The sequence below is a fragment of the Okeanomitos corallinicola TIOX110 genome (assembly GCF_038050375.1).
GTDB classification, from domain to species: domain Bacteria; phylum Cyanobacteriota; class Cyanobacteriia; order Cyanobacteriales; family Nostocaceae; genus Okeanomitos; species Okeanomitos corallinicola.
The window spans coordinates 3517787-3575457 of sequence record NZ_CP150886.1 but is presented as its reverse complement, the minus strand read 5'-3'; the positions used below and the strand labels follow the sequence as shown (position 1 = coordinate 3575457).

General features: G+C 35.8%; 55 protein-coding genes and 1 tRNA gene (2 of these 56 running past the window's edge). 24 read left to right on the top strand and 32 right to left on the bottom strand.

What is annotated here, in order from left to right; all coding sequences use genetic code 11:
• The 4 genes from WJM97_RS15615 to WJM97_RS15600 all read right to left on the bottom strand — a co-directional run.
• On the bottom strand, positions 1-2802 hold the 5' portion of the coding sequence (locus WJM97_RS15615; RefSeq protein ID WP_353929712.1) for a type ISP restriction/modification enzyme. 432 nt of this gene lie to the left of the window's left edge; only the first 2802 of its 3234 coding nucleotides appear in the window; the start codon lies at positions 2800-2802; its stop codon lies beyond the left edge, outside the window.
• A 294-nt stretch (positions 2803-3096) separates the two neighbouring features.
• Complete coding sequence (locus WJM97_RS15610) at positions 3097-3576, bottom strand: DUF29 domain-containing protein (RefSeq protein WP_353929711.1); 480 nt, start codon at positions 3574-3576, stop codon at positions 3097-3099.
• Positions 3577-3714: 138 nt separating this feature from the next.
• On the bottom strand, positions 3715-4797 hold the full coding sequence (psbA, locus tag WJM97_RS15605) for a photosystem II q(b) protein (RefSeq protein WP_353929710.1): 1083 nt from the start codon (positions 4795-4797) through the stop codon (positions 3715-3717).
• A 300-nt stretch (positions 4798-5097) separates the two neighbouring features.
• A complete protein-coding gene (locus WJM97_RS15600; RefSeq protein ID WP_353929709.1) occupies positions 5098-9285 on the bottom strand; it encodes a CheR family methyltransferase in 4188 nt (1395 codons plus the stop codon).
• Between the two features lie 100 nt (positions 9286-9385).
• On the opposite strand from WJM97_RS15600, the gene WJM97_RS15595 reads away from it, so the two are divergent.
• A complete protein-coding gene (locus WJM97_RS15595) occupies positions 9386-9514 on the top strand; it encodes a hypothetical protein (protein ID WP_353929708.1) in 129 nt (42 codons plus the stop codon).
• Here the strand turns inward: WJM97_RS15595 and mazG are convergent.
• Positions 9511-10323, bottom strand: coding sequence for a nucleoside triphosphate pyrophosphohydrolase (gene mazG, locus WJM97_RS15590; RefSeq protein ID WP_353933183.1), 813 nt, complete (start codon positions 10321-10323; stop codon positions 9511-9513). The genes WJM97_RS15595 and mazG overlap by 4 nt on opposite strands.
• A 61-nt stretch (positions 10324-10384) precedes the next feature.
• The gene (locus WJM97_RS15585; protein ID WP_353929707.1) at positions 10385-10993 is read right to left on the bottom strand and encodes a metal-binding protein; all 609 of its coding nucleotides are present in this window, start codon (positions 10991-10993) and stop codon (positions 10385-10387) included.
• A 131-nt stretch (positions 10994-11124) separates the two neighbouring features.
• On the opposite strand from WJM97_RS15585, the gene WJM97_RS15580 reads away from it, so the two are divergent.
• The 3 genes from WJM97_RS15580 (at position 11125) to murF (ending at position 13739) form a co-directional block, all read left to right on the top strand.
• Positions 11125-11197 (top strand) — tRNA-Val (locus tag WJM97_RS15580).
• Positions 11198-12124: 927 nt separating this feature from the next.
• Positions 12125-12262: a hypothetical protein gene (locus WJM97_RS15575; protein WP_353929706.1), complete on the top strand. Its 138-nt coding sequence runs from the start codon at positions 12125-12127 to the stop codon at positions 12260-12262.
• 127 nt (positions 12263-12389) lie between these two features.
• The gene (murF, locus tag WJM97_RS15570) at positions 12390-13739 is read left to right on the top strand and encodes a UDP-N-acetylmuramoyl-tripeptide--D-alanyl-D-alanine ligase (RefSeq protein WP_353929705.1); all 1350 of its coding nucleotides are present in this window, start codon (positions 12390-12392) and stop codon (positions 13737-13739) included.
• Between the two features lie 439 nt (positions 13740-14178).
• Here murF and trxA read toward each other — a convergent pair whose 3' ends face one another.
• A complete protein-coding gene (trxA, locus tag WJM97_RS15565) occupies positions 14179-14505 on the bottom strand; it encodes a thioredoxin (RefSeq protein ID WP_353929704.1) in 327 nt (108 codons plus the stop codon).
• A gap of 420 nt (positions 14506-14925) precedes the next feature.
• Here trxA and WJM97_RS15560 point away from each other — a divergent pair, with 420 nt between their 5' ends.
• The 4 genes from WJM97_RS15560 (at position 14926) to WJM97_RS15545 (ending at position 17412) form a co-directional block, all read left to right on the top strand.
• Positions 14926-15531, top strand: coding sequence for a VWA domain-containing protein (locus WJM97_RS15560; protein WP_353929703.1), 606 nt, complete (start codon positions 14926-14928; stop codon positions 15529-15531).
• A gap of 184 nt (positions 15532-15715) precedes the next feature.
• Positions 15716-16321 carry a VWA domain-containing protein gene (locus WJM97_RS15555; protein ID WP_353929702.1) on the top strand — a complete coding sequence of 202 codons (606 nt, stop codon included), beginning with the start codon at positions 15716-15718 and terminating at the stop codon, positions 16319-16321.
• Positions 16322-16377: 56 nt separating this feature from the next.
• The gene (locus tag WJM97_RS15550) at positions 16378-16983 is read left to right on the top strand and encodes a VWA domain-containing protein (RefSeq protein WP_353929701.1); all 606 of its coding nucleotides are present in this window, start codon (positions 16378-16380) and stop codon (positions 16981-16983) included.
• Between the two features lie 27 nt (positions 16984-17010).
• A complete protein-coding gene (locus tag WJM97_RS15545) occupies positions 17011-17412 on the top strand; it encodes a hypothetical protein (RefSeq protein ID WP_353929700.1) in 402 nt (133 codons plus the stop codon).
• A gap of 51 nt (positions 17413-17463) precedes the next feature.
• On the opposite strand, the gene WJM97_RS15540 is transcribed toward WJM97_RS15545, so the two are convergent.
• Positions 17464-17820 carry a helix-turn-helix domain-containing protein gene (locus tag WJM97_RS15540; protein ID WP_353929699.1) on the bottom strand — a complete coding sequence of 119 codons (357 nt, stop codon included), beginning with the start codon at positions 17818-17820 and terminating at the stop codon, positions 17464-17466.
• Between the two features lie 155 nt (positions 17821-17975).
• On the opposite strand from WJM97_RS15540, the gene WJM97_RS15535 reads away from it, so the two are divergent.
• Positions 17976-18212: a CDGSH iron-sulfur domain-containing protein gene (locus WJM97_RS15535; RefSeq protein ID WP_353929698.1), complete on the top strand. Its 237-nt coding sequence runs from the start codon at positions 17976-17978 to the stop codon at positions 18210-18212.
• Positions 18213-18715: 503 nt separating this feature from the next.
• Here WJM97_RS15535 and WJM97_RS15530 read toward each other — a convergent pair.
• Positions 18716-19393: a response regulator transcription factor gene (locus tag WJM97_RS15530; protein ID WP_353929697.1), complete on the bottom strand. Its 678-nt coding sequence runs from the start codon at positions 19391-19393 to the stop codon at positions 18716-18718.
• Positions 19394-20219: 826 nt separating this feature from the next.
• A complete protein-coding gene (locus WJM97_RS15525) occupies positions 20220-20357 on the bottom strand; it encodes a hypothetical protein (RefSeq protein ID WP_353929696.1) in 138 nt (45 codons plus the stop codon).
• 352 nt (positions 20358-20709) lie between these two features.
• On the opposite strand from WJM97_RS15525, the gene groES reads away from it, so the two are divergent.
• Positions 20710-21021 carry a co-chaperone GroES gene (gene groES / locus WJM97_RS15520; RefSeq protein ID WP_353929695.1) on the top strand — a complete coding sequence of 104 codons (312 nt, stop codon included), beginning with the start codon at positions 20710-20712 and terminating at the stop codon, positions 21019-21021.
• A 129-nt stretch (positions 21022-21150) separates the two neighbouring features.
• The gene (gene groL, locus WJM97_RS15515) at positions 21151-22788 is read left to right on the top strand and encodes a chaperonin GroEL (protein WP_353929694.1); all 1638 of its coding nucleotides are present in this window, start codon (positions 21151-21153) and stop codon (positions 22786-22788) included.
• Between the two features lie 284 nt (positions 22789-23072).
• Here groL and WJM97_RS15510 read toward each other — a convergent pair whose 3' ends face one another.
• The 7 genes from WJM97_RS15510 to WJM97_RS15480 all read right to left on the bottom strand — a co-directional run bounded on the left by WJM97_RS15510 (position 23073) and on the right by WJM97_RS15480 (position 30794).
• Positions 23073-24890 carry a glycosyltransferase family 39 protein gene (locus WJM97_RS15510; protein ID WP_353929693.1) on the bottom strand — a complete coding sequence of 606 codons (1818 nt, stop codon included), beginning with the start codon at positions 24888-24890 and terminating at the stop codon, positions 23073-23075.
• Positions 24891-25020: 130 nt separating this feature from the next.
• Entirely contained in the window at positions 25021-27024 is a 2004-nt protein-coding gene (locus WJM97_RS15505; protein ID WP_353929692.1) for a transglutaminase-like domain-containing protein, read from the bottom strand.
• Entirely contained in the window at positions 27021-28307 is a 1287-nt protein-coding gene (locus WJM97_RS15500; protein WP_353929691.1) for a DUF58 domain-containing protein, read from the bottom strand. Before WJM97_RS15500 ends, WJM97_RS15505 begins: the two co-directional genes overlap by 4 nt.
• A 104-nt stretch (positions 28308-28411) precedes the next feature.
• The gene (locus WJM97_RS15495; protein WP_353929690.1) at positions 28412-28855 is read right to left on the bottom strand and encodes an HNH endonuclease signature motif containing protein; all 444 of its coding nucleotides are present in this window, start codon (positions 28853-28855) and stop codon (positions 28412-28414) included.
• Between the two features lie 12 nt (positions 28856-28867).
• Positions 28868-29122, bottom strand: a complete 255-nt coding sequence (locus WJM97_RS15490; RefSeq protein ID WP_353929689.1) for a hypothetical protein — start codon at positions 29120-29122, stop codon at positions 28868-28870.
• Between the two features lie 119 nt (positions 29123-29241).
• Positions 29242-30204 (bottom strand): MoxR family ATPase, encoded by a 963-nt coding sequence (locus WJM97_RS15485; RefSeq protein WP_353929688.1) that lies wholly within the window; start codon positions 30202-30204, stop codon positions 29242-29244.
• 29 nt (positions 30205-30233) lie between these two features.
• Positions 30234-30794 (bottom strand): hypothetical protein, encoded by a 561-nt coding sequence (locus WJM97_RS15480; RefSeq protein WP_353929687.1) that lies wholly within the window; start codon positions 30792-30794, stop codon positions 30234-30236.
• A 261-nt stretch (positions 30795-31055) separates the two neighbouring features.
• On the opposite strand from WJM97_RS15480, the gene WJM97_RS15475 reads away from it, so the two are divergent.
• From WJM97_RS15475 to WJM97_RS15465, 3 genes are all read left to right on the top strand, one after another.
• A complete protein-coding gene (locus tag WJM97_RS15475) occupies positions 31056-31388 on the top strand; it encodes a DUF565 domain-containing protein (RefSeq protein WP_353929686.1) in 333 nt (110 codons plus the stop codon).
• A gap of 34 nt (positions 31389-31422) precedes the next feature.
• A complete protein-coding gene (locus tag WJM97_RS15470; RefSeq protein ID WP_353929685.1) occupies positions 31423-32463 on the top strand; it encodes a glycerate kinase in 1041 nt (346 codons plus the stop codon).
• Positions 32464-32953: 490 nt separating this feature from the next.
• Positions 32954-33949 carry a diguanylate cyclase gene (locus tag WJM97_RS15465; RefSeq protein ID WP_353929684.1) on the top strand — a complete coding sequence of 332 codons (996 nt, stop codon included), beginning with the start codon at positions 32954-32956 and terminating at the stop codon, positions 33947-33949.
• A gap of 60 nt (positions 33950-34009) precedes the next feature.
• Here the strand turns inward: WJM97_RS15465 and WJM97_RS15460 are convergent, their stop codons facing one another.
• Positions 34010-35458 carry a YdiU family protein gene (locus WJM97_RS15460; protein ID WP_353929683.1) on the bottom strand — a complete coding sequence of 483 codons (1449 nt, stop codon included), beginning with the start codon at positions 35456-35458 and terminating at the stop codon, positions 34010-34012.
• A gap of 87 nt (positions 35459-35545) precedes the next feature.
• Complete coding sequence (locus tag WJM97_RS15455) at positions 35546-36112, bottom strand: GNAT family N-acetyltransferase (protein WP_353929682.1); 567 nt, start codon at positions 36110-36112, stop codon at positions 35546-35548.
• A 67-nt stretch (positions 36113-36179) separates the two neighbouring features.
• Here WJM97_RS15455 and bioB point away from each other — a divergent pair, with 67 nt between their 5' ends.
• Positions 36180-37181 (top strand): biotin synthase BioB, encoded by a 1002-nt coding sequence (bioB, locus tag WJM97_RS15450; protein ID WP_353929681.1) that lies wholly within the window; start codon positions 36180-36182, stop codon positions 37179-37181.
• An 86-nt stretch (positions 37182-37267) separates the two neighbouring features.
• Here the strand turns inward: bioB and petL are convergent, their stop codons facing one another.
• A complete protein-coding gene (petL, locus tag WJM97_RS15445) occupies positions 37268-37360 on the bottom strand; it encodes a cytochrome b6-f complex subunit PetL (protein ID WP_353929680.1) in 93 nt (30 codons plus the stop codon).
• A gap of 141 nt (positions 37361-37501) precedes the next feature.
• On the opposite strand from petL, the gene aroB reads away from it, so the two are divergent.
• Positions 37502-38599, top strand: coding sequence for a 3-dehydroquinate synthase (gene aroB / locus WJM97_RS15440; RefSeq protein ID WP_353929679.1), 1098 nt, complete (start codon positions 37502-37504; stop codon positions 38597-38599).
• Here the strand turns inward: aroB and WJM97_RS15435 are convergent.
• The 3 genes from WJM97_RS15435 to WJM97_RS15425 form a co-directional block, all read right to left on the bottom strand.
• Positions 38596-39831 (bottom strand): cytochrome P450, encoded by a 1236-nt coding sequence (locus tag WJM97_RS15435; RefSeq protein ID WP_353929678.1) that lies wholly within the window; start codon positions 39829-39831, stop codon positions 38596-38598. The two genes, aroB and WJM97_RS15435, sit on opposite strands and share 4 nt — an antisense overlap.
• 50 nt (positions 39832-39881) lie before the next feature.
• Positions 39882-40565, bottom strand: coding sequence for a hypothetical protein (locus WJM97_RS15430; RefSeq protein WP_353929677.1), 684 nt, complete (start codon positions 40563-40565; stop codon positions 39882-39884).
• A gap of 301 nt (positions 40566-40866) precedes the next feature.
• On the bottom strand, positions 40867-43122 hold the full coding sequence (locus WJM97_RS15425; RefSeq protein WP_353933182.1) for an ATP-binding protein: 2256 nt from the start codon (positions 43120-43122) through the stop codon (positions 40867-40869).
• 507 nt (positions 43123-43629) lie between these two features.
• On the opposite strand from WJM97_RS15425, the gene WJM97_RS15420 reads away from it, so the two are divergent.
• The 3 genes from WJM97_RS15420 (at position 43630) to WJM97_RS15410 (ending at position 46772) form a co-directional block, all read left to right on the top strand.
• Positions 43630-44412: an HAD hydrolase-like protein gene (locus WJM97_RS15420; protein WP_353929676.1), complete on the top strand. Its 783-nt coding sequence runs from the start codon at positions 43630-43632 to the stop codon at positions 44410-44412.
• 259 nt (positions 44413-44671) lie between these two features.
• Positions 44672-45847 (top strand): DNA double-strand break repair nuclease NurA, encoded by a 1176-nt coding sequence (locus tag WJM97_RS15415; protein WP_353929675.1) that lies wholly within the window; start codon positions 44672-44674, stop codon positions 45845-45847.
• 22 nt (positions 45848-45869) lie between these two features.
• On the top strand, positions 45870-46772 hold the full coding sequence (locus tag WJM97_RS15410; protein WP_353929674.1) for a hypothetical protein: 903 nt from the start codon (positions 45870-45872) through the stop codon (positions 46770-46772).
• A 95-nt stretch (positions 46773-46867) separates the two neighbouring features.
• Here WJM97_RS15410 and ychF read toward each other — a convergent pair whose 3' ends face one another.
• The 4 genes from ychF to WJM97_RS15390 form a co-directional block, all read right to left on the bottom strand.
• Positions 46868-47959, bottom strand: a complete 1092-nt coding sequence (gene ychF, locus WJM97_RS15405) for a redox-regulated ATPase YchF (RefSeq protein WP_353929673.1) — start codon at positions 47957-47959, stop codon at positions 46868-46870.
• A 79-nt stretch (positions 47960-48038) separates the two neighbouring features.
• Positions 48039-48347, bottom strand: a complete 309-nt coding sequence (locus WJM97_RS15400) for a hypothetical protein (RefSeq protein ID WP_353929672.1) — start codon at positions 48345-48347, stop codon at positions 48039-48041.
• Positions 48348-48359: 12 nt separating this feature from the next.
• Positions 48360-48545, bottom strand: a complete 186-nt coding sequence (locus WJM97_RS15395; protein ID WP_353933181.1) for a 2-oxoisovalerate dehydrogenase E1 subunit beta — start codon at positions 48543-48545, stop codon at positions 48360-48362.
• Positions 48546-48634: 89 nt separating this feature from the next.
• A complete protein-coding gene (locus tag WJM97_RS15390) occupies positions 48635-49102 on the bottom strand; it encodes an HAD domain-containing protein (protein WP_353929671.1) in 468 nt (155 codons plus the stop codon).
• Between the two features lie 24 nt (positions 49103-49126).
• Here WJM97_RS15390 and WJM97_RS15385 point away from each other — a divergent pair, with 24 nt between their 5' ends.
• Together WJM97_RS15385 and WJM97_RS15380 are read left to right on the top strand one after the other, a co-directional pair.
• Positions 49127-50587, top strand: a complete 1461-nt coding sequence (locus WJM97_RS15385) for an aminotransferase class I/II-fold pyridoxal phosphate-dependent enzyme (protein ID WP_353929670.1) — start codon at positions 49127-49129, stop codon at positions 50585-50587.
• 127 nt (positions 50588-50714) lie between these two features.
• Positions 50715-51218, top strand: a complete 504-nt coding sequence (locus tag WJM97_RS15380) for a DUF2059 domain-containing protein (protein ID WP_353929669.1) — start codon at positions 50715-50717, stop codon at positions 51216-51218.
• Positions 51219-51360: 142 nt separating this feature from the next.
• On the opposite strand, the gene WJM97_RS15375 is transcribed toward WJM97_RS15380, so the two are convergent.
• Together WJM97_RS15375 and WJM97_RS15370 are read right to left on the bottom strand one after the other, a co-directional pair.
• Positions 51361-52236: an indole-3-glycerol phosphate synthase TrpC gene (locus WJM97_RS15375; protein ID WP_353929668.1), complete on the bottom strand. Its 876-nt coding sequence runs from the start codon at positions 52234-52236 to the stop codon at positions 51361-51363.
• Positions 52237-52399: 163 nt separating this feature from the next.
• Entirely contained in the window at positions 52400-52684 is a 285-nt protein-coding gene (locus WJM97_RS15370; RefSeq protein ID WP_353929667.1) for a HetP family heterocyst commitment protein, read from the bottom strand.
• A gap of 688 nt (positions 52685-53372) precedes the next feature.
• Between WJM97_RS15370 and WJM97_RS15365 the strand changes: the two genes are divergently transcribed.
• Both WJM97_RS15365 and WJM97_RS15360 read left to right on the top strand, forming a co-directional pair.
• Positions 53373-54164, top strand: coding sequence for a HAMP domain-containing sensor histidine kinase (locus WJM97_RS15365; RefSeq protein WP_353929666.1), 792 nt, complete (start codon positions 53373-53375; stop codon positions 54162-54164).
• Positions 54165-54229: 65 nt separating this feature from the next.
• Positions 54230-55096 carry a DNA-binding response regulator gene (locus WJM97_RS15360; protein WP_353929665.1) on the top strand — a complete coding sequence of 289 codons (867 nt, stop codon included), beginning with the start codon at positions 54230-54232 and terminating at the stop codon, positions 55094-55096.
• Here WJM97_RS15360 and WJM97_RS15355 read toward each other — a convergent pair.
• The 3 genes from WJM97_RS15355 to rsmA are packed head-to-tail and all read right to left on the bottom strand — an operon-like array spanning position 55093 to position 57274.
• Positions 55093-55416, bottom strand: coding sequence for a DUF3082 domain-containing protein (locus WJM97_RS15355; protein ID WP_353929664.1), 324 nt, complete (start codon positions 55414-55416; stop codon positions 55093-55095). The genes WJM97_RS15360 and WJM97_RS15355 overlap by 4 nt on opposite strands.
• Positions 55417-55447: 31 nt before the next feature.
• Positions 55448-56395: a 4-(cytidine 5'-diphospho)-2-C-methyl-D-erythritol kinase gene (gene ispE, locus WJM97_RS15350; protein WP_353929663.1), complete on the bottom strand. Its 948-nt coding sequence runs from the start codon at positions 56393-56395 to the stop codon at positions 55448-55450.
• Positions 56396-56437: 42 nt separating this feature from the next.
• A complete protein-coding gene (gene rsmA / locus WJM97_RS15345) occupies positions 56438-57274 on the bottom strand; it encodes a 16S rRNA (adenine(1518)-N(6)/adenine(1519)-N(6))-dimethyltransferase RsmA (RefSeq protein WP_353929662.1) in 837 nt (278 codons plus the stop codon).
• 128 nt (positions 57275-57402) lie between these two features.
• Between rsmA and WJM97_RS15340 the strand changes: the two genes are divergently transcribed.
• Positions 57403-57671 carry the beginning of a sporulation/spore germination protein gene (locus WJM97_RS15340; protein WP_353929661.1) on the top strand. Its footprint extends 307 nt past the window's final position, so only the first 269 of its 576 coding nucleotides appear in the window; the start codon lies at positions 57403-57405; its stop codon lies beyond the right edge, outside the window.

The window sequence follows — 57671 nt, the reverse complement described above, 5'->3', positions numbered from 1 at the left end:
GTATCTACTGCGATAGGTTGGACTGTGAAAAATAGCATAAGCATAATAAAATATTTGTTCCGGTGTTGGTGTTTTACCAAGTTTGTTTTTGATGGTTTCTAAAAACTGGGGTGATAGGTTAGGGGTTTTTTCTATAAAAAGATTAGTTTGTTTATTTTCTGTATCAGGGTAAATATAGAGAGGAAATAAATAGTTAATTTCTTTAATAGATAAAGTGTGGTTTGATATAATTTGATCAGAACAAAAAATCTGATCATAAACTCTAGGTATTTCAATTCCTCTAGCTGTAATTAAACATAAATTTTCTTTGTTAAGCACATAACGCATAACTTCTTGTCTAGGACGATTAACTAAATTGCTGTTATGATAATAGTGTTTCCAATCAAAAGGACGGTATAAACAAGTTGTGAAATAATTTTGCCAATTTTTATCAATAGCTAATAATTGTCTTTTAGACTTAATTTTCCAATCTGAAGTTTCTTTAATTTGATAATTAATTAATATTTGCTCATTTGAAATACTTAAATCTCTAAAATCTTGTATTCGCTGATGAAGTATGTTTAAATCAAAGTCCATTACAAAATGATCTCGATGAGTTTTTACTCCTGTTGAATTTACAGGAAAAATATCTGTAACACTCCATCCTTGATTATATTCTGTAGCTAAATCAAAGTTTTTAGGTGCAAAAAAATAATTAGGTGCAGATGGTTGTAACTCAATCCAATCAACATTATCTAAACTTGCAGAATCGAGAAACTTATACTTTTCCTCACGATTTCCCCAGAGATCATAATACCACACCTTAGCCATTTCCTTAACACCATCTCTGGATTTATAAGCATTAGAAAAATAATCATGTGCGCTTTTTTCCCGGACAGCAATTAAAATCGCTACCCCTTGCTGAATATCAAAAACATTTTGATCAACATTTCCATCCGGTGTAGTTTCTTTCAACAAAGAATTACCATGTAAATCCATGATATACAAAGTATCAAAAAACTTTAATAACTCTTCCCTCATCCCTCGATGAATCAAACCATTCAGATAGGAATGATTAGTAATAAAACCAATAATACCATAACCTGTTGGTGTTTTTTGAATTTGATATTGAGCAAACCGAATAAATTTAATATAATCATCATCCAAAGGTTGAATATTTTTCTCATCTTCTAACCTAACTCTACCTTTATATAATTCTAAAAGTTCTCCAATATGGGTTAATTCTGTAATTGTTTTCCCCGCTTTCCCAGTTTTATAAATTTTCTGCCAAGTTGCACCATCAAATTTAATATCTGCTAAATATTTAGTATCTTGGTTAACCGTCTTTTTACGTTTACTCGCATTTTGGGAACTGACAGAATAAGGAGGATTTCCTAACACCACCATTACCGGAACTTCGGTTTTTACTTTTCCTGCTTGACTAGATTCTTCCGCAATAATTTCCGTAATTCCAGGAATAATTTCTTCTTGGTTTATTCCTTCTTCCAAAGCATTAGTTAAATAGATTTTTAATCTTTCTTCCGGTGCAAATTGATAACGTAAATCGCCTAATAATAAACCTAACTTTAAATGTGCAATAGTATAGGGAGTCATCAATAATTCAAACCCAAATAAACGGTTGAGTAAATTGATATCTCTTAAAAAACTATTCCATCTATCAATCCCATATTTAGTCATATAATCACGAATTTGTTTAATAACCGCATATAAAAATGTTCCTGTACCCGTTGCAGGGTCAAGAATTGTCACTTTCCGATTTCCTAAACCATGTTGTAAATCAAAAACTTGATCTAAAATATCATTAACAGAACGAACAATAAAATTAACTACAGGTTCAGGAGTGTAATAAACTCCGCGACTTTTTCTTAATGAAGATTGATAAGCAGCTAAAAAGGTTTCATAAAAATGAATTACCGGATCTTCTGTACGGGTTTCTCTCCCAAAGGTTTCTAAAATATTTGTCATATCAACTGTATTTAGTAACTCCACTAAATTCTCAATTGATTTATGAATTTTACTCACACTATCAGTAGCAATAACTATATCAAATAAACCTTTTAAAAACGGGATTCTATCACTAATATAAATACTAGCATGGCGACGATCAAAATTAAAACTTCCCGGATTTTGTGCATGGCCAACCTTTGCTGTAAATAAACCATAAGCAAGAGTTTGAGCATACATATCAGCAAAACTCTGATTATCTGTATCGAGAATTAATATAGTTTTAAAAGTTTCTTTTAATTGATATAATTCTGCTGAATTTGCTTCTATTTCTAAAGCTAATTCAATCGCATTTTTAATAGTTTTTGTATAAGCTGCCATTTCCCTAGCTAAATCATAATAGTTATTAATATCTTTAGCTTTTTGATCTAAAAATAATTGCAGTAATTCCGTGATAGGTTGTAAATCATCAACTATGGTAATTTCATCATTCTTCAAATTAGCTAATTTAGCAATTTTCTGACATTCCCCATCTACATACCACCGAAATTCTAGATAATTAGTTAAAATCAAATTGTAACCAATATTAGATTCTAAATAACGTTTTATTTGTTCGGTTTTGGCAATTTTACTTAAATCAATATTAATATCTTTAGCTTCTATATATCCTAAAATTCTGTCATTTTTCCTAATTGTAAAATCTGGAATACCTTCTTGATTACCTTTATCCTCAATTCTGGCATTAATTCCCATCATTAACCCTTCAATCAGACGTTTTAAACTAGGGTAATGACTCCGTTCTCCACCATGTTCAATGTTAATTTGTAAATCTTGAATATAGTTATTAAAATCAGACATAATCAGTAGAAGATTAATAGATAATTTCTGTACGAAGATATCATAAAATCTTTTACAACCAATTAAATTGTAGTGAAAACTTACAATACCAAATGGATATGATCTAATTGACCACTACATCCTCAAATTAAGTCCACATACATCCGCATTTATCTGCGTTCACTAAGGAACAGTTATATATGGGCGCACTCTTTCCCACCCATAACATATACTATAAAATAAATTTCTCGCCTTGTCAAGTCTAAATGAAAAAATCCGAAACCACCTATAAATCAAATCCGCGTACATTTGCGTTTATCTGCGTTCACAAATATCAGGAAAATAATCACCATCGAGAATTTGTTCAGGAGTAAACGGACATTTCTCAGGAAAAGTCTCACTTGGTAAACCCGTTTTATTAATTGCTTGTTTTCTAGCTTTGAGATAAACAGCATCTAAACAACCCAAAAAATAATTATATAAAGTTTTGGAACGACAAGAAAACTCTAACTCATCCCGAAAATTAGCAATCTCATTTTTCCAACCTCTTTGACAATACTCTCTTTCACTTTCCCAATAACAATACAGCAGAAGATGAATTAATAACTGTTTGAGATAACTTTCCACCTTTCTGCGTTGTTCAATCCCCAAAGCTTCTATCTCTTCAGCTAAATGTTCCCAATCTAAATTTTCAATATCTTGATTTTGTAATTGTTTGAGAGTAGTTTCTATCCACAAATAATAATCTTCTTCGTACAGGTTAGGTTGAATAGATGTCAATGTTTTTGTGGTCATTCCTTAACCTTTAAACAGTACATACCGCAATTTTAACATTGGTTTTTAAGAACTTTATATTCAATTCCTGCTTGTTCAATGCAAAAAAATACCCCCCATTTCTGGATGGTATTTTTTATTTAACTAATTAGTTGAATATTAACCGTTGATTGCAGGAGCGGTTAAAGCAACAGGAGCAACTTCACCAGCAGCTAAATCCAAGGGGAAGTTGTGAGCGTTACGCTCGTGCATTACTTCCATACCTAAGTTAGCGCGGTTGATTACATCTGCCCAAGTACCGATGACACGACCTTGAGAATCAATGATTGATTGGTTGAAGTTGAAACCGTTCAAGTTGAACGCCATGGTGCTTACACCTAAAGCAGTGAACCAGATACCAACTACTGGCCATGCAGCCAAGAAGAAGTGTAAGGAACGGCTGTTGTTGAAGGAAGCGTATTGGAAAATCAAGCGACCGAAGTAACCATGTGCTGCAACAATGTTGTAGGTTTCTTCTTCTTGACCGAACTTGTAACCGTAGTTTTGAGATTCGGTTTCGGTTGTTTCACGAACCAAGGAAGATGTTACCAAAGAACCGTGCATTGCAGAGAACAAAGAACCACCGAATACACCAGCTACACCTAACATATGGAAGGGGTGCATCAAGATGTTGTGTTCTGCTTGGAACACGATCATGAAGTTAAATGTACCGGAGATACCTAAAGGCATACCGTCGGAGAATGAACCTTGACCGATGGGGTATACCAAGAATACTGCGGTTGCTGCTGCTACAGGAGCGGAGAATGCAACACAGATCCAAGGACGCATACCTAAGCGGTAAGAAAGTTCCCATTCACGACCTAAGTAGCAAGCTACACCGATTAAGAAGTGGAATACTACCAACTGGTAAGGACCACCGTTGTACAACCACTCATCTAAGGAAGCTGCTTCCCAGATAGGGTAGAAGTGCAAACCAATAGCGTTGGAGGAAGGAACAACTGCACCAGAGATGATGTTGTTTCCGTAGATTAAAGAACCTGCAACTGGCTCACGGATACCGTCAATGTCAACGGGAGGCGCAGCTATGAAGGCGATGATGAAGCAGGTGGTTGCTGCTAACAGGGTAGGGATCATGAGTACGCCGAACCAGCCGATGTATACACGGTTTTCGGTGCTTGTGATGAACTCACAAAAGCGATCCCATACGTTTGCGCTTTGGCGCTGTTGAATGGTTGTGGTCATGTTCTTATGATTGCGTTTTATGTATGTATAATTTGGTAGGTGTTTCTACCTCATGAATTTATATTAGGGGAAATATTTCGATTTGTAAAGGGGTTTTCGTAATATTTTTTAAAATTTTTGAAAACTTGTGTAGTGAAAATGGTGATAACCTATATTGAGCAAGGGTTTCAGCCGTCAGCCAATTTTGTAACAGTTTCTCATATTAAGGAATAATGGGGAGCGCAAGAAACTGACCGAGATATCAGCACCAAGCAAGTAACTGGCTTGAGGAGACAAAAGCATCCCACAGTGGAAAATCTGTCACCTATGATTACTTCTTCCCACCAAAGCAGCAACTGCATTTACCAATTGATCAGGTTCAATAGGTTTATTCATATGCAATTGGAATCCTGCTGCTAAAGACTCTGCTTGTTCTGTATCTCCTGTATAACCAGTCAGTGCAGCCGCAGGAATTTGTCCACCCTCTTCAGCACTTAGCATCCTCACCTGACGAATTAACTCATAACCATCTTCTCCTGGCAAACCAATATCAGATAGAAGTACATCATAACTACCAGGATTAGCTTTAAGTATTGACATTGCCTCTTGTGCTGATGTGGCCTGTGTGACTTCAACTCCCAAGTCTTCCAAAACGATTTTAAATAATTCACGTAAATCTGGTTCATCATCCACAATTAGTACCCGCACACCAGTCAACGATGGGGAATTAGTGGGGGAAGAAACAGGTTCTGGAGCTATATCACTTTCTTCTAGGTTAGTTTGCAGAGGTAGCCTGACAGTAAAAGTTGTACCTTCATCTTGCCCTGAACTGAATGCTTCCACAGTACCACCGTGGAGTTCTACCAAATGGCGTACTATTGCCAGTCCTAATCCTAAGCCTGAATTTGATTTGCGTGTACTACTATTGCCTTGACGGAATTGCTCAAATACATAAGGGAGGAAATCAGCGCTAATACCTACTCCAGTATCTGTAACTTGAATTTCTGCCTGAGAATCTGTGTAATTGAGAGTGACATCAATTCTTCCCCCCGCAGGGGTAAATTTCACAGAATTAGAAAGTAAATTCCAGAATACCTGTTCTAAACGAATTGGATCTCCTAGTAAGGTTGTAGGTGTAGGATCTAATCTCGATTGCAGTTGAATATTTTTAGCCTCTGCGGATAAACTGACAACCTCTATGGCTGCGGAAATTATGGGTACAAGTTGAATAGGTTGAACATCCAGATACATTCTACCGGAGCTAATGCGAGAAACATCCAATAAGTCCCCAATTAGCAGGTTTTGAGCATGAGCAGCACGCTTAATAGATTCTAATGCCTGAAGAGATTGATTTTCATCAAGTTTTTGTTTCTGTAGTAATTGTGTCCACCCCAACAGAGAATTAAGAGGATTTCGCAACTCGTGAGAAAGGATAGATAAAAACTCATCCTTAGCACGGTTAGCTGTTTCCGCTTCTGTTCTAGCTGACTTTTCTTGTTCTAGCAGTTGAATCCGTTCTGCTTCTAATTGTTTCTGTTGGGTGATGTCTTCAATTGCGAGGAGAATTAGCTGTTCATCATCTATTTGCGGCATTTTTCGAGCATTAAGGTGCATGGTTTTTTGGCCAATTTGCTCAAAATTATGCTCAACTTCCACATTTTCAAAATAGGTTTGTTCAGGGAGAATATGTTCTAAGAGCGATCGCAATTGAGGAATATTCCACTGGCCATTGCCAATTTCATAAACCAAACGATTTTCTGTTTCTTCGGGCAATACTTGGAATGTATCGTAGAAAAATTGATTGGCTGTAATTACCCGTAAATCTACATCTAGCACTACTAAAGATTGGCGTACAGTATCTACTATTGTTTCTGCATAATCACGGGATGCTCTCAGTTGTTCAGCACTACGTTTGATAGCATCAATATCTACCAAAACTACTACAGCACCATCAATTTTATTATCTATCGTTCGATAGGGTCTAATCCGTAAATCATACCAATGACCATCTTGATCTTGCACTTCCAAAGTTTTCAAATTCAGGGTGCTAATAACCTCTAAAATTTCTACTTCTAAATCAGAAATATTTAACCGATGTTTAATATCACTAAATGGTCGTCCTACATCAGAAGGAATTAAGTTAAAAATTGACGCAGCTACGGGAGTAAAACGGCGAATTTGTAAATCTCCGCCTAACATAAGAATAGCGATATTAATACTACTCAGGAGATTTTGTAAATCATTACTAACCTGATTTGATTCAATATTTCGCCGTTGTAATTCATCATTAATAGTATTAAGTTCTTCGTTAGTTGCCTGAATTTCTTCCTTGGCTGTTTCTAATTCTTCATTGGTACTTTGTAATTCTTCATTACTAGAGAGAATTTCCTCATTAGCTGCTCGCAAATCTTGATTACTGGCTTGCTGTTCTTCAATAATTGATTGTAGATAATCTTTGGTAGATTTTAGTTCCTGTTGCAGAATCAAAATTTCCTGCTCATAACTATTTTTTTGCTCCCCTTCAGATATAATCTTGCCAGTTACTGGCAATGAACAACTGAGTAACGAGTATGTATCTGCAAATAAAATCAAAAAGAATTCTTCTCCTGTACCAGCAGGTTGAAAGGGAATTACATCAATTTTTACTAGCCTAGTTTGCTTTTCTTCTTGGATTTGTATCCCTTCCTGTTTGACTGGCATTTTTTGCTTTTTAGCTTGATGAATTAAACTACGTAAATCTAGCCGTAATTCTTCTCTTGCCATTTTTAGCAAATTAAAACTGGGTTTTCCCGGTGCTGGTTGTAAATAAGAAGCTGTCTGTCCCCGAAACTGCAAAATATCCAAATCACTGTTAATAATTACACCCACAGGTGCGAATTGGTTTAACACAATTCTGTCAGCCTCTTTTTGTATTTCTACCTCATGCCAAGAAGCGTCATTTTCTATTATTTGAGATTTTGCCGTTTCTACTGGATAGTTACTAGCAATTAAATCAATAGCTAATCGGGTAGGTGCGATTTTTCGAGCATATATTTTATACTTTTTATCTACCAGAGTAAATAAATCAGTAAATTCGCCCACTGTTTCCGATGTACCCAACATCAAAAAGCCTGTAGATTTAAGACCATAATGAAAAATCGGCACGACCTTTTTTTGGACAACAGCACCCAAATAAATAAGAACATTGCGACAAGTAATTAAATCCATGCGGGAAAAAGGCGGATCACCAATTAGATTTTGTCTAGCAAAAACACACAGTTCTCTGACTAATTTACTAATTTGGTAGCCACCATCCACTTGCACAAAAAAGCGTTTTAATCTTTCTGGAGAAATATCTGCTACTTGGTTAGGCTTGTAAATGCCTGCTCTAGCTTTTTCTATCGCTACTTCATTAATATCTGTAGCAAAAATTTGGATCGGGATATTCATTCCCTTGGTGCTTAAAAATTCCAGTAAGCAAATTGCAATAGAATAAGCTTCTTCACCACTTGAACATCCCGCCACCCAAATACGGAAAGGTGAATCTGACTGACGATCTTTGGCAATGGTAGGAAATACTTTCGTTTTTAAAGTTTCAAAAGCTTCTTTATCTCGGAAAAAACTTGTCACCGTAATTAAGACATCTTGATATAAGGCGGTGACTTCAGTCGGATGATTTTGGAGATAATTAAGGTAATCTTCCGGCTGATCCAATCTATACAACATCATCCGCCGTTGAATGCGTCGCTTCAGGGTATTTTGCTTGTAATGGGTAAAATCAACACCAGTAGCCGTCTTTAAAATCTGGAAAATCTTTAATAGCGCATCTGTTTCTTCTCGGATAACTTCAACTGGTTTAACTGTTTTTGAGTCATTAATGTAGGGATGAGTGCTAATATTTACCAGCTTTTCGGCGATTTGTGCAGGAGTGAGGATAAAGTCTACATAACCAGAAGCTATGGCCGTGTTAGGCATTGTACTCACCATTCCTGGTTCTTCGGCTTGAGCAAAGGTAATACCCCCTTCTGCTTTGATGCTTTCTAAGCCCCTTGTACCGTCTCCATCACCTCCTGACAACACCACGCCAATGGCTTTATTACCCAAATCCTCAGCTAAGGAAATCAAGAAACTGTCAATGGTCATTAGTTGGCCATGGCTTTTCTCACGGGGTTTGAGTTTCAGTACCCCTTGAGTAAGAGTCATTGTTTTACCAGGGGGAATGATATAAATATGATTCGGTTGTACAACCATTCCTTCCTGTACTTCAGTTACAGGTATTTGGGTCGTCCGGGAAAGAATCTCTGACAACATACTTTTTTGAGTAGGACTCAAATGCTGAATCAGCACAAATCCCATACCTGTATCTGTGGGTAAATGGCTCAATAGTTGTGTAAATGCCTCTAATCCCCCCGCAGAAGCCCCTATGCCGACAATTGGAAATAATTCTGGCTCTTTACTTTGTTGTTCTGGGGATTTTGGATTTGTAGATTTATTAACTTGAGTTTTCTTGGTAGATCGCGGAGAATTCATTATGATGCTCCCGGTTAAATTCTGGGATCTAATTTTTTTAGCCTGCTTTGATTAAAGCAGGGAGAAATTATTGATTAATGTCCTTTTTTTCTTAATAAAAATGACGTTAATTATCAAATATATTCATATCTTCATTATAGGCATTTGGGCGCACATGACATTTAATTATCAAAAGTTAACGTTGATGGATGGTTTCACTCTCTGGCAGGAAACAGGAAATAGTATTTAATCTTTCGCAAGTTTAGCCTTGGCTTGTTGCCAAAGTGCATCTAATTCTTCCAAACTATAATCACTCAGTGGACGATCAATCACATCTTCCATTTTTTGCAATCGTTGAATAAATCGCTGACTTGTACCTTGTAAACCTACACTCGGATCAAGATTATGCCATCTAGCTAATTGAATAATTGCAAATAGTAAATCACCTAATTCTGATTCTTGTCTCTCTGGTGTTTCCTGAGCTAATGCTTGTTGAAATTCTTCTAATTCTTCGTGGAACTTGCCCCAAACTTCATCTACATTATTCCACTCAAACCCAAAATTAGCAGCTTTTTGAGATATTTTCATGGCTGCGTTTAATGGTGGTAAACTACGCCGATAACGACTAAGTTTATCACTCAGTTTTTGTGTTTCTAAGGTTTCTCCTTTTTCTGCGGCTTTGATGGTTTCCCAATTTTGACGAACTTCTTCTACATTTTCTACTGTCACATCACCAAAAACATGAGGATGACGACGGATCAATTTTTGCGAAATTCCTTCAGCTATTTCTTGCAGGGAAAAATCACCGTTTTCACTGGCAATTTGCGCTTGTAAAACTACTTGTAATAATAAGTCTCCTAGTTCTTCAGCGATCGCTTTTTTATCCCCGGTTTGAATTGCGTCTACTACTTCATAAGCTTCTTCAATTACATAAGGGGTAAGGCTTTCGGGTGTTTGTGCTAAATCCCAAGGACAACCACCTTCAGGCGATCGCAATTTTGCCACTACATCAATTAATTCTTGTAATGCTGTTAAGGTCTGATTGTGATTTATTTCCATCATAAAACTTTGCTTCCTCTGTATATTTTGTTGGGATAAAGTTATTAACTATTATTCACTATTACTTGGTGCGGCTTTTATTAGTTCTAGATTGAGAACTACGTTTACCACGACTATTAACCTTAGGTTTCTTTATTTTGCCATTTGGCAACAATCCCTGTACACCTTGCTTTTGATAGCGTTTGTATGCTGAGTTAGTCCAATCGCTCAGAGAATGACTCATTGCACCCAGTTCACACCCTAAAAACAAAGCTAAAAATTCTCTATAATATACTGATATAGTCCGCCCCACGCTTCCCCAAACTTCCCCCCAATTCAAAGCCACGTTACCCAATTTAGCGAAAATAACTAAAATTAAAATCCCTACAACTGCTAAGAATGTACTGAGATATACCACTCTTAATGTTGTGCCAATAATTGGCCCATGGGACAAAAAAGACCGATGACGTAAGCTTTTTTGATAAGGTAGCCAAATCCAACGTAAAAATCCCCAACGTTGAAACTGACGGGAATAAATATCTAAGTCAGGACCAAACATCAACCCACCAAACATAAACCCACCCGCAATTAACAATGTCATATTGCTGCTATGAGTGGAAATTAAAGTTATACCTGATATTACAGGTACAGACCAAATAGTAATGCGATCATGGGTTTGACCAGAGGGCATTTTGAATAAAAGTCAATATTGAATACTGAGTCAGTATAGCTGACAACCAACCCCCAACCTGAAAAAAATTTTCTTTAACCCCTTGCAAAATTTAAAAAGTCTATGCTATATTAATTAAGTCAAGAAAACAGGGGCGGTTAGCTCAGTTGGTAGAGCGCCTGCCTTACAAGCAGGATGTCATCAGTTCGAGTCTGGTACTGCCCATTTTAAAGTTTAATTACACGCATAGCGGTTTACATTTAGGTGTAAGCCGCTAAGTTTTTGTCTATATTAAGCTTTTAGACTAAACAAGTAGTTTTACTGAAAATAAAGACATATATAAAAGGTAAAGAAGCTGCTAGAATAAGACTTTTGTGAGATGACGAAAAACCTTGATGTGTATGGGTTTAGCAGTGCTAAATCCTTACCTATAGAATCAAATGATTCAGCCGTTTTGAGTATAGCAACTAGCTGAAACTCTTATCTGCCATAGCATTGAAAGCTTTACAGATGGAAATACCATCACCTACTCCCGACTAAAAGATAGTGTTATCACCCCGATTTATAATTTTCTGTCAAGTTCTATTGACATTTTGTAATAAACTTGTTATGTTTGTTTACATAAAGTAATAACTAAAAAAAAATACTAAACAGTGTGTAACTGACAAACATGGGATTAATAACACCCTAAAACTATTTAATTTTTTAAAGTTTCTGTGCATCCAGTACAGTTTTCTGCATCGTCATTCTGACTTCTCCTATTAACCCCGGTTAGTTTCGCTGGGGTTTTTTATTATTTAATTTTCATGTCAAAATTTTTGTTGTATTAATAGGCGATGAGTAACTGTTGGCAAATGTGAATATTCGATGATAACTCTCAATTAACGTCAAATGTGTAATAAAATACAAAAATAATAATAGTAACACCAGTATAAGAAGTTGTTTTGACTCATATTATTTTTATGTATAGCATTTCACTTAATTTAGGCTAATTTCATTAAATCTTTAAAGAAAAAAGTTTGTCATGGGGTTTTGAAACAGCTAAAGTTTTGTTAAGATACTAGAGCTAGGAACAAATCAGAGAGATTGACCTATCAAAGTGTAGAGAAATAAATATAGCTAGTAGCCGCTAAAGGTTGAGAAGGTGAATAGATGACCACCTACATTGTTTTTGACGAAGCCCTCCAAATGCTGACAAACACCTATTTGATCTCAGCTATCGCTTTAATTGCAGCTTCTAGTATAGGTTTGGCAGTAATTGAAACAATAGAAAAAATAGGAGATCACTAAAATTTAAACTCCTGGGGTGTTGTTAAACCCGGTAACAGCTAACTCTTTTTTAGGAAATTGAGGATTTGCTTTATTTATGGTCACGATAATTGTAGGATTTTGTAATTAACTTTTATTGATGATCAGTATGCCTGGTTTGGCCTCTTTATCCCAATTGGTGGAAATTCTATCAGCCGATTCTATGAACTTATCTGCATCTGCTTTAACTCAAATCAGCTGCGGTATTCAAACAGACACAAGGATTTTACAACCTGGTGAAGTGTTTTTGGCGTTGCGTGGTGAAAAGTTTGATGGACATGAGTTTATACAAACTGCGATCGCGAAGGGTGCAATAGCAGCTATAGTTGATTATACTTATGCAAATTCTGAATATCCAGTATTAAAAGTTTCTAATACATTAAAAGCATATCAGCAAGTAGCCAGATGGTGGCGAGATTCCTTTTCCATTCCTGTGATTGGAGTAACGGGTTCAGTGGGTAAGACCACAACTAAAGAATTAATCGCCGCAGTATTAGGAACTCAAGGCAAAGTTCATAAAACCTATAGCAATTTTAATAATGAAATTGGTGTACCTAAAACCCTGTTAGAACTAGATGTTAAAGCTGATTTTGCCGTTATTGAAATGGCAATGCGAGGAAAAGGACAAATTGCAGAATTAACAGAAATTGCTAGACCAAATATCGGTGTCATTACTAATACGGGAACAGCACATATTGAGTTGCTAGGTTCAGAACAAGCGATTGCTGAAGCTAAATGTGAGTTATTACAAGAAATGCCTAGTGATAGTGTGGCAATTCTCAATTATGATAGTCCACTGTTAATGGAAACAGCGAAGAAATGTTGGCAAGGTGAAGTTATTAGTTATGGTTTTTTGGGTGGAGATATTCAAGGAAATTTAATTGATAACGAAACTATAGAAGTGGAGGGTGTGAATTTACCTTTGCCTTTACCTGGTCGCCATAATGCTAGTAATTTTTTAGCAGCTTTAGCAGTAGGGAAGGTCTTAAAAATTGATTGGGAAAATTTAAAATCTGGGATAATGGTAAATATGCCAGGAGGGCGATCTCAAAAGTTTAATTTACCTAATGATATTGTAGTTTTAGATGAGACTTATAATGCAGCCCCAGAAGCAATGTTAGCGGCTTTACAACTATTAGCAGATACTCCTGGAAAGCGAAAAATAGCTGTATTAGGAGCTATGAAAGAATTAGGATCAAGATCCCTAGATTTACATCAACAAGTAGGGGAAATGGTGCAAAAATTAGGTTTAGATGGTTTGTTAGTTTTGGCCGATGGTAAAGATGCAGAAATGATCGCTAACAGCGCGAAGGATATTCCCTGTGAATGTTTTACTTCTCATAGTGATTTAGTAGCGAGATTAAAGAGTTATGTAAAATCAGGCGATCGCCTATTATTTAAAGCTGCCCATTCTGTCGGTTTGGATAAAGTTGTGAATCAATTTAAGGAAGGGATTTAACAGTATTTATTCATTGTTGCCAAACCTATCAATGGTCACAAATTCATAGCCTTTTGCTAATAATTGAGGAATAAGAATTTTGGGCAGTGCTGATTTGGAATATGATTTTTATTTATTAGCGATCGCTAAACTATTACGTGACTAATACTTCAGATTTTTAGTTTTTCATTTTCATACCTTGATTCAGCAACGCCGATTGTTTGATATGATTTGCAATCTGGAACATTACACTCTATTTTTGCTATCAGAGCCAAAGCATGGAGGATGTTGTAGATTAGCAGAGATATTGGAACCCACATTCGGCAGATATTGAAACAGATTAAATAATTATGAATTGTAAGAGTAAAAAGCCTGAAAGGATTATCTGGAAATAATTTCAGGCTTTTTATTTGTAAAATAATAAGTGTGAAGTGGAGTACAACTGATAACTGATAACTAACTATACGGAAATATACTGTGCTAGAGTTTTAGCTAAAGTAGCTTTTGGAACTGCACCTACAACTGTGTCAATTTGCCGACCTCCCTTAAATACCATTAAGGTAGGAATGCTACGAATACCGTAATGACTAGCAACAGTGGGATTCTTATCTGTGTTCAGTTTCACCACTTTTACCTGGCCATCGTATTCAGCCGCAACTTCTTCAACAACGGGAGATAGCATTCTACAAGGGCCACACCAAGGGGCCCAAAAATCCACTAAAACTGGAGTATCACTTTCTAACACTTCCTGTTTAAATGTAGCTTCTGTGATTTCTGTAACAGTCATAGTCGTCCTCATAATTTGAGTTAGTGATTTGATATAGCAACGAACAAGAAAACGAACAAGAAGGTTAGGACATCAATCAAAACCAAAACTTATACACTGATAGGCTTCTCTTCTATCACTTTCACCTGTTCCCCGTCACCTACTATAAAATCAAATTACCGGGAAAACCGGATATTTCCTATGTTCAAAGCAAGTAATATCAAATTTTTCTATCTGAGACTAGATTGCACATTCATGGTTGTCAGCTAGATAGAGAAATCATCAATGGCTTCAATATTTAGTTGTTTAGTGATTCTACCTTAGAAAATAGTTGTTTCTAGATATCCAGACTTTAAATCATTATTACAATCCATCTGTATCTAGATATAGTCGTATTACCTAAGAGTTAAAATAAAAACAGAAAAATTACCAAAGAGATTTATGATGAGCGATCGCGACTATACATTAATCATAGACAAAAGCGGTAGTATGTCTACGCCAGACCAAGTAGGTGGTAAGAGTAGATGGGATATCGCTCAAGAATCTACCCTAGCTTTAGCTAGAAAAGCAGAACAGTTTGACCCTGATGGGATTACAGTTTATACCTTTTCCGGGCGTTTTAAACGTTATGAAAATGTCACTTCTGCCAAAGTAGTTCAGATATTTCAGGAAAATGATCCTGCGGGGACAACCAACTTAGCTAGTGTATTGCAAGATGCTCTCAATAATTATTTTCAGCGGAAAGCTGCTGGTCAAACTAAGGCTAATGGAGACACAATTTTAGTTGTGACTGACGGTGAACCTGATGATCGTAAAGCTGTATTTGAAGTCATCATTAGTGCAACTCGGCAAATGGATAAAGATGAAGAATTAGGAATTTCTATGATTCAAGTTGGTTCAGATCCGCAAGCCACAAAATTTCTGAAAGCCTTAGATGATCAATTGCAAAGTGTTGGTGCTAAATTCGATATTTGTGATACCGTAACCTTAGATGATTTAGAAGAAATGAGTCTGTCTGACGTGTTAATGAATGCTATCACTGATTAATTATTGAGCATCAATATTTTCTAATCAAACTGATTTTAATTAATCCGATTCTTTAAAGTGTGAAACCTGTAAGTATTCAGATTTAATATTCAATATTCAATATTCAATATTTAATATTTTTATTTCTGCATACTTACTAAAATCCAAAATTTCAAATTAAACCATCAAAATTGGAGCATAACAAATGTTAGAGAACAGAGATTATACACTGATTATTGACAACAGTGCCAGTATGGCCAAACTGAATGAAACAGGTGAAACAAGCAGATGGTTGGCTTTACAGGAATCTACTTTAGCCTTAGCTCGTAAATGTGAAGAATTTGATCCCGACGGTATAACTGTTTATCTATTTTCTCGCAGATTTGAACGTTTTGATCATGTTACATCTGCCAAAGTAGCCCAGATTTTTGCAGAAGAAATACCTGCTGATTCAACCAATTTAGTAGGTGTACTGCAAGATGCCATTAATAATTATTTTTCCCGCAAAGTTACTGGTAAAACTAAACCTAACGGGGAAATAATTTTAGTTATAACTGACGGTACACAACATAATCAGCAAGCAGTCTGTGAAATCATTATTAATGCTACTCACAAAATGGATAATGAAAAAGAACTGGGAATTTCATTTATTCAAGTAGGTTCAGATTCTCAAGCCACAAAGTTTTTTCAATCTCTAGATGATAAATTACAAAGCATAGGGGCTAAATTTGATATTTGTGATACCATTAAATTAGAAGACTTACAAGAAATTAGTTTAACAGAAGTTTTGATGAATGCAATCAATGATTAATTAAAATTACAAATTTTTAGTAGTTGTTTCCTTATTCATGACTGGAGAATAGATAGATGTTGGAAAATCGTGATTACACTTTAATTATAGACAAAAGTGGTAGCATGGCCACACCAGATCAAAAAGGCGGTAAAACTAGATGGTTTGTAGCCCAAGAATCTACTTTAGCTTTAGCAAGTAAATGTGAACAGTTAGATCCTGATGGCATAACTATTTATTTATTTTCCGGAAGATTTAAACGTTTTGAAAATGTTACATCTAGCAAGGTAGTACAAATTTTTCAAGAAAATGATCCTTCTGGAACTACTGATTTAGCAGGGGTATTAAAACACGCTACAGATGATTATTTTCAACGTAAATCTAGTAACCAAACTAAGGAAAATGGAGAAATAATTTTAGTTGTAACTGATGGTGAACCAGATGATCGTAAAGCAGTGATGAAAGTGATTATAGAAGCTTCTCGTCGTATGGATAGAGATGAAGAATTAGGTATTTCATTTATTCAAGTGGGTAAAGATCCCCAAGCTATGCGCTTTCTTAAAGTTCTAGATGATCAACTACAAAGTGCTGGGGCAAAATTTGATATTTGTGACACAGTAACAATGGATGATATGGAAGATATAAGTTTATCAGAAGTGCTACTAAATGCAATTAATGATTAATTAAATACATAATTTGGAGTGGAAACAATGGATTCCATTGATAAGTTATTGGCTGAAATTCAAGCTGAACACACAGAAGCAAAAAAAAACATCCATCGGCCACAAAATCCAACAGCAAATACAGCCAAACCTTTGATTAATTCTGTTTCTAAATCAGATGCTTTAATAGATAATTTATTAGCAGAAGTAAAAGCTGATTTTGTGGAAAGAGATGCTACTGAAGAATTAAGAAAACAACAGGAATTAGAACAAGAAAAAAATCGTCAAGCACAAATTAAAGTCCAACAAAGAGAAGCTTTAAAAAAGCAAGCACAAGCATGGATAGATAAATTAGACCCTTTGTCTTCCGAAGGAATTTGGTTTGAAAGTTTTGCTAAAGCATACCCATCAAAATTAGCAGCTGCTATTGAATATTTACAAAACAATTAATGCTAATAAATAGATATCTGATTTATTTGGTAAATCGGGTATCTTTTTAAATTATGAATTATGATCATTCGTGTGAGATAAATTTTGAACTGCCCAATCGTGCATTGCATAGAGAATAGGTTTTAGACTTTCTCCCAGAGGAGTGAGAGAATATTCTACTTTAGGAGGTATTTGTGCGTGAATTTCTCGATGTACTATCCCATCTTCTTCCAGTTCTCTGAGTTGCTGAGTAAGCATCTTTTGAGTAATTCCATATAAAGCACGTTGTAATTCCCCAAATCTTTTAGTTTCAGAAATTAATTCTCTGATGATTAATACTTTCCAGCGTCCACCAATAATTTTGATAGTGGTTTCCACTTCACAAGTTAGTCTATTTGTTGCATTATTTTGTTCTAATTCGGCTTTCATAGTTACTTTTTGGTAAGTATATTACTTTTAAGTGCCTACTATCCATAGTAATTGTACATAGGTTAAAGTCAATAGTGTAGACTTATTCAGTCTAATTATTGAAATCAATTAATACCTAAACTGAGTAAGACAAACAAATTTGAGAGGATAGCACTATGACTAAACCTGTAATTGCTGATAAAAAACCTGCTGTTTTAGAACTAGAAGCAGGTACTTATTACTGGTGTACCTGTGGACAATCTAAAAATCAACCTTTTTGTGATGGTGGCCATCAAGGCACAGAATTTACACCCCAAGCATTTGAATTAACTGAAAAGAAAAAAGTTGCCTTGTGTCAATGTAAAGTAACTAACAATCCCCCATTTTGTGATGGCGCTCATTCTAAACTTTAACAACTAATAATTTTGCCAGTCAGGAGTCAGCAGTCAAAATAAATAATGACTGAGAACTGACAACTGAGAGAAAATTATGTCAATGTTGTTTTTTGAAATTAATAATTAACGTAAGCATTCAGCCATTAGGTATTATTCAATAGCTGAATGTTTACGATTATTCTTTATCAGATATGAGTAAATTTAGATAGATATTTTGATTTAGTTACAACCCTACAGCCTAAACCTTACATCCTATTCCTAAAAGTCAGACATACAAGCAATTCACTGAGGTGAATGTATAAATAATTTTAGGTGATATCTGGGTTGGAAGATAGGATTTTAGGAATGTATCATAAAAAAATGAATTATGAAGCTAAGGTTAATGTAATCCATAGACTTCACAATTCAAATTTTCTAATTTTCTAGTCTTCTAAGTCAGATTAAACTGAAAGTAATGAGATTGAGCTTTGATTTACCATGTTTTAACTCAAAACTCAAACATTCAGAAATCAGTAGAGTTTTTAAGCCATTTGATTTTCAATCGCCCACCGTGCTAATTCAGTACGGTTGTGGAGATTGGTTTTACCCAACATATTGGAAACATGGCTCTCAACTGTACGCTGACTAACATTTAATTCCTCAGCGATTTCTCGGTTAGCTAAACCTCTGGCAACAAACTGTACCACTTTCAGTTCAGTGGGAGTTAACTGGACATCAAAAGGAACTTGAATGCGAGAGCCGTTTTCTCCTCCCTTGGTTTGATGTTCTTTCCAACGGATAGTTTGCTTCAGGGAAGATTCTACCTGTGCTACGAGTTCTTCAGGTTCAAAGGGCTTAACCATATAAACGTCAGCACCTTTGTTAAGACCTTTAACTCGGTCTGCACTTTGTCCCTTAGCAGAGAGAAAAAGAACAGGTATCCAGCTAGTACGTTCATTTTGCCGGACTTGTTCTACAAAAGTGTAACCGTCCATTTCTGGCATCATCACGTCACAGATAATCATATCTGGAACATCATGTTCTAGAATATCCAAAGCAGCTCGTCCGTTTTCAGCGGTGATAACTTCATAGCCACGGAATTCTAAGTAATCCTTCACCAACAAAATGAGGTTAGGGTCGTCATCAATTAATAGAAGTCGTTTGTGATCTTTCATACTGGACTCTTTCATATCATTGGCAGTTGTCGTGTTTCTATCCATCAAGATTTTGAATATTTATTCTCTATGATGGTGAAATCCGTGAGATTTTCTGCAAAACAAACACTTACACAAATTGTTCATTTTCATTAAGCTTATAAGCATAAACTAGAACATTTTGTTGTTTGCTTCCTGCTTCCACCAATCCCGAAGGCGGATATTGTCCACAGGCGTAAATTCCGCGCTGGCTGCACGTACTGTCTTTCCCACCTAACTTGCCTTTATCCCTTGTTGTCATGAAAGTGTTGAACACCCTTAACATAATAGTAACTTGGGAAAGTCTAGTAAGGATACGTAGAGCAATAGTATTTATAATGCGCTATTATATATTCCTTTGAAAGTGGGGGGCTAAAAAACCTGCTCCAATCATAATCTGTCTGGCTGACAAGTTCAGTATTTAGTTGAAGATCACCCGAACTTACAACTGAACCGCACTTTCAGTTTACTGCTGCTCTACTAGATCCCTGGAATGTTCAGCCTCTATTTAATTTAGAGATTCATAAGCAACTAGGAAATTTTTTGGCAAAGGATGGGTTAAAAAGGTTTTTGTTTCAACCAACCACCACTACAACCATGATGTTGATTAATTTTTCCGGGGTGCTTTGCTTAATGACTTCTGTTTTGTTTAGCTATACTAAACAACATCTGAGTAAGCTACCATTATCTGTCCATAACAAAAAATACGCAAGCAATTGATGTTATTGATCAAGATACACAAGAGTTAATTCTCATGTCTGTGGTAGATATCTTACTTTTTGAGTCATAGTTTTTTGCATTCCCAAGATTCAAAACTATTTTAACTTTGATGCCCAAGGGTTAGAGGTTGACTTCAGGGTTCAGAAAAACCCGTTAGGCACAGATCTACTTGTTGTTGATATGCCATCAATTTACTAAATGCTGGAAAGTTCCAAGCTTTAGTAGTTGCGGGGATAGGAGGGCTGTTGTGACTCACTGTGTTGTTACTCATTAAGAAAGTCCCTGATTACAGTTCTATAACAATTTCGCTGCTTTGGAAATAAAGTTGTCCATATAAAAATATTCACTACCTACGCAACAGAACCAGACAACTACAACAATTAAGTATTTATGCCTCAGTTATGGGTGATAAAAAGTCATCGGGTATGTGGCATTGGGTATGGGGCATTGGTAAAAATATTTTCTACCCATCACCCCATCACCCCATCACCCCGTCTCTTGTGCTCTTCACCCCAATTCTTAGTTCGGAAACCCGTACAGAATCAATGATTGCCATTTGTCGCTTGCTTTCGGTAAATTAGCACTCAGGAGTCGAGAGTGCTAACAAGCGAGAAAAAATAATTATGGCAGCTGTATCTCTAAGCGTATCTACAGTTAAACCCTTGGGCGATCGCGTTTTCGTAAAAGTGACCGCCGCTGAAGAAAAGACCGCAGGTGGTTTGTATTTGCCCGAAACCGCTAAGGAAAAACCCCAAGTCGGCGAAGTAGTAAATCTTGGCCCTGGCAAGCGTAACGATGACGGTAGCCGCCAAGAAATGGAAATTAAAGTAGGCGATAAAGTGCTGTACTCCAAGTATGCTGGCACTGACGTTAAGCTTGGCACTGAAGAATATGTACTGCTTTCTGAGAAAGATATTCTAGCAGTAGTCAGCTAATAGAGTGATGAGGGGTCTAACAAGTCAAAAGTCAAAAGTCAAAATTTTGAATTGGCAAGTCAAACCCCACCAAGTAACTGATGAAAAATTGACAATCAACAAATAACCAATTCGAGAATTATACAGATTATGGCAAAGCGCATTATTTACAACGAAAACGCCCGTCGCGCCCTTGAGCGTGGTATTGATATTCTGGCTGAAGCTGTTGCTGTCACCCTTGGTCCCAAAGGACGTAACGTAGTTCTAGAGAAGAAATTTGGCGCACCACAAATCGTTAATGATGGTGTCACTATTGCTAAAGAAATTGAATTAGAAGACCATATTGAAAATACTGGCGTAGCTTTGATTCGTCAAGCTGCTTCCAAAACTAATGATGCTGCTGGTGATGGTACAACCACAGCTACCGTTTTGGCTCACGCAATTGTTAAAGAAGGCTTACGTAACGTAGCTGCTGGTGCTAACGCAATTCTTCTGAAGCGCGGTATTGATAAAGCTACTGCGTTCTTGGTAGAAAAAATTGCTGAACACGCTCGTCCGGTAGAAGATTCTAAATCTATCGCTCAAGTTGGTGCTATCTCTGCTGGTAACGATGAAGAAGTTGGCAGCATGATTGCTCAAGCGATGGATAAGGTGGGTAAAGAAGGTGTAATTTCCTTGGAAGAAGGAAAGTCCATGACCACCGAATTAGAAATTACCGAAGGTATGCGTTTTGATAAGGGTTATATTTCCCCTTACTTCGCTACCGATGCAGAACGGATGGAAACCGTTTTTGATGAGCCTTACATCCTGTTAACTGATAAGAAAATTGCTTTAGTTCAAGATTTAGTACCTGTACTTGAACAAGTAGCTCGTTCCGGTCGTCCTTTGGTAATTATTGCTGAAGACATCGAGAAAGAAGCTTTAGCTACTTTGGTTGTGAACCGTTTACGCGGTGTACTTAACGTTGCGGCTGTGAAAGCTCCTGGTTTTGGCGATCGCCGTAAAGCAATGTTGGAAGATATTGCAACCCTCACCGGTGGTCAATTAGTCACCGAAGATGCTGGTTTGAAACTAGATAACACCAAACTAGAAAGCTTAGGTAAAGCTCGCCGCATCACTATCACCAAAGATACTACCACCATCGTTGCTGAAGGTAATGATGTTGCTGTGAAAGCACGTTGTGAACAAATCCGTCGTCAAATGGAAGAAACCGAATCTTCCTATGACAAGGAAAAATTACAAGAACGTTTAGCTAAATTGTCCGGTGGTGTAGCTGTAGTTAAAGTTGGTGCAGCGACCGAAACCGAAATGAAAGACAAAAAGCTACGCTTGGAAGATGCGATCAACGCAACCAAAGCTGCTGTAGAAGAAGGTATTGTTCCTGGTGGTGGTACAACCCTAGCTCACTTATCTCCTCAGTTGGAAACTTGGGCTAACAGCAACCTCAAAAATGAAGAGTTGACTGGTGCTTTAATTGTCGCTCGTGCTTTACCTGCTCCTCTGAAGAGAATTGCCGAAAACGCTGGTCAAAACGGCGCTGTAATTGCTGAAAGAGTGAAAGAGAAGGATTTCAACATTGGTTTCAACGCTGCTACCAACGAGTTCGTTGATATGTTAGAAGCTGGTATTGTTGACCCTGCTAAAGTTACTCGTTCTGCATTGCAAAACGCTGCTTCTATCGCAGGTATGGTGTTGACAACCGAGTGTATTGTTGTTGATAAACCAGAACCTAAAGATGGCGCTCCTGCTGCTGGCGCTGGTATGGGTGGCGGAGACTTCGATTACTAAAATCGGTTTTTAGTTTTCCTAGTTTAAATAATGGTCGCTTCCGTTGGGAGGCGGCTGTTTTTTATGTCAAAATTCAGGTACGGAGAGTGGGATTTAAACTTTATAGCAAGGTGACAGTCCTAGAAGTCTTTCAGTGTCTAAGTTTTAGTTCTGTTTAATGTCCTAACCGCTTTGTCCATTGCTATATCAATAATCCCCGCCAGGGGACTGAAACCATTCCGTAAGAATCATGATCAAAGGTGGTGATAGGGATATTCACTCGCCACCTGATTGATGAATGAGAATTACAAGATATCCATTTTGTCTTTTTGATCTTGTTTAATTCTCTGTAAAGGAATACGAATTAAGTTATAAGCTCCTTTTGTAGTGATGTTTTTGTAATGATCCGGTGGTAGGTTCATTTCAATTAATTTTTTCTGTTCTGTCAACATTAGTATTGATGGGGGATGATTGTCTTTAGCTGTTTCTTGATTAATGTGATCTACTGCTTCTTGGGCAAATTTCATGTAATTAACGGTTTTTTGACTGTAGAAAGTTACCGTTGGTTTTTTGAAACCTACCATGACAAATTCTTCGTTGGGTTGTTTTTCTGCGACAGCGATCGCAGATAATTGTCTTAATGGTAGTTGACGTTCTGAATCCATTAAAAACAAGGCTGGCATTAATACAAAAGAGAGAAAGACAATAAATCCGATGACATTAATAGCGATGATAGGACGGAAGCGATGAATTATGATTAAAGTAGCGATCGCCATGGCCGCAATTAACCAAATTATCCCCCCTAAATTTGTAATTCCTAAGTTTTGAATTTTTTGATAAAGTTCTGGTGCAGCAGGATCTGTTCCTACTAAGCGGGGAACATTAAATGATGCTACGGCTATTGTTGACAATAAAGCCACATTTACCCAACTACTGATGCGGAAAGATTTTTCTGTTTGTCTACCTGTAAATAAATCACTCCAAAACAAAGCTACTAAAATAGCTGCTGCTGGCATTAAGGGTAATACATAACTGGGAAGTTTGGTGACAGCGATGGTAAAAAAGCCAAATACACCCAAAAACCAAATACAGACAAATAAATCTAAGTGTTGAGAACGTTCTTGGCCGATGATTTGCGATCGCCGCCAAAATTTTAATCTCGTTATGGCCGCAGGAATAAATACCGAATAGGGTGCAAACCCCAATAACACAACTAAAAAGTAAAAATACCAAGGGGCTGAGTGACCGTTAACTACCTCTGTAAAGCGTTCGATGTTGTGATAGCCAAAAAAGGCATTAATGAAATTCCAGCCATTACGCCAAGTCACCAAGATGTACCAGGGAGCAGAAATCAGGAATACTAGAAATAGTCCCAAAATCGGGCGCATTTCTCGCCACAGTTGCCAAAATTTACCCAGGTACACCCCAAAGATGATCATGATTAAACCTGGTAAAACTATTCCCACTGGCCCCTTGGTTAAAATTGCTCCTGCCATTAACACATAGGAAGCTAAATACCATTGATTAGGAAAACGGGCAGGGACGGAATTTTGAGCGTATCCCAGGAAGAAACATAATAAAGCTGAGGCGATGCAACCGGTCAGTAACATATCAGAAACGCCAACTCTACCCCAAACGATCATTTCTGGGTTGAGTGCTATTAAAGCCGATGCTGTGGCGGCTGTGAGGTAACGACGAGCGGGTTTTTCTGTTTGTTCTAGTTTGTCTTTTTCAGCAAAATACCACTGAACTACATAGAAAGCCAAAGCTGTTACGGCTGTAGCTGCTAATGCGGATGGGATACGTGCGGCCCATTCATTTACACCCATGATTGAGTAGGCGATCGCTTGACACCAATAAATTAATGCTGGTTTGTCAAACCGAGTTTCACTATTGAAAAAAGGTGTGATCCAGTCACCTGTTACTAACATTTGTCGGGAAGCTTCGGCAAAAAGTGGCTCAGTTTCGTCAATTAAACCGATATTGCCCAAATTCCAGCCAAAAGCGAAGAAATTTATCAACAGTAACCAGACAATGGCCATAGTCACAGCAAGGGCTGGACGTTTTTCTATGTGATTAAACCATTGATCAACAGATTGGCGATCGCTCAATTTTAGCCTCATAAATCAATACTCACAGATACGGTAAATCGCATCTTTCTCATAAATACAATAGTTCAAAAGTCGTTCTTTAGTAAGATTTTGTTCTCGTATTATCGGAAGCAAGAGAAGAAATACAGAGTTTAGAAGTCTATTAATTGCTGGTTTTTAATTTCTCTAACCATAACTGTACGGCAGATTTTAATTTTTCTCGTTCAGTATCTGGAATACCTTGAGGATCAAAACGATAGCGGTAATGAATTTCCATTAACGAGGATAAATCATCAATCATATAAGATGCTGGTAACTCTTTTTTTAATCTTGCTAACCAATTTTTTAAAGACTCAGAATGATAACGCATAAAACCTAAATCATTTAATGCTTGTTCAATTAAATAAAATTCTGAATCATGATTAATTATTTCTGATTTCTGACTAATTGATGATATTTTCTGTTTTTGAAATATACGTTTAACAGCTTTATTAGGAACAGATTTCTTTAACATGATTAAAAAAATCGGCAACAACAACCACCACAGATAATTAATTAAACCACTACTTCTTAGATATTTAAAAAACCCAGAAATTTGAAAGCTCAAAAAAGACCATAAATCAGATATGATTGATAATTGAGAAACCTGGGAATTTTCAATACTTGTCCAGTCTGGGGGTGTAGTATCAAAAGCTTGCCATTTATCATTAAAATATACCATTGTCCAAGCATGAGCATGACGACTACGGACAATATATTGCTGTTCTAACTTGCTAAATTCATGAACAGAATAACCCACAGTATAACGAGCAGGAATACCTAAAGCGCGTAAAATTAAAGTAGTAGCACTGGCAAAATATTCACAATGTCCAGAACGGGTATCTAATAAAAAAGTTGATAAAGGTGTAATATTTGATTTTTTATCTGTAAGTTGGAGTGAATAACGATAATTATTTAACAAAAAAGCATCTAAAGTTTGTAATATTTCTGGTATTGTTTTTCCTTTAGTATCTAATTGACGAACGATAGAAGTGATTGCAGGTATTTCTGATGGTGGAATTTGTAAATCATCAATTGTTGGTGGACTATCTAAAGAAGATTGTTGATTAAAATTAATTTTATAACCGATATCATTAACTTTCCCCGATACTCTGACTGTTCCATATTGATTTTTCTGCATTTCATTAACAGGTAAATCATTAATTGCAAATGTCCCATTAGCTAATCTGAGAATACCTCTGCCATTATTTAATGTTCCATAAATAGTAAGTTGAGAAAGTTGAGAACTATTTTCTAGATGATTTCCTAACCGCCAGGTTGTATTATTATCTTCCTGTTTTACAAGTTTAAATTGAGAATTAACAGCCACCCAAAAACCCGATTGATATTTATTATAAGTTGCTTCTTTTAAAAGAATTGGCAAATTACCTTTAGTTTCTGAATTTACCCGAAAAACAATCTCATTAGACTGTTTTAAAACTCCAATTTCTCCGATACTTGTTTGTTTATTAATAGCATTTATTTCCTGCCCAATTATATCACTAAACCACTCTACTAACTGATTTTCTACTTGCAGATGTAGTTGATGGAGTCCCATTTGTCCGACAAAACCCATACTTCCCGCAGTCAGGAATAAACATAGCCAAATTGCAGGGGAAAATCGGCGAGAACGAAAATTCCAAAGTACAAAAGCTGTCAGTAAAAACAAGCCAATATAAAAAGATATATTTTCTGTATTTGCATTACTAGCAGCTAAAATACAAACAGCAATATAGGGGTAAGTTAAATTAATTTGAAACTGATGGCTTTGTTGTCCTGTTTCTTGATCATTAAATGTGAAAAAAAGCGTAGTCAGACTAATGCTTTCATTGACAGCATAAACTTGAGCAGCTATCAATGGTAAGGAGATAATTGGTAACCATTGCAAAAGAGTATAGACTATATAAAAAGAACGACTAGAAACTAATAAATAAACAGTTAAAGAAACCAGAATAACTAAACATAAATTAGCGATGCGTTTGATATCATCTGGAGAAAAATCCCAGCGTGACTGCACAAACCGAGGAGATTCTAAAATTATAGCGATGGGAATCGCAAAAGTCCATAGTCCTGTTTGCCAACCCCAAAACATTAAAGCAGCAGCAATTAATAAAGGTGGTGTTTTCATAATCGCATTAATTCCTGTTGGATATTATGAATATTTAAAACATGAAATTTGGCTAGGTTATACTTAATAAATTCAGTTTTTTGTAAGTTGTCAAAATCATCTGTTTTATTCTCACTAAGAATAAAAACTAATGTATGTATATTCATTTGTTCTAGATATTCTATTAACTTTTTCCTGGCTTCATCCCAAGATAAAAATATACAAATACAACCGCTTAACATAGAAATCTTTTCTAACACCACAGGAATGATAGAATCGAAATCTTGATCTCGACAAGCACCTACAGAAGCGAGAATTTCTAACATTTTGTCTGTGTGACTAAGTCCTCTCCCAAAGGTAAAACAATAGGCTTCATTACCCACAAACATTAAATCTAATAAAGATTCTTGGGTTTGGACATCAGAAGCTAAAGAAGCTGACAATGATATAGCTGTTTCGAGAATTTGACTATATTTTTCTGGTTGAAATGTATCTAAAATTAAAGCATGACGGACAAAAAACTCATCCTGTTCTTCTTTAACAATAGGTTTACCAATTTTAGCCCAACTTTTCCAGTGAATTTTGCGGATAGAGTCACCAGGACGATATTCTCTTAAAGAGCGAAATTCTTCTGCATCACCGACAGAAGAAGCTAAAGCTACTCCACCAGATTGATATTTACTAAAACCTGGTAATTGAATTGGTGGAAGTTGATATAATTGAGGGAGAATTAATAAAGATTGGGGTGCAGAAATAGTTTGACAAGCATTAAAAATGCCCAGGGGATCAGGTCTAGCTATAGTTAAACTAACCAATCGCATTAAACCGCGATGACTTGGTGTAATTTCGCCAATAATTTCAGTTTTACTCTGGGGTTTTAGTGCTGGTAATTCTAAGGTTTTAGCTGTTCCGCACTGTTTGCGAGAAACTAACCATAACCAACGATAAGAACCGAGTTTAATATCTAAAGATGTGCGTTTATATTCTTCTGGTTCTGGCGTTTCAATAAATTCTTTGAATGTAGGACGAGGGTCAGCAAAATTTTCAAATAGTTTTAGATTTAGTTGTGTTTGATCGCTTTTATTATGAATAATAATTTTGTATTTTAATTTGACTCCTACTGTGGCAAATTTTGGTAAGGTACGAGTTGCACTAAAGCGAGAACGAAAGAAGAAACTAAAAATAGTAGAGATGATGAGAATAGATACTAAAAATGTAAATATTTGATAGGTCATATTTTGAGTAGTATCTATACCCAAAGCAGCGGCAAAAATTAAACACAAAATGACTGTAAACCCACTCATGGTTACTCGTTTTCTGAGTCTGTGTTGGAGAGAGGAATTAAAATGATATATTTGGTAGATAAGTTTTTGCATTTTAGGTAAACATATAATTTTAAGATATAGAATTATAGATTCATTTTGTTAATCGCAGATGATGAAGGATATCTTTTTTTAGAAATTAAAATTCGACGTTCTAATAAACGAGGTTGATCATTAAAACCTAATATTCTTGCTGTTACTTCTCCAATCGTCGTTAAAGGTTGAATATGAGAATCATCTAATTGGAAATGCTCACTCCAATTATCCCAGCGTGGATGATAAAACCGGATAAATTCTTTATTTTTCCAAACAATTGAACCAATATCACTACCTTTAAACCGATTACAAAACACACAGCAATAAGCTAAATTATCAGCATCCGAAGAACCACCATGTTTAATACTAATAATATGATCTATGGTACAACCTAACGCAGTATATTTTTCTTCTATCAGACAATATTCGCACAAAAAATCAGCCCGACTTGCTACTAAGCGACGCAGTTCTTTATTGAGATAAGGACGATCCATAGTCAGATTTTATCACTCCTCTGTAATAAATTCATAAGCATGAGCTTTTGCTAGTCTTAATAAATGTTCGAGTACCATATAATGATCAAGTTCTGATTTCTCTTCAGTAGAAAGAGTCTCATTTTTTTCACGAAATATTAATTCAGCAACTCTTTCCTTTACTGTTTCTGATACTTGAAATTCAACCAAGCTTTGCGGTGTAACTCCACTAGCAATGAATTTAATAATTTCTTCATAAGCAGGATTGAAAGGTGTAGATGTATTCATGTTTTTAAACTCCTAAATTAGAGAATAAAGCTGATCAACTGTGTATTTATCTGCTTTTATCGGTGATAAACTCCTTTTAGTGTCTTTATTTAGTGTAATCCATCCAAAATCCCAAATTTTCAAATAGGAACAGGGAGAGATTGAACTATTTCTTCAACTACACTGGTTGCGGTTTTACCTGAGAACCGCGCTTGGGGTTGCATAACCAAACGATGGGCAATTACTGAGACTGCTAATTCTTGAATATGTTCTGGTGTGACGAATTCATAACCATCAAATAAAGCTAGTGCTTGGGCAATTTTCATTAAGGTTATGGATGCTCTCGGACTTGCTCCTAATTGTACACCTTCTGCTGTGCGCGTGGCGTTAACAATATCAACCAAATAACGTTTTAATTCAGCACTAATTCTAATTTGTTTAACTTGTTGTTTTAAGGTGATGATATCTTCTAAATTTACACAGGATTGAATGGTTTCTATGGGATGTTTTTGTATTTGATCTGAAAGTAAATTAACTTCTTCTTCTGGGGAAATATATCCTAAACTAAATTGAATGGCAAACCGATCCATTTGTGCTTCGGGGAGGGGATAAGTTCCGCGAGATTCTACGGGGTTTTGTGTGGCAATGACAAAAAATGGATCTTTTAATTTGCGTAAGTTACCATCAACTGTAACTTGAAATTCTGCCATTGCTTCTAATAATGCTGACTGGGTACGAGGGGAAGCGCGATTGATTTCATCAGCTAAAACAATGTGGGCAAAAATCGGACCTTCGTGGAATTTAAATGTTTGCGCGTTGGGGTTTAAAATCGAAACTCCCAAGATATCTGATGGTAATAAATCGGGGGTAAATTGAATACGTTTAAAGTTAACATCAACGGAAAATGCTAAAGCTTTAGCTAAGGTTGTTTTCCCTGTACCGGGATAATCTTCTAGTAAAATATGTCCACCACTGGCAAAGGCAGCTAGTAGTTTTCTAATTGCGTTAGATTGACCTTTAATGACTTTTTGAATGTTGTCAGATATTCTCTGATAAATTTCTTGACCAGAGGTAATATGCTTGGGTGAATTGTTGTTGGACATTTTTATTGATTGAGTTTATTTCATCTCTATTATGGAGTTAGTGTAAGTTGCCATTCTTGGGTTTGGGAATTCCATTTTGGTGAGGAAGTTTCCCCCACGATATATGGTCCCCAATAGCTACGAGAACCATCTTGGGCAAAGGCTACTAAAATATCTCCTGTTTCTAGTTTTAAGTTACCCTTTGGTAAGTACAAAATTAACCCTTTTTGACTACCTTCTTGGGGATAAAAATCCCAATGGGCTGGAGGGTTATACTGACTTTTACGAGATGATGAGTTTTTGGTTTTTGATTGTTGCGTTAATATAGCCAGGCGGATGGGTTGATTTGTTTGATTACTAATTCGCAAACTGCCAGGAGTTGGTTTTTTGACTTGTTTGTTACTGGTGCTGGTAATATCGGCTTGACTGGGAGAGATATGTGTTTCTGTTGGTGTTATATCTGGTATGGGTGTTTCATCTACTAATGTTGATATTATGTTTGGTTGGTCTGGCTCAAAAGATACACTTACTCCTAAACATCCGACTACGAGTCCGAGTAGTCCCACGGTACAAGTGATTACGGCTAAGTTGCGATACATAGAAGTTTTCATAATGTTAGTTTTTAGGGATAAAATTTTTATTACAGCACTTCCCGATGTTGTGAGGTACAAGAACCCCACCCCCAACCCCCTCCAATATCAAAAGTTTATCCTTTTCTTCCCCCCGTTGCGGGGGGATTGAGGGGGGTGCGATGAGGGGGCTAAGATGTATCTCATAAGAGCGGAAACCGCTGTAGTTATTAGCAGATAGGCCAGAGTTTGTTAACTTTCGACTTTTGACTTGATTTATCTTTCCTGTTATTGATCACGTTTATGCAAAATACCCGTCTGAACAAATTGTTTGATGCCATTGCTGCAACTGTAGGACAATGGTTTATTAATCCTTGGCGACGATTATCATTACTTGTAATTAGTTGGTTATTTGGTTTTTTTCTGGGTTCTGCTGTGTCTACGACTGCGGGACAGGAGGCTACTTTAGACATTGTGATAGCTGCTGTTTTAGTGGTTATGACGGAGGTTACTAGCAGAATATTCTATAGTCGCAGCTTTATGGCTAGACAAGCTTTATGGGTAGAAACTTTGAATTTTCTGAAAGTAGGTTTCATTTATAGTCTATTTTTGGAAGCCTTTAAATTAGGTTCTTGAGTGTTTAGGTTATTTCTGGTCAGGGGTAAGATTTATGCTCAGTGATTTACTGAATGAGTTTTTGCTCACGGGTGAAACAGATACAGCTTGGCAAGTTTCCGCACAAACAGCAGCATTAGCAGATCATCAACGAGCTAAGGTTTTCGATATTACTAAAGATAATGTGGCTCAAGTCATTTTTGAGCGATCGCACTTACTAAAATTAGTTTTTCCCACTTTTAACCAATTTTGCGAAACTAACCTGCAAATGCCTACTCCAGCTATGTTACAAGTGCTGTGGGATTTATGGCTACCTTTGGCCATGAAAATTGCAGCGAGTCGTCAAAATTTAAGTAGGGCTTTTGTTCAGGGTATTTTAGGTGGACAAGGAACAGGTAAAACCACTATGTGCCAAGTGCTGAGTTTAATTCTCCAGCAGTTGGGATACAGTACCTTGAGTTTATCTTTAGATGATTTATACAAGACCTATGGCGATCGCTTGGCTTTACAGCAACAAGATCCCCGCTTGATATGGCGCGGTCCCCCAGGAACTCATGATATCAACTTAGGTTTAAGTGTACTTGATCAAATCCGTCAAGGCAATAGTCCTGTGACAGTTCCTCGCTTTGATAAATCAGCTTATGCGGGTGCTGGCGATCGCACTACCCCAGAAATTGTTACCAACATTGATATCGTCCTGTTTGAAGGTTGGTTTGTCGGTGTAGTTCCCATTGATCCCCAGGCTTTTACTACTGCACCAGTGCCTATTATCACAGATCAAGACCGGGCTTTTGCCCAAGATATGAACGAGCAATTACGAGCTTATTTACCATTATGGCAACGCTTAGATAACTTGATAGCACTTGATCCCAGTGATTATCGTTGCTCTTTAATATGGCGTAAACAAGCAGAACAGAAAATGATTGCTGCTGGTAAGTCAGGGATGAATGATGCAGAAATAGAGGAATTTGTCAATTATTTTTGGCGATCGCTGCATCCAGAACTATTCATCAAACCCTTGCTCACATCCTCTAAAGTTGATGTTATTGTCAAAGTTGATACTGATCACTGTTTTAGTACAATACTAAGTTGCTAGTTGTAATGATCATATCTATACTTATGAAATGTGCATTTCTTAACACAATAAACGGATGTATCACTGAGTATTAAAAACCATACTGCAAAAGCTATATGCTACCAAAAGATGCTGCACTCAGCTTCTACATGGGATTTTAAAATGTTAAATTTAAGAAATTTAAGACTTAATAATCCTGATTTTCTCCAAAAATTCAGTGTAAGTATCTAATGGCATTTAATTTTTAACTATGTGGATTCCTTTAGCATTATACAAAATGACACAGGGTATATCTACTTTTGTAGCCAATCAGATGACAGTAAGATTTCTGAGTTTAGATGTGGAATTTTCTCAGGTTAAGTTTTCATATAAACAAGCACTTTAGATATTGCATCTTATATCTAAACACATAAATATGATTATACTCAATTTTTTTTGCCTCAACTTACTTGCATTTTACATTGCATTTTGATGCAATTATCAACATATCTTCAACTAGGTACAATTAGTTATGCTCCTGTCAATATCTAAAGATAAGTCTCAACTAGATAAAAATAATACTTTAATATTACTAGTTGATCATAATTTAGGGCATTTACATCTACTTTCTAAAATCTTAGAATTGCCAGGATTTAAAGTTAAAAAAGCTATCAGTGGCAAAAAAGCTCTAGATATTGCAAAAAAGCAAATTCCAGATTTAATTATTTTGGATATAAACATCCCAGATATTAATGGTTATCCAGTTTATCAACATTTCAAATGTGAAAAAGAGACTATTAACACTCCCATACTTTTCATGGGTAGCGAAAAACAAATTACAGAAAAAATCAGAAACTTTGAAATGGACAGAGTAGACTGTATCACTAAGCCATTTGAAGATGAAGAAGTATTAACACAAGTTAGACGTAAGTTAATCATTTATGATCAGAATCAACAATTAATCAATTATCATCAAACTTTAGGAAAACAAATGGATGAACATAAACATTTAACAAATGCTTTGGTTTCTGTTAATCAGAGTTTGCAACCAGTTATTCTATTTGATACCATCACCAGGTTAGCTAACCGGAAAAAATTTGATGAATACTTCAATTCTCAGTGGAAAAAACTGGATACAAAACAGTTACCTCTTTCATTATTATTGTGCAATTTTGATTTTTCCCAAAATATAAATAATGCTAAAAAAGATCAAATCCTCCAACAACTAGCTCAAGCAATCAAGTCAGTTGTCAAGAGATCAAGTGATTTAGTAGCTTGCTATGAGAATAATAAATTTGCTGTAATACTACCTAGCACAGACTCCAAAGGTGCTGTTTATATAGGAAAATTAATTAGGGAAAAAATAGAACAAGTAAAGCTTGATCATCCCCAGTTAACAGGAAATAAAGATTTTAATTTAAGTATAGGAATTGCTACTATTGTTCCCAGTAAAAAAATGAGTCCACAGAGTTTAATAGAGCTAGTAGAACAGGCTATTCGTAAAGCAAAAGTATCAGGGAAAACTTAATCATATCTAAGTAAAAGCTATCAGCAAAACTTTTCAACCTCAATGCTGATAGCTAGTGTATTACTGAAATTGTCCCACTAAATCATAAAAAGGTTGCCAATTATCTGCGTCTACTATTGGTTGCCAGATATCCTCAATTACAGGTCTTAATAAGTTAGCCTGGGGATTATGCTTGTGCAAAGTTTTAGCAATTACTTCTATTTCCTCTAGGTCAAAATTATTGAGAATTTGATGATAAAGAATACACCAATTATCAAAGACTGCTGATGCTCCCACTGTGGGAATAATATCAGAACCATTCATAACTAAGGCTGGTTCATCACGCCATTTAATGGAAAATGTCCGTGCCATATCCGCAAAGAATTGATGATAATTAATTTGACTATCTTTCAAAAAAGTAATTGTCAATTCCAATAAATCATCAGCTTGGGGAAATAATGAATCCTCAAAACCCAACTTTTTCAACATTAAACTACGGTATTCTTGCCGATAGTATTCTGCAAATTTACTTAAACCACTTTGTAAATCATGGATATTAATAATTGCCTTTAATGGTTCTTGTAGGAGTTCTAAATTTAAATGGCAAATACTTGGTTGCTGACCGTAACAATAGCGACGATAATAGTCAAAATAGGCAGCGGTAAAGTATAGATCATAGTGAGGAATAAAAGCATATGGTCCATAATCAAAACTTTCTCCAGTAATTGACATATTATCAGTATTCAATACCGCATGACAAAAACCAGCTGCCATCCATTGTGCTACCAACTCCGCAACTCGTTTTACTAATTCTGCATAAAATAAAGCATATTTATCATCATCATATTTCAGGTTTTGATAATATTCATTAATGACATGATCTAATAATTTTTGAGTTAGATCAGGACGTTTTAAATAATTTAATCTTTCAAAAGTTCCAAACCGAATATGAGATTTACTCATTCTAATCATCACTGAGGAACGAGTGGGAGAAGGTTCATCTCCCCGCCATAAACCTAGGCCTGTTTCAATCATACTTAAACAGCGAGAAGTTTTTACTCCTAAACGGTGTAATGCTTCCGCTGCTAAAACTTCCCGAACTCCTCCTTTCAGGGTGAGCATTCCGTCACCACCACGGGAGTAGGGAGTTCTGCCTGAACCTTTTGTGCCAAAATCGTATAATTCGTTATCTGTTCCGCGTATTTGTCCATAAAGAAAACCTCTACCATCACCTAATTGGGAGTTATATTCACCAAATTGATAACCGTGATAACGTAGTGCTAAAAAAGGTTTTCTACCTTGGAATTTCCCAAAAGCATGAATAAAATCTTCGTCTTTAACTACTTGTGGATCTAGTCCTAAACTTGGTAACAGTGAATCATTACGCCAGCGTAAAATATGTTGAGGAAATTCCTCTGCTGCAACTTCATCATAGTAATCATTACCTAGAGATTCTAAGGCATTTTCATAATTAAGATTGAGAAGAGGATTACTAGAATTTGTATGATTTTGGGTTTGAGCAAGTGTCATTTTTAGGAGTTTTTAATTGTTGTTCTCTTTATCTTACATTATTGGTGATTGGTAATATTGATATTTATCCTGACTCCTGACTGCTGTTCACGGTTTCCAGTGATGATTGGTTATACTGGTAAGTATATGATCTTCCCATTTACCGTTAATTAATAAATAGTCTCTTGCATATCCTTCTATGACAAAACCTAGTCTCTTTAAAACATTACCACTACGGCGATTATGGGGCATATAATTAGCCATGATCCGGTGAAAATTTAAGTCTTGAAATACATATTCAGTACCACTTTTTAAGGCTTCTGTCATGTAACCATAACCTTGGGCTGTCTCTGCTAAACTATATCCAACATGACAATAATTAGCTGCTCCTCGTAAAAAATTACTAAAGTTAACAACACCTATTATTTCTTTGGGTTGGTTTTTGTGATAAATAAAGAATCTCAGACCGCAACCATGAATTATTTCTAGATGATATTGTTCGATTTGATATCGCCAATATTCTGGTGTAAAAAAGCCTTCTGCCCAAGTTGGTGAAAATGGAGTAAGATGGTCTTTATTTACAGTAAAATAGCGGATAATTTGGGGTATATCTTCGGAAATGGCCACCCTTAATAACAGACGATCAGTTGTAATTAGTGGCAGGTCTGATTTCATATCCTATGATTATTAATTTTGTGTAATTTTGTGTATTTTAGTAACAATTTAGAAAAGGATAGTAACGGTGGGAATACGCTACGATTGGCAACAAGATGAGATTTTGGAAATCTATAATACACCATTTCTAGAGCTTGTTTATCAAGCTGCTAGTGTGCATCGTCAGTTTCATAACTCCCAACAAATACAAGTTTGTAAGCTGATATCTATTAAAACCGGTGGTTGTCCTGAAGATTGTAGTTATTGCGCTCAGTCTTCTCGCTATAAAACGGAAGTAAAGCCGGAAGCATTGTTAGAAAAGGATACGGTTTTAAATATTGCCAGGAAAGCAAAGGAAACAGGTGTGAGTCGGGTGTGTATGGGTGCTGCTTGGCGGGAAGTGCGGGATAATTCTCAGTTTGAGGAAGTCCTGGATATGGTGAAGGATGTGACTTCGATGGGTTTAGAGGTTTGCTGTACTTTGGGGATGTTGACTGCAAATCAGGCTCAACGCTTAGAAGATGCGGGATTGTATGCTTATAATCATAACCTGGATACTTCCCAAGAGTATTACAGCACTGTTATTAGTACAAGGACTTATGGCGATCGCCTCAATACTATTGAAAATGTCCGCCAAACTAATGTTACTGTCTGCTCTGGTGGCATTCTCGGCTTAGGTGAAACTGTGGCAGATCGGGTAGGAATGCTCTACACCCTGTCTAATTTACAACCTCACCCTGAATCTGTACCCATTAATATTCTCTCACAAGTTGAGGGTACACCTTTGGAAAACCAGCCAGAAGTTCCGATTTGGGATGTGGTGCGGATGATTGCTACTGCTAGAATTGTCATGCCTACTTCTGATGTGCGCTTGAGTGCAGGTAGAGCGAAACTTTCCCAAGTTGAACAAGCTTTGTGTTTTATGGCTGGTGCAAATTCGATCTTTTCCAGCGATGATAACAAAATGTTGACGGTGACTACTCCCTGTCCTGATTATGATGCAGATCAGGAAATGTTGAATTTGTTGGGTTTGGAAATGCGTCCACCGTTTCAAAAGCAGGAAAAAACACCAACTCCAGCGATGATATAACAAAAGCAGGTTGGGTTAAGCGACAGCGCAACCCAACAAAAGAATTGACAATGTTGGGTTTCCTTACGTCCACCCAACCTACTTGATTAGATGATCTTGGCGGAACGTAGACCAAACATTAAACCTACAGCTATACCCATGAACGCGCCTAAAAATACAATGTATTCAACTACAGCCATTTGCTTTTCTCCTGATTTAGTGACTTATTTATATTGAATCATGGAAACAGGTGACAGGTGACAGGTGACAGGTGACAGAGAAATTATTAATTACCAAACTGCGGTAAAATACCCAAGCGTAAATTATATCAGGGTTTTTATATGAGTTCTGTCATTAAAGTAGATATACCAGAAAAGTCTTATGAAATAACTGTTGCACCTGGAAGTTTGGATCAACTGGGTGCAAAAATGGCGGGGTTGAAACTGGGTAAGAAGGTGTTGCTAGTTTCTAACCCAATGATATTTAAACATTATGGGGAAAGGGCGATCGCATCTTTGCAAAATGCTGGTTTTGAAGTGGTTCACTACAATTTACCCCCAGGAGAACGCTATAAAACCCTTAACTCCATCCAAAAAATCTATGATGTTGCCTTAGAAAACCGCCTAGAACGGTCTTCAACCATGGTCGCTTTAGGGGGAGGTGTAGTTGGTGATATGACTGGGTTTGCAGCCGCTACATGGCTCAGAGGGATTAATGTTGTCCAAGTTCCTACCAGCTTATTAGCAATGGTAGATTCATCTGTGGGTGGAAAAACCGGGGTTAACCATCCCCAAGGTAAAAATCTGATTGGTGCATTTCACCAACCTAGCTTAGTATTAATAGATCCAGAAGTCTTAAAAACCTTACCAGCAAGGGAATTTAGAGCGGGAATGGCGGAAGTGATCAAGTATGGCGTAATTTGGGACGCTGAATTATTTACTCAATTGGAAAGGAGTAAACACCTTGACCAACTCCGCTATGTAAAATCCGACCTGATAAATTACATATTAACTCATTCTTGTCAAGCGAAGGCAGATGTGGTGAGTAAAGATGAAAAAGAATCTGGATTACGGGCAATTCTTAACTACGGCCATACCATCGGTCATGCGGTGGAAAGTTTAACCAATTATCGGTTATTTAAACATGGTGAAGCTGTGGGTATTGGGATGGTAGCAGCGGGTGAAATTGCCGTGAAGTTAGGACTTTGGCAACAAACAGATACAGAACGTCAAAATACAATTATTAAAAAAGCTGGTTTACCCACACAATTACCAGCAGATTTAGATATTGCCGAACTTATTGATGCTTTGCAATTAGATAAAAAGGTTAAATCTGGGAAAGTACGGTTTGTTTTACCTACTCAAATTGGGGAAGTGAAGGTAACAGATGAAGTACCTACGGATACTATCAATCAGGTATTAGCAGAAATGAAAACTTAAACCTTGGAAAATAAAATAGGCAATGTTTGTAAACCACGCATAGCCAAATTTGGTATCCAAGTTAACTGTTGCTGTTCCAGGTGGATATTTTGACAGCATTGGAGGATGGTGCTGATGGCGATTTTTGTTTCTAACCGTGTTAAAGCTGCACCCAAACAAACATGAATACCTTGACCTAAACCAAGATGACGATTTTCTAGGCGAGTGATATCAAATTTATTGGGGAGAGGAAACTTGTCTGGGTCATGATTAGCAGCGTGTAAAACGCAGTAGATTTTTTGACCTTCATCAATTAACTTACCATCTATTTCCACAGGTGCGATCGCTCGGCGAACTACGCTAAATGCTGGGCCACAATAGCGCAAAATCTCCTCCACCGTCGAATCAATTAACTGTGGATTTTCTTGTAACATTTGTAGTTGCTGAGGATGTTGCAGCAAAGCCAACAGTCCATTGCTAATTAAATAGGTTGTAGTTTCATAAGCACCTGCCATCAAAGTTATACAGATTGCCGTCATTTCTTCATTGCTCAGTACACTATCACAATCTTCCGCAGCTATTAACTGAGTAATTAAATTATCACCGGGAAAGCGACGATAATGAGCAATTAAATCATCAAAATATTGGATACTTTCAACTAAGCTGTGATAAGTGGTATTTACAACTTTTTCACTAGCCCAACCAGCCCCAAATAGCATAAACATATCCCGACTCCAACATTTTAGTAGAGGGATATCCTCAACTGGTATACCCAAAAACTTAGCAGTAACCAGGGCGGGTAAAGGAGTAGCAAAGTCTTGAATAAGTTCCATTTTGCCAGCACTTTTTATCCCGTCAATTAATTCATCAGCGAAGTTTTGAATTAAAGGATGTAAGCTTCTAATTAATTGGGAAGTGAATGCCTTACCTACTAAATTACGCAGTCGTGTATGTCTGGGGGGATCAGAAAAAACCATCCACTGGGTAAAGTATTGATTGCAAAAATCTAACTGATTTTGCACCGATAAAGACTTACTTTTGGCAATCTTACCGCCTCTATCTACAGAAAATTGTGGATCACGAATGATATTGTAAACATCAACATATCGGGTTACAATCCATGACTCTAATTGTGAATGCCAATAAATGGGATCTTCAATTCGCATTTGATCCAAAATGGGATCAGGATTGGCAAAAAATAAGGGGTTAAGTAAGTCATACTTTTCCCCTAGCTGCAAAATTTCTGTCTGCATTAGTTAATAACTATTCCAATCTATTCCAATCTATTCCAATCTATTCCAATCTATTCTATATCTGCTTCTTTACCAGCAGTACATCTACTACCTCGATATGCTCTTGTGAGGTATATCGTTTCCCGAACTACTTCTACTCTGGGAGCGATAACTACATATCTTGAACCTAAAAACTTGGCTTTGAAATTCTTCATCCAACCGTGATGATTTAAAACATTTCGGGAATCAAATCCGATAATAGATATGCCACTACGATCATAACTTCCCGATAGGAGAAATGTCCAATAAGTTTGGTCTGGGAATACACCAAACTTATATTTAAAAGTAGCAGCAAAGGCGAGGTAACGCCTAAAGTCCATGCCATTTAAACCTTCATCTTCGTAGGTTCTTTTTGCAGCTAATCCAGTTTTATACATCAATTCTGGAGTTTTAGATGCCGATGTAATAAACCACTGATCTTCAGAAACCATTGTATTTTTAATCATGGTTTCATGATCAAAATCAACATTTGCCCTGATAGCAAATTGTTGGCAAAGTTGCTTCATTGACATCTTGGCTGGCAAATATACAAGAAGTTCATTTTGGCGATCTAATTCTTCTATTTCGCTATCTGTAAATGGACAAGGAGAAATGGGAATGTCACCATATAAATGTTTGACATAGTCGGTGACTTTCTGGACACAATTATGATTGTGAATTTGATTAGGTTGGATTCTGATTTCTTCTGTTAGCATTGTTAAGCACCCCAAGTGAAATTGATTGAACGTATTAATTGAAAACAAAAATGTCTGTGTTCCTTACCTGTTAACTGTTCTCTGTTCCCCCTCCTAACTATAAGATTTATTTTGCACAACTACCGAAGAGTATGATGACAAAAAAAGAATTGTTTTGAACATAACTTTATTAAAACTTTACTTATTTTAAATTAAAACCAGTGAATATAAACAGTGAATATATATTTTTTTACCTAAATAGCGACAGACAATGTAGACTATATTAACATCAACAAATGAACATAAACAATCATCAAACTTTTCAGTTGATTTTAGTTCTAAGATTTAACTGAGAACGATTTACAGGCACCTGAATTACAAAATCCGTTCCTTCTCCAGGGATAGACTGAAAATAAAGCTTGCCACCGTGTTTTTGAGTAACAATTTGATAGCTAATAGATAACCCTAATCCAGTTCCCCTACCTACTTCTTTAGTAGTAAAGAATGGGTTAAAGACACGAGATTTATCTTTCTGTTCAATACCAAATCCATTGTCGGCAATGTGAATACTAATCCAGCCGTTTTTATGTAGTGTGGATATTGTAATAGTGCTGGGGTTAGCTTTAATTTCATCTGGCGATCGCAGTTTATCCCGTTCTTCTAAAGCATCAATAGCATTGTTGAGTAAATTCATAAATACCTGATTGAGTTGACCTGCATAACAATCTATCAAGGGTAAATCTCCGTAATTTTTTATTACTTCAATCCTAGCACCATCAGGCTGGCTCTTGATGCGATGATTTAAGATTACTAATGTACTATTAATTCCTTCATGAATATCAACTGCTTTTACCTCGGCTTCATCTAAGCGGGAAAAGTTTCTTAATGACAACACAATTTGCTGAATGCGTGTTGTGCCTAGTTTCATTGAACTTATAACTTTGGTTAAATCTTGTTGTAAAAATTCAAAGTCAATTGTATTCAGTTTTTCTGTAATTTCTTCAGGCGGTTTGGGGAAATAATCTTGATAAAGTTGTGTCAAACTCAACAAATCATGAGTGTATTCTTCTACATGAGCAACATTACCATGAATAAAATTTACTGGATTGTTAATTTCATGAGCTATACCTGCAACCATTTCACCCAGGGCAGACATTTTTTCACTTTGCACAATTTGAGCTTGAGTTTGGTGGAGTTCTTCAATTGTGTCTTGAAGTTCGAGAGTTCGCGCTTCTAATTTAGTATTAGTTTTTTCTAAGTTTTGGTTAACGGTTGCGAAAGCTGTAAAAGATTCTTGTAATTGTTGAGCCATGTGATTAAAAGAATCGCCAAGTGTTTTTAATTCATAAATACCTTGGACATCTACGGATTTGTTTAAATTACCATCAGCAATTAACTCACTGGCTGCGCTTAAATCTAAAATGGGTTTGGTAATCCTAGCAGATGTGTAAATACCAATCAAAAATACTACGACTACAGTCCCTAAACATAGGAAGATTGTATTGCGGTTGTTGGCCTGAATTTGTGCCATGAAATCTGATTCAGGAACACTGAAAACTACCAGCCAATCTAAACCTAATTTGTCTCGCCAGGGAGTAATTTTGACAAATTCAGCATTACCCTGAAAGTCAAATAGTATCTGCTGTGGGGATTGAATCTCCTCTAAGTTACCCAGCTGTTGCTGTAAATAATTAGCAGTAGCTTGAATTAGGGTATCACTGCTGTCAGTGGCAGCTAACCGGTCGGTTTGACCATTCAAGAATTTGTAAGGGTAGGTATCACCGGAATTGGCAACTAATAGCCCATTACGCTCAATTATAAAAATAACCCCATTTTTACTAACATGAATATCGTTTAGAAAATTACTGATATTAGAAAGCAGTAAATCAACTCCAAAGACAGCCATTAATTCATTGTTATTGTTATACACAGGATAATTCGCAGATGCAGCTATAGACCCAGAGTTAAAAGCACCACTCCAAGGATGCACACCACTCCAAATTGGATGACCAGCTTTTACTGTATTTGTGTACCAAGATTGTTCTAAACCTTTGTAATTATAACTATAAAGTAAATCGCTTTTGTTACCCTCATTATCCATAGCATAGGAGTCAATTTTAGATACCCCCTCAACTGCAACTGAAAATATCTCTAAAGTCTTTAGTTTTCTATCAGTATAATTACCAGTGCCAGCACCCTGACCATTAGGTAGCATATATCCGCTGTACCCCAGATTTGCATAAATTTGCATTTGTCTCCACAGATATTTTCCTGAAACTTCCAGATTCTGTAAATTCAAAATTCCTGCTTGGACAGCATCAACATTCATCTGATTGAGTTGAGTGGGAACTGCTAGGTAGCTATTCAAATGTTGATTTACTAAGCCGCTAGTTTTGTTCATTAACTGAGTGACTAAATCATTAACAGTTGTTTGTCCATTTATGAAGGATATGTATCCAATCAAACTAACAGCCAACGAAACTTGAATAATAAATGGCACGATTAGTAAGAAGCGTAATGAAACAGTGACCTGAAGTTTATTTTTTAAGCCATTTAAAATACCATCAAAATATCTCATATAGGGCAATTTAGCGAATTTTATGAGTGTTTTCATACCTATGATAAAGAATAGATAATTTTACTTATACCATTTTTGTGTGAAAATGCGCTACATCGTAAAGACAGTGAATTTGCTACAAGTAGGATTTACGAACAATTTGACCTAAGCTTTAATTCTTACGTAGCAGTAACTCACGAATTACCAATACTTTCATTGTGTTCTGCATGATTTCCGCTTATAAGAGCAATAAATTTAAATTGCGAGTATAGATTAAAAATAGTATTGCTTATAAAGGATATAACTTGTTTCTGTCACTCTCTGGATTGTCATATTAATAAAGAGTTTGGAAGAGAAGCAATATCAATTGATTGAGGTGTTGGTCATCTTGCGGAATTTATATTCATAAAAAACTTGGCAATCGCCTACTATGTAAGAACTCTATAATTCAGAAATGGCAAGTGTTTTCAGAAAGTGATAGAAGAGGGATAAGATAGGCTAATAAAAGCAGTTTTTATCCTCAAAACCATGACAGCAAAAAATCCCACAATTTTAGCCTTAGACTTTGATGGCGTAGTTTGTGATGGACTAATTGAATATTTTGAGGTAGCATGGCGTACCTATTGTCAAGTTTGGTCATCTACTCAGCAAACACCACCAGAAAATTTAGCTAATAGATTTTATCGTTTACGTCCTGTAATTGAAACTGGTTGGGAAATGCCGGTTTTAATTAAAGCTTTGATTGCTGGTTTTACTGATGATAAAATTCTCCAAGAATGGTCTAATATTGCTCCACAAATTTTAGCAGTAGATAAGATAGAACCCAAAGTAGTTGCTAAAAAACTGGACGGTTTACGGGATGAGTGGATATCTACAGACTTAGATGGTTGGTTAAGTTTACATAGGTTTTATCCAGGGGTGATAGAAAAACTGAAAAAGGTGATTAATAGTGAAGTTAAGTTGTTTATTGTGACTACTAAAGAAGGACGTTTTGTTAAGAATTTATTACAAAGAGAAGGTTTGAAGTTAGCAGATACAGCAATTTTTGGCAAGGAAGTAAAACGCCCAAAATATGAAACTTTACGAGGTTTAATTGCACAGGAAAAAAATCAACCTGTAAGTTTGTGGTTTATGGAAGATAGACTAAAAACATTGGAATTAGTTAAACAACAATCAGATTTAGATCATGTCCAACTTTTTTTGGCAGATTGGGGTTATAATACTCCATCAGAAAGAGAAGCAGGAGAAAATGATGATCGCATTCAAGTAATATCACTTGATCAGTTTTCTCAAGATTTCTCTCGGTGGTAAATATTAGTTAAAAGTTATCAGGAGATAGGTAATAGGGGAAGTAAATTATAGTAATTACCAATCACCAATCACCAATCACCCATTACCTATTACCTATTACCTATTACCTATTACCTATTACCTATTACCTATTACCTATTACCTATTACCTATTACCTATTACCTATTACCTATTACCTATTACCTATTACCTATTACCTATTACCTATTACCTATTACCTATTACCTATTACCTATTACCTATTACCTATTACCTATTATGTTAGATTTAACAAAATTAGCGGGACAAATGCAAGGTTTGAGTGAGCATCTTTCCTCAGAAGTTGCTGAAAGTAACAGGCGTTTGGAGTTAGCAAAAGATTATTTAAAACAAGCGTTTGCACGTCAACAGGAGTTAATAGAAACTCAGGAAAAATGGCGAGATTGTCTGCTTTTTGCGAATGCTACACCTATTGAACCTTTAGAAACTTGTATTGATATTCCCATACCACCAAAAGTTCATACTGTCATCTCTACAGATGGTTCACAAATTGCCCCTAACCATCATGAAATTGCCTATTGTTATCTGTTAAATATTGGTAGAGTTGTTTTACATTATGGTCAAAATCGTCACCCACTCCTAGATAGTTTGCCGGAGGTATTTTATCGCCCAGAAGACTTATATATCTCTCGTCAGTGGGGTTTAAGAACGGAAGAATGGATGAGTCACCGGCGTACTGCTTCGGAAATTACGGTATTAGCTGAACTAGCTTGCAGTGTAAAAACGGAAGCCCCAGCTTTAGCGATGGTAGATGGTTCGTTAATATACTGGTTTTTAGATCAATTACCGATGGATGCGCGCGATCGCATTTTACCACCAATTTTAGAAGCTTGGCAAAAATTACGTCAAGCAGAAATCCCCATTATGGGTTATCTTAGCGCCGCCCGTAACATCGAAGCCACAAACTTTTTACGGTTATTAGCTTGTCCCCATTCTCAACCAAATTGTATAAATCATTGCCCGGATCAACTAGATTATGTTCCCTGTAAAAAATTTGATACTTTGCGAGATACAACTCTATGGACTACCCAACTCAAACCTGGACAAAGAGGATCTCTATGGCGCAGTAATAATCGCATTTTACAGCTTTATGAAGACCAGACTATCTATTTTTGCTATGTTCATGTAGGGACGGAAATTGCTCGGATAGAAGTTCCGATGTGGGTAGCTAATGATGCTAAAATGCTAGATCAAGCATTAGGATTAATGTTAGCTCAAGTACAAAAAGGATACGGATACCCTGTGGCAATTGCGGAGGCACATAACCAAGCTGTGGTCAGAGGTGGTGATAGAAACCATTTCTTTGCACTTTTAGAACGGGAAATGATTAAAGCAGGTATAAAAAATGTTGGGACTTCTTATAAGGAAGCTAGGAAGCGCGGAAGTATTGCGTAAATTGGTAATTGGTAAATTTACAATGTTGAAGTTTTTTATATCATTAATTACTGTCTTATGTCTGGGTGAGTTATTAATATCTGCACCTGTATTAGCACAAACTTGGATACCTGTTCGTGGTGGTATTTCCTATGGTATTAGTGGTATTTCTTTGATAGATAAACAATTAGATAAACTTGATTTTTTAATTGTTCATGATAACAAAACATCCAATCAAGCACGGTTAGCAATTATTAGTTCTCAAGGTAAAAATCAACCAGAATATTTACCTTTAAGTTGGCCAGATAATATTAAACTTCCTATTGACTTGGAAGCATTAACAGTTATTCCTGAAACTAATAATTCTGAATTTGTGGCTTTATCTAGTGATGGTATAGCATATCACTTAAAATTAGTTTTTAAAAACAAAACTATTTCATTAATTCAGGAATTTGAATTACCCAAAACTAATAAAAATAATAACTTTGAATCTTTTAGTTTACAAAAAATAGATAATCAATTAATTGCTATGTGGGGACATAGAGGAAATGGAAAAGAAACAGCTAGGATTTATTGGGGAAATTTTGACTTAAATAAATATCAAATTAATAATATCCAATCAACTAATTTTAATGTACCATATCCTGATGGTAATGTCCGGCATATTTCTGATTTAAAAATAGATAATGCTGGAATTGTTTATATTACCGCAACAAATGATAACGGTAATGATGGACCATTTCAGTCTGCGGTTTATGTAGCTGGTTATTTAGGAGTTCATGATAATAAGATACAATGGCGACAAAATCAGCAACTTTTCCCTATTTACCGAGATAATTATCATAAAATTGAAGGTTTAGAAATTATTCCTGGTGTAGAAGGGGGAATAATAGTAGGTTCAGATGATGAAAATATGGGTGCTGCTATTTATATGATAGGTAGATAACCGAGAAACCGCAGATGGACGCGGATTGACACAGATAAATTATCTCATTCTATCTGCGTTAATCTGCGTTAATCTGCGTTCAAAATATCATCTATTTAAACATTAAATCGGAATAACATCACATCTCCTTCCTGTACAATATATTCCTTTCCTTCACTTCTAACTAAACCTTTTTCTTTCGCTGCATTCATTGAACCATGTGTTACTAAATCATTATAAGCAACGGTTTCTGCACGAATAAAACCCCGTTCAAAGTCAGAGTGAATTACACCTGCTGCTTGGGGTGCAGACATTCCTGCATTAATAGTCCAAGCACGGGTTTCTTGAGGTCCACAGGTAAAATATGTCCGTAAACCTAATAGTGCATAAGTTGCACGAATTAAGGATTTTAAACCACCTTCTTTTACACCTAAAGATTCGAGAAAATCAGCCTTATCTGCTTCTGGTAATTCTACTAATTCTGCTTCTACCTGTGCAGAGACTATCACAACTTGAGCATTTTCTAAAGATGCAATTGCGCGGACTTTTTCAACAAAATCATTACCTGTTGCTAAGTCATCTTCGGAAACATTAGCAGCATAAATAATGGGTTTATTGCTAAGTAGTCCTAGACCTTTAATAATTTCAGCTTCTTCTGCATTTAAACTGACCTGACGAACAGATTTACCTTCATTTAAAGCTGCTACTAATTTTTCTAAAACTGTGATTTCAAATTGTGCATCTTTGCTGGTACGTGCTTGTTTGCGGGTGCGTTCTATGCGTCTTTCAATTTGTGCTAAATCTGATAAACTCAATTCTAAATTAATGATTTCAATATCTCGCGCTGGGTCTACTGAACCGGCGACGTGAATGATATCATCATTTTCAAAACAACGCACTACGTGAACTATTGCATCAACTTCGCGGATGTGGGATAAAAATTGATTACCGAGTCCTTCTCCTTGACTCGCACCTTTTACCAAACCGGCAATATCCACAAACTCAACCCGCGCAGGTACAATTTGTTTAGAAGTGGCAATATTGGCTAAAACATTTAACCGGTCATCTGGTACTGAGACAATGCCAACATTCGGTTCAATGGTACAAAAAGGGAAGTTAGCAGCTTCAGCCTTGGCATTAGCGACTACAGCATTAAATAAGGTAGATTTTCCGACGTTGGGAAGTCCGACAATTCCGGCTCTTAACATTTTCGATTTTTAGATGTTGGTTGCATTTATAAGGATAATTCAAACAGGTTGAGAATTTATAGAACCTGGGAATAATCTTTTATATATCATTATTCTCCCACAATTCTAGTAAACCAACTGTACCGACGAAAAATGTATAAATTGCATACTTGATGGGGTGCTGATTTTTTTTAGGTGCATAAATAGCTGCGATAATTGCTTCTATAAAATGTGCAGCTAGGGCAATGTGAACAAGGATTAAAATAGGATTTAATAAACTTGGTAGTTGACTATTATTTGTTAATGTTTGAATGTTCCAGATTTCTAAACCAATTCCTCCTGTAATTAAGGGGATGGCGATAAATTTGATGATAGTGAATAGTTTGGGTTTGATGTCTTTTAAGTTCATGGTGATTGGTGATTATTTTGAATAACGAATAATTTCAGGTCGGTTGTTTTCATCAGAAAAATGACAGTCAACAGCATCATGAATCATTATTTGCAAACTTGCTAAATCATCTGCTTGAGTAAAAATTGAGTATCCTAATGCTGAGGCTGTATAGCCACCATCAGGATCATCTTCAACTAGAAATACAATTTCAATCATGGGGATATACTTTGAAACATGAACTTTTATTATAAAATTATTGTATCTCATTTGAGATGATAAATTTACATTTTCTTGATGATATACTTTCATTCCTGCAAATATGAATCTAAAGCCAGCGCAGCAGTTTCATTAAAACCACAATAAGCATCTGTGACTACAATATTAATATCAGATGGATAATGATAACTTAAATCATCAATTGCCACCCAAGGAATATTTACTGCATTATTTTGTTTTAAAAACTCTAGCACTTCTTGATAACGGATATATTCACAATTATCAAGAAATCTCACATCTATAAAAGGAGTAAAACCTAATATCCTATTTCCTATATCTGAAGAAAATAAGTTTTTTAAAACTTCAATTTTAACTACTTCTCGCCAAGATGAAGAAATGACAACTAATACATCAGGATAACGACGTAAAATATTTTCAAAATTTAATAAACAATCAGCATCAAATTTGAGATAATCTTCAGCAGTTAGAAATTTATTCTTTGTTTCAGCAAATTTCTTTTCTGGTACAAGTACCCCATCAATATCTAGAAAAATCAATTTTGTTTTACTATTTGTGATCAAATGCTCAATCAAAACCAAACCCCCCTCATTGATGCCTTAAAAGCTTCCATTTCTCGTCCCCACAGTCCATTTTACACCCCTGGACACAAACGCGGTGCTGGAATTTCCCCAATTTTAACTGATTTACTAGGTGAAGATGTTTTGCGGGCTGATTTAACAGAATTGGAAGAATTAGATAATTTATTCACTCCTGAAACTGCGATTTTAGAGGCACAAGAATTAGCAGCAGATGCTTTTGGTGCAGAAAAAACTTATTTTTTAGTTAATGGTTCTACCTGCGGTATTGAAGCTGCAATAATGTCTACTTGTGGTACAGGTGATAAAATTATATTACCGAGAAATATTCATAGTTCTGTAATTTCTGGCTTGGTACTTTCTGGTGCTATGCCTATTTTTATTTATCCTGAATATGATGATAATTTAGATATTGCTCACAGCATTAAATTAGAGGATTTAAAATTAACTTTATCTCAACATCCAGATGCAAAAGCTGTATTAACTATTCATCCTACATATTACGGTGTTTGTGGAGATTTAAAAAGTATTGCCCAAATTACCCATGAATATAATTTGCCTTTAATTGTAGATGAAGCACATGGCTCACATTTTGGGTTTCATAATAATTTACCTACCTCAGCTTTAGTCGCAGGTGCTGATATCACAATACAATCAATTCATAAAACCTTGGGTGCAATGACTCAAGCTTCTATGTTACATATTCAAGGTGACAAAATTAATGTTGATAGATTAAATAAAGCCTTACAATTAGTTCAATCTACAAGTCCGAGTTTTGTACTTTTAGCTTCTCTGGATGCTGCACGTCACCAAATGGCTATGAATGGGGAAAGTTTAATGTTAGAAACTTTGTATTTAGCAGGAGTAGCAAGACGGAAAATTAACAAAATTCCTGGTTTATCGGTTTTAGATATTCCCGATATTAAAAATAGTGGCTTTTTTGATTTGGATAAAACTAGGTTAACTGTGAATGTTTCTAAATTAGGAATAACGGGTTTTGCAGCAGAAGACTTTATTAATGAAAATGCTTTAACACCAGAATTTTCATCTTTACAGAATCTAATTTTTATTATTAGTTTGGGTAACAATAAAACAGATATAGAAGCATTGCTAGAAGGGTTGAAAAAATTATCTCAAACATCAAACTTGACAAATCAGTATGATATATGTAAATATAAAAACGATGCTATAATTGCCCATACTCTGTGCATTTCTCCCCGTGAGGCTTTCTTTGCTGATAGTGAAACCCTCCCGTTAGAGAAAACCTTAGATAGAATTTGTGCAGAAAATGTCTGTCCTTATCCTCCGGGAATACCTGTCTTAATGGCGGGAGAATTAATTACTAAAGCAGCTATAGAATATTTACAACAAATTCCATTATTAGGTGGAGTGATTAGTGGTTGTATTGATTCCAGTCTCCGGACTTTAAAGGTTATTAAAACTTAATAATATTCTGGATATTTGATATTTGGTTATTTCCAGCACCTACTGTATCTGCTTGGTAATTTCTGATTTAGTATAAGTTATCATGAGTACAGGTATAAAAATCTGACATTCTTGTAAATCAAAGGTTATGAAAATACAACTTTTAATCTCAGCATTGTTAATTTCACTGATAGCAAATATCAACCTACCAGCTTTTGCTCAAACATCACCTCAAGTTCCCATTCAAAAAAAAGAACTGATTGCAAACGCTAACAACACCGAAAAAATTCAAAATATCAAAAAGTTACTAGAAATAACAGGTGCAAAAAGTCTGAGTCAACAAATGATTAATCAAATGTTAAACTCAATGAAATCTCAGTACCCAGATATACCTGCAAGTTTTTGGAATGCTTTTATGGCAGAAATTAAACTAGATGATATGGTTAATGCGTATATTCCTTTATACGACAAGTATTTTACTAATGAAGAAATTAAAGGAATGATTGCTTTTTATGATACTCCACTAGGAAAGAAAGCTCTCAATGTATTACCTCAAATTGCTCAAGATTCCACAGAAATTGGCATCAAATATGGTAGAGAAGCAGCAGAAAGAGCTATGCAAAAATTAAAATCCCAGGGTGATATTCCTTAATCATTAATATTCATCTAGAGGACTCCGGTTTGATAAATGAATTACTCATACAAATTTTGTACCTCAACACAGTAGAAAGTGCTGTAATAGAGTTTTTCAAAAATCAAATCGGATTGCTAGAGTTAACTAATAACTGTTAAAATCATTTCTTGATCATGTTTTTAGAAACAGAAAATTTATGATTGAGGAGATTTTTAACAGCTACTTCTAAATTTTGTTGTTTTAGTAAAACATCTGACATTAAAACTGCATGAATACCCGCATCTGCCATCAGAGATATATCAGCAGGTGTTTCAATTCCAGATTCACTAATTACCAGAATACCTAAATTTTGTAATTGCGATCGCCTAGCTGCCATTAACTGCTGGGTGATACTAAGGTTAACACTAAAATCTTCTAGACTGCGGTTATTTATAGCTATAATACGCACATCTTCTAATTTGAGTACACGATCTAACTCAGTTAAATTATGAACCTCAATTACAGCATTCATTCCCAAGTAATTAATTACTCGTAACAAATTATTTATTTCTGCATCTGTTAAAATGGCCGCAATTAATAATACTGCATCTGCACCTGCTGCTCTGGCTAAATAAATCTGGCAAGGATCAATAATGAAGTCCTTACATAAAAGTGGTACTGCGATCCGATGACGAATAATACGTAGATGATCAAAACCCCCTTGAAAAAACTTTTGATCAGTCATTACAGATAGACAAGTCGCTCCACCAACTACATAAGATTTAGCGATCGCTAAAGGATCAAAATCAAAATTTGATGTCACTATATCCTGATGAGATAATAACTTTTTCACCTCAGCTATCAAACCAGGTTGATAAATATTCTGCTGGATAGCAGTAAAAAAATCTCTGACAGTGGGAGCAGCAGTTAATTGACGTTGTAAAGATGCAAAAGACATTTCCTGTTGAATTTGGGCAACTTCAATCTTTTTTTGCCACACAATTTCTTTAATAATAGGTTGCAAGCGATTGTTAGACATAATCACTGGATAAATCATGATCTCCATTAATAGCTAATAATTAAGTTTTCAGAAACTCCCTTTTAAAATTTTTAGGGATAGCCACGCCTTATTTATAGGCAAGAAAATAATGCTGAACCCTTTATTAGATGCCTATAGTTCAGCAATATTTCCACATCTAATCTATTTTTTAATAGATCAATCAGAAATGCACCCATCTAGACCTTAAATTGAAAATTCCTACATCTTTTTTATTATTCTTGTCTTCCTGAGAATGAGAACCGCCTAGAAGGCAATTATTTTTAATCAATCGGATATAAGTACGATAGGGAATATAATCAATGGGGTTTAGTCCAGAAGAACGCAACAACAAAACACAAGCCCAGGAATATTTACCGGCTATAATTGCCTTGACTATTTGCTCTATTTGTTCCGTATTAATCTTATTTTTAATTTTTTTGTTAACATCAGCAATGTTTTGATTCATCGTATGCACTCCTAATCTATAATTGAAATTAAATCAATAGCTCGTCAGATTTGCTTTATATATCAACACTCTCAGCATTTTGGCAGTAACAAATTATGCTAAGATAAACACCCGCTGATGACAATATTTTTTTGGTTTTTACTGAGGCCAGGTTTAAAGCTAGATTTAGATTTCAGTAACCAAACTTCATAACCCACTTCTCCCATTAAGCATACTCAAGATTCGACAGCAGATCAATGAAATATTTTTAGATCCAGCAGTATATTATTTCGCTATTTTATTTTTCTCAATTCTCCCAATTCTCTGAAATATGAGTGTAAAGTAACTTGATGTATATGCAACAACATTAACTTTTTACAATTGGTCTATCTTCAGGAAGATACCTGAGCAAAAACATAATATTTTGCAACCAAAAGTATGTCCTATGGAGGATATACACCCATATTAAGATATGGTTAAATATGCCTTATGGTAGATTATTATAAAGTCATCTAATATTATTGATAGATAATTATCTAGGATATGAATAATATGTTTATATACACAACTCTTGATTTACTGTTAAAGTAATAAATAATTTATTTAGATTCTTTTTCAAACTTCCCCAAATCAAAATTATTTTTTACATCTAAAAACTATGCTCAATGCTACATATACTATTATGTAATATCAGGAGATGTATCTACATATGTGTTTTGAAGATCCTGTTTTTAAGAAGCTTAGTTTTTCATTATTGGAATTATATGAAACCTTAGAATTAGCAAAACAACAAAGTGCTATTAAATCTCATATTTTGGCTAAAGTATGCCATCAATTGCGTACACCACTAAATGTTATTTCTTTTTCCAATAGTTTAATTCAAAAAAACATAGACAATATAGACCCAAAAGATAGAGAAATAACTATAAATTGCTTAGATAATATTCAAACAGCAACACAACAAATTATTCAAATATTAGATGATATCTTTATGCTATTAGAAATAGAAGCAAAAAAAGTGGAATTTGAAAGCACAAATGTTAACTTATTAGATTTTTGTAAAAATATTATTGAAAAACTACACATTCTTCATAGTGACAAACATATTAAGATTACTGTGAAAGGTGATTACTCATCGGTTTATATTTATCAAAATATGCTAAAGCCAATTTTAGATAACTTACTTGATAATGCTCTGAAGTATTCCTCTGAAAATAGTGTAGTAAATTTGAGAATTTCCTGTAGCCAACAAAAAATTACTTTTAAAATTAAAGATCAGGGAATTGGAATTTCTAAATCAGATCAACAAAAATTATTCCAGCCTTTTTACCGGGGTGTAAATGTCGGGACAATACCGGGTACAGGACTAGGATTATCAATTGTTCAAACTTTAGTGGAATTATATAAAGGAAACATTTCAGTGGTGAGTAAATTAGATTTAGGTACTACAGTGACTTTGGTAATACCATCAATTCAACCTATGGATTTAGATACATCTTAAAACTCAAAATATCAGTTATTAGTCATTATTCATGATCTGTCACAACTTTTATTGCTTACAAGAATATGAGATATCAATCCTCAAAAACAATTCTGGTAATTGAAGATGATGATATTAGCCGTCATCTATTCTTAAATTCTCTCACAGCAGAAGGTTTTAGGACCATAGGAGCAGAAAACGGTACAATTGGCATTTTACAAACACAAAAATATTTACCTGATCTCATAATTTGTGATTTGCTGATGCCAGGTATGGATGGTTACGATGTTTTAACCACCTTACGCAAAGATCCTCTTACCGCAATTATTCCTTTTATTTTTCTCACCGCTAATAACTCCACCGCATCCATAAGAAAAGGAATGGAGTTAGGTGCAGATGATTATTTAAGTAAACCCGTAACTATCAATAAGTTACTAACAGCGATTACTGTGAGATTAGAAAAACACTCTCTACTCAGATACTTCTATGGGAAGAACTCTGATCTAGTTTCAGAAGTTTCCCAAAACATCGAAAAATCACAGTTCGCTTTCCCCAAAATTCCCCACCTGCAAAAAGTCTTCGACTATATCGAAGCTCACTATCACGAAGGAATTACTTTATCTGATGTTGCTCAAGCTGTAGACTATTCCCCAGCTTATTTAACTCATCAAGTATCTCAACAAACAGGAAAAAGTATTAATGCTTGGATAGTCAAACGTCGCATGGCCGCAGCTTGCTATCTACTCAAACAGACAAATCTGACAATTGAAGAAATCGCTACCAAAATTGGCTATCAAAATACCTGCTATTTTTCTCGTCAGTTTAGTCAGCATCATCATAAAATATCTCCAAAAACTTGGAGACAAAAAAATCAATTACCTGATATTGCTGCACACAGAAAGCAGCAATTTATTAAATCTAAAACTCAGTTCAATCCTCGAATTTCTTGTTAATTACTTTTAGGAGTAGTCAACTGTTGTATCAATAACTGTATTGCTAAAGCTAATAAACCCAAAGTAACTATCCCAAATATTCCTGTTCCCAAAGCTACCACACCAACAACCAAAGTCCGAACAGCAGAACCAATATTTATAACTACTTGGTTATCTGAATGAATTGGTTTATTAGCAAAAGTGGTGGCGATCGCTATCATCAAAGAATACATTGCAAACGCAAATCCTCCTGACATTACCGCCCCAGTTATACACCTTAATGGTGTTGGTGGTATTTGTCCAGGATTTGCTTCTGCTGGTTTAACTTTTGGTTCATTCATAACAAATTGATCATTAGTAACTAATAAATGTTTACTGTGATATTTGAATTCCGTTTGTAATTGTCTTAGTAACAAACAATTCTAAATCCTCATCGGGTATAGCTGCTCTAATTTTTTGCTTGACTATTTCACCTTGAGCTTGTGATTCTACAATGGCAAAAACAGAAGGCCCAGAACCTGACATCATCGTTCCTAAAACTTCTGATTGACTAGCAAATAATTCTCGCAATTGTAATACCTTAGGATAAGCTGCCAACACAACTTTTTCTAAATCATTGTGCATTTTCTGGCTAATTTCCACTGCATCTTTATTTAACACAGCTTTAACAAGCTCGTCTGAATGTACTGCATGAGCGCGAGCTAATAAATCATCAGTATTTTGAATATAACTACTACCAAAAACTTGACGATAGGTTTTATAAGCCCAAGGGGTAGAAATTTCTAAACTTTTGTATTTTGCTAACACTAAATGGATATTATCTAAACTTGGTAAAGGAGAAAGTTTTTCACCTCTACCCGTAGCAATTACCGTTCCCCCAGAAATACAAAATGGCACATCTGAACCGAGTTGCGCGCCTAATTCTTCTAATTCTGATTTAGTTAATCCTAAATTCCAAAGCAAATCTATCCCCACTAATACCGCTGCTGCATTTGTCGAACCTCCAGCCAATCCCGCAGCCACGGGAATACGCTTTTTAATCGTAATATCAACACCACCCAAATTATTAAAAACATCAGAGAATTCCCTCGCCATTAGTGCTGCGGCTCGGTATGCTAAATTACTCTTATCTGTAGGTACTTGGGGGTGATGACAATGAACAAGAATTGATTCCGTAGTACCAGCGTGTATGTCTATTTGATCTGCTAAATCAATACTTTGCAGTATCATCGCTAACTCATGATATCCGTCCCCTCTATCTCCCAAAATCTCTAAATATAAATTGATTTTTGCTGGTGCAATTAAACTATAAGAACGCATATTAATAATTGGTTATTGGGCATTAGGCATTGGGTTATTTTATTAATTTTCCCTTACTTTTTCTCTGTCAACTTTCACCTCATTTGCCAGTGATACCCATTGTGCCACACTCAGGTCTTCGGCGCGGACTTGGGGATTTATCTCTAATTTTGCCAGTAATTCAGTCAAGAGATCGCGCTCAATTACCGATTGTAAGTTATTTCTTAACATTTTTCTTTTTGCCCCAAACCCTAATTTAACCAGAGTTTCTAACTTTTTTGGGTCATTAGCCGGAATTTCTATCTGTTTAGGGGACAACCGCACCACAGCAGAATCAACTTTTGGTGGTGGATAAAATGCCCCCGCCGGAACTGTACAAATTAACTCACAATCTGCTAAATATTGTACCCTGACCGATAACGCCCCAAATGCTCTTGAACATGGGTTAGCATACAATCTTTGTGCTACTTCTTTTTGAATTAGCAACACAATAGAATCATAAGGTTTTGGATTCGGTTTAGCAATAGTACCCAGTAACTTTTCAATGATGGGGCCTGTGATATTATAAGGAATATTAGCAACTACTTTATTTTGCTGTTGAAACTTAGGAAAAGCTGCTAATTGAGATTCAACATCAAGAGTGAGAAAATCTCCTTGTAACAGTAAAAAATTTTCTCTTTCACCCAGTTGTTTTACCAGTAGTTTGCACAAATCACGGTCAATTTCTACAGCCACTAAAGAATTAACTAAAGGTAATAACCGCTTAGTTAAAATTCCTGTCCCTGGTCCGATTTCCAAAATTCTATCATCTTCCTGACAGTCTGCTGCTTTAACGATAGCATCAAGAGCTTTTTCACTTTTTAACCAATGTTGAGCAAACTGTTTGCGTGGTTGCACCATTTATATCAAATTCTCCATAGCTAAATAAAAAGCAAAATTTTCGCCGATAATTTCAGATTGTGCTTTACAGTAAATGTGTTTGTCACAAAGTTTATTTTGTGTAATTCGTTCAGTGCAAAAACATTACTATGAACATAAAGATTAAATATATTTTCCCCCTGATTATATTGGCATTTTCCGCCACGATCAGCAGCTGTAGTTCTGGCGATATCTCTGATAATACAGCGTTAGAACCATTACCAAACAATTCTGTCTCCTCTCAACCGGAAAATTCTCCTACTGAAAATCAATCTTCGTCTAACCAACCATCTGCGACGGAAACACCAATCACTGCAAGTTCTCAAACAACATCTGGTAAAACTACTCAAGTCACCCTTTACACAAGTGATGATCAATG

Excerpts from the sequence above, each read along its gene's own strand:
- WJM97_RS15370 (WP_353929667.1), bottom strand. The coding sequence starts at position 52,684 with ATGAATCAAAACATTGCTGATGTTAACAAAAAAATTAAAAATAAGATT.
- WJM97_RS15470 (WP_353929685.1), top strand. The coding sequence starts at position 31,423 with ATGCTCAGTGATTTACTGAATGAGTTTTTGCTCACGGGTGAAACAGAT.
- WJM97_RS15365 (WP_353929666.1), top strand. The coding sequence starts at position 53,373 with ATGTGTTTTGAAGATCCTGTTTTTAAGAAGCTTAGTTTTTCATTATTG.
- WJM97_RS15595 (WP_353929708.1), top strand. The coding sequence starts at position 9,386 with ATGACGTTAATTATCAAATATATTCATATCTTCATTATAGGCATTTGG.
- trxA (WP_353929704.1), bottom strand. The coding sequence starts at position 14,505 with ATGACTGTTACAGAAATCACAGAAGCTACATTTAAACAGGAAGTGTTA.
- WJM97_RS15610 (WP_353929711.1), bottom strand. The coding sequence starts at position 3,576 with ATGACCACAAAAACATTGACATCTATTCAACCTAACCTGTACGAAGAA.
- WJM97_RS15385 (WP_353929670.1), top strand. The coding sequence starts at position 49,127 with ATGCTCAATCAAAACCAAACCCCCCTCATTGATGCCTTAAAAGCTTCC.
- WJM97_RS15465 (WP_353929684.1), top strand. The coding sequence starts at position 32,954 with ATGCTCCTGTCAATATCTAAAGATAAGTCTCAACTAGATAAAAATAAT.
- rsmA (WP_353929662.1), bottom strand. The coding sequence starts at position 57,274 with ATGGTGCAACCACGCAAACAGTTTGCTCAACATTGGTTAAAAAGTGAA.
- WJM97_RS15400 (WP_353929672.1), bottom strand. The coding sequence starts at position 48,347 with ATGAACTTAAAAGACATCAAACCCAAACTATTCACTATCATCAAATTT.
- WJM97_RS15555 (WP_353929702.1), top strand. The coding sequence starts at position 15,716 with ATGTTAGAGAACAGAGATTATACACTGATTATTGACAACAGTGCCAGT.
- aroB (WP_353929679.1), top strand. The coding sequence starts at position 37,502 with ATGAGTTCTGTCATTAAAGTAGATATACCAGAAAAGTCTTATGAAATA.
- petL (WP_353929680.1), bottom strand. The coding sequence starts at position 37,360 with ATGGCTGTAGTTGAATACATTGTATTTTTAGGCGCGTTCATGGGTATA.
- WJM97_RS15505 (WP_353929692.1), bottom strand. The coding sequence starts at position 27,024 with ATGAAAACACCACCTTTATTAATTGCTGCTGCTTTAATGTTTTGGGGT.
- WJM97_RS15550 (WP_353929701.1), top strand. The coding sequence starts at position 16,378 with ATGTTGGAAAATCGTGATTACACTTTAATTATAGACAAAAGTGGTAGC.
- WJM97_RS15560 (WP_353929703.1), top strand. The coding sequence starts at position 14,926 with ATGATGAGCGATCGCGACTATACATTAATCATAGACAAAAGCGGTAGT.
- groL (WP_353929694.1), top strand. The coding sequence starts at position 21,151 with ATGGCAAAGCGCATTATTTACAACGAAAACGCCCGTCGCGCCCTTGAG.
- WJM97_RS15425 (WP_353933182.1), bottom strand. The coding sequence starts at position 43,122 with ATGAGATATTTTGATGGTATTTTAAATGGCTTAAAAAATAAACTTCAG.
- WJM97_RS15500 (WP_353929691.1), bottom strand. The coding sequence starts at position 28,307 with ATGAGTGGGTTTACAGTCATTTTGTGTTTAATTTTTGCCGCTGCTTTG.
- murF (WP_353929705.1), top strand. The coding sequence starts at position 12,390 with ATGCCTGGTTTGGCCTCTTTATCCCAATTGGTGGAAATTCTATCAGCC.
- WJM97_RS15525 (WP_353929696.1), bottom strand. The coding sequence starts at position 20,357 with ATGAGTAACAACACAGTGAGTCACAACAGCCCTCCTATCCCCGCAACT.
- WJM97_RS15355 (WP_353929664.1), bottom strand. The coding sequence starts at position 55,416 with ATGAATGAACCAAAAGTTAAACCAGCAGAAGCAAATCCTGGACAAATA.
- ychF (WP_353929673.1), bottom strand. The coding sequence starts at position 47,959 with ATGTTAAGAGCCGGAATTGTCGGACTTCCCAACGTCGGAAAATCTACC.
- WJM97_RS15490 (WP_353929689.1), bottom strand. The coding sequence starts at position 29,122 with ATGAATACATCTACACCTTTCAATCCTGCTTATGAAGAAATTATTAAA.
- WJM97_RS15435 (WP_353929678.1), bottom strand. The coding sequence starts at position 39,831 with ATGCAGACAGAAATTTTGCAGCTAGGGGAAAAGTATGACTTACTTAAC.
- psbA (WP_353929710.1), bottom strand. The coding sequence starts at position 4,797 with ATGACCACAACCATTCAACAGCGCCAAAGCGCAAACGTATGGGATCGC.
- WJM97_RS15510 (WP_353929693.1), bottom strand. The coding sequence starts at position 24,890 with ATGAGGCTAAAATTGAGCGATCGCCAATCTGTTGATCAATGGTTTAAT.
- WJM97_RS15485 (WP_353929688.1), bottom strand. The coding sequence starts at position 30,204 with ATGTCCAACAACAATTCACCCAAGCATATTACCTCTGGTCAAGAAATT.
- WJM97_RS15540 (WP_353929699.1), bottom strand. The coding sequence starts at position 17,820 with ATGAAAGCCGAATTAGAACAAAATAATGCAACAAATAGACTAACTTGT.
- WJM97_RS15415 (WP_353929675.1), top strand. The coding sequence starts at position 44,672 with ATGTTAGATTTAACAAAATTAGCGGGACAAATGCAAGGTTTGAGTGAG.
- WJM97_RS15430 (WP_353929677.1), bottom strand. The coding sequence starts at position 40,565 with ATGCTAACAGAAGAAATCAGAATCCAACCTAATCAAATTCACAATCAT.
- ispE (WP_353929663.1), bottom strand. The coding sequence starts at position 56,395 with ATGCGTTCTTATAGTTTAATTGCACCAGCAAAAATCAATTTATATTTA.
- WJM97_RS15495 (WP_353929690.1), bottom strand. The coding sequence starts at position 28,855 with ATGGATCGTCCTTATCTCAATAAAGAACTGCGTCGCTTAGTAGCAAGT.
- WJM97_RS15545 (WP_353929700.1), top strand. The coding sequence starts at position 17,011 with ATGGATTCCATTGATAAGTTATTGGCTGAAATTCAAGCTGAACACACA.
- WJM97_RS15575 (WP_353929706.1), top strand. The coding sequence starts at position 12,125 with ATGACCACCTACATTGTTTTTGACGAAGCCCTCCAAATGCTGACAAAC.
- WJM97_RS15375 (WP_353929668.1), bottom strand. The coding sequence starts at position 52,236 with ATGATTTATCCAGTGATTATGTCTAACAATCGCTTGCAACCTATTATT.
- WJM97_RS15395 (WP_353933181.1), bottom strand. The coding sequence starts at position 48,545 with ATGATTGAAATTGTATTTCTAGTTGAAGATGATCCTGATGGTGGCTAT.
- WJM97_RS15530 (WP_353929697.1), bottom strand. The coding sequence starts at position 19,393 with ATGGATAGAAACACGACAACTGCCAATGATATGAAAGAGTCCAGTATG.
- WJM97_RS15410 (WP_353929674.1), top strand. The coding sequence starts at position 45,870 with ATGTTGAAGTTTTTTATATCATTAATTACTGTCTTATGTCTGGGTGAG.
- WJM97_RS15420 (WP_353929676.1), top strand. The coding sequence starts at position 43,630 with ATGACAGCAAAAAATCCCACAATTTTAGCCTTAGACTTTGATGGCGTA.
- WJM97_RS15480 (WP_353929687.1), bottom strand. The coding sequence starts at position 30,794 with ATGAAAACTTCTATGTATCGCAACTTAGCCGTAATCACTTGTACCGTG.
- WJM97_RS15380 (WP_353929669.1), top strand. The coding sequence starts at position 50,715 with ATGAAAATACAACTTTTAATCTCAGCATTGTTAATTTCACTGATAGCA.
- WJM97_RS15535 (WP_353929698.1), top strand. The coding sequence starts at position 17,976 with ATGACTAAACCTGTAATTGCTGATAAAAAACCTGCTGTTTTAGAACTA.
- WJM97_RS15475 (WP_353929686.1), top strand. The coding sequence starts at position 31,056 with ATGCAAAATACCCGTCTGAACAAATTGTTTGATGCCATTGCTGCAACT.
- WJM97_RS15460 (WP_353929683.1), bottom strand. The coding sequence starts at position 35,458 with ATGACACTTGCTCAAACCCAAAATCATACAAATTCTAGTAATCCTCTT.
- WJM97_RS15455 (WP_353929682.1), bottom strand. The coding sequence starts at position 36,112 with ATGAAATCAGACCTGCCACTAATTACAACTGATCGTCTGTTATTAAGG.
- groES (WP_353929695.1), top strand. The coding sequence starts at position 20,710 with ATGGCAGCTGTATCTCTAAGCGTATCTACAGTTAAACCCTTGGGCGAT.
- WJM97_RS15585 (WP_353929707.1), bottom strand. The coding sequence starts at position 10,993 with ATGCCCTCTGGTCAAACCCATGATCGCATTACTATTTGGTCTGTACCT.
- mazG (WP_353933183.1), bottom strand. The coding sequence starts at position 10,323 with ATGGAAATAAATCACAATCAGACCTTAACAGCATTACAAGAATTAATT.
- WJM97_RS15360 (WP_353929665.1), top strand. The coding sequence starts at position 54,230 with ATGAGATATCAATCCTCAAAAACAATTCTGGTAATTGAAGATGATGAT.
- WJM97_RS15600 (WP_353929709.1), bottom strand. The coding sequence starts at position 9,285 with ATGAATTCTCCGCGATCTACCAAGAAAACTCAAGTTAATAAATCTACA.